The following is a 57,671-nucleotide window of genomic DNA, read 5'->3' as shown; positions in this document are numbered from 1 at the left end:
CTTAGGTGATGGCTATGTTATGATTGATACTATGAATGGCAGTGAATTAATCTTTTCGGAGCATTATTCCTGCCCTGTATGTGGCTTTACAGTACCTGAGCTGGAACCGCGCCTCTTTTCTTTCAACGCACCTTTTGGTTCCTGTCCAACTTGTGACGGTCTGGGTATCAAATTAGAGGTGGACTTAGATTTAGTCATTCCCGATGAGACCAAAACGTTGAGAGAAGGAGCGCTTGCTCCTTGGAACCCTATCTCTTCAAATTACTATCCACAAATGTTAGAACAAGCCATGGAAGCTTTTGCTGTAGATATGGATAAACCTTGGAAAAATCTGTCGAACGAGGATAAAAAGCTTGTCTTGTACGGTTCGGATGGCAAAGAATTTCATTTTCATTATGAGAATGAATTTGGCGGTGTCAGAGATATTGATATTCCTTTTGAAGGTGTTGTTAGCAACATCAGCCGGCGGTATCATGAAACCAACAGTGACTTCACCCGCAATGTGATGCGCGGTTATATGAATGAGCTGACCTGTGCTACTTGTCAGGGTTACCGCCTCAATGACCAAGCGCTCAGTGTTCGAGTTGGTGGTGAAAAAGGGATAAATATTGGTCAGGTATCTGAGCTATCTATCGCAGATCATCTGGCTTTGCTGACGCATTTGGAATTATCAGAAAATGAAAAAACTATCGCGACACCAATCGTCAAAGAAATTAAGGACCGCTTGACTTTTCTTAATAATGTTGGCCTTAATTATTTAACTTTATCACGCTCGGCAGGAACTCTATCAGGAGGGGAAAGTCAGCGCATTCGCTTAGCAACGCAGATTGGCTCCAATCTAAGCGGTGTACTTTATATTTTAGATGAACCTTCTATTGGTCTGCACCAAAGAGATAACGATCGTCTCATTTCCAGTCTTAAGAAAATGCGCGATCTGGGCAATACTTTAATTGTGGTTGAGCACGACGAGGATACTATGATGGCAGCAGACTGGCTGGTTGATGTTGGACCGGGAGCAGGTGCTTTAGGTGGTGAAATTGTTGCTTCGGGAACACCTAAGCAGGTTGCCAGAAATAAAAAATCCATTACTGGCCAATATTTATCCGGCAAGAAGAAAATTCCTCTGCCTTTGGAACGCCGTAAGGGAAAGGGCCGTTTCATTGAAATCAAGGGAGCAGCAGAAAATAACCTGCAAAATATTAATGTCAAATTCCCCCTTGGAAAATTTATCGCTGTGACAGGTGTTTCGGGTTCTGGAAAATCAACCCTTGTTAACAGTATTTTAAAGAAAGTCATTGCGCAAAAGCTTAACCGTAATTCCGAAAAACCTGGTAAATACAAGTCTATTTCTGGAATTGAACATATTGATCGTTTAATTGATATTGACCAAAGCCCCATCGGTCGTACACCGCGATCAAATCCTGCCACCTATACAGGTGTCTTTGATGATATTCGGGACCTCTTTGCTCAAACTAACGAAGCTAAAATTCGCGGTTATAAGAAGGGGCGGTTCTCTTTCAATGTTAAAGGCGGGCGCTGCGAGGCTTGCTCGGGTGATGGCATTATCAAGATTGAAATGCACTTCCTTCCGGATGTCTATGTGCCTTGTGAAGTCTGCCACGGCACCCGTTACAACAGTGAAACCTTGGAAGTTCATTACAAGGAGAAAAATATTGCAGAAATCCTTGATATGACAGTCAACGATGCGGCGGAATTTTTCGCACCTATTCCTAAGATTGCCCGTAAGATCCAAACCATCAAGGATGTTGGACTGGGCTATGTGACACTGGGACAGCCAGCAACTACTCTGTCAGGCGGGGAAGCGCAGCGGATGAAACTGGCCAGTGAACTCCATAAACGTTCGACTGGCAAGAGCTTCTATATTCTTGATGAGCCGACTACTGGGCTGCATACAGATGATATTGCCAGACTTCTTAAAGTTTTAGAGCGTTTTGTGGATGATGGCAATACGGTGCTAGTCATTGAGCATAATTTGGATGTGATTAAAACAGCAGATCACATTATTGACTTAGGTCCTGAAGGCGGAGTTGGCGGCGGTCAGGTTATTGCGACCGGAACACCAGAAGAGGTGGCTCAAGTACCGGACAGCTTTACAGGTCAGTATTTAAAAAATAAGTTAAAATAACAGCAAAGGGCAGGATCTTTATGATTATTATAATCATGAAAGTCCCACCCTGTTTCTTTTTGTTTTACTGCTATCTTATACTCTTTAAAAATCAAATTTATAGATTGTTGCCTTCACTTTGCTCTACTGAGTGAGAATCCCATTTATTGAATAAATTGACCAAAGACAGCTGAACTGTCCTGCATCATGTCTGTTGCTGTTGGGATAAATATTTTCTAACTTCTTCAGCCGTAAGTTTTCTGATTTCTGTATTAGGAAATTCTCTATAATCAGATGTTGAAAAGAGCGGTTTGCCGCTTATACAGCTCTTATCCTTGTTCTTTTTGAGATAAGCCAGCATAGTATTTTTATCTGTAAAGATTTTATAAGAAAACCTTCCGTTGCTGTTTTGAATTTCATAAATACCGCAGCACTGCTTCATGGTAAAATCTGCTGTTCTCAAATAAAGCTTAGCGATTTCTAGGGATTTAAACGGGAATTGCCATCTCTGTAACCCTTTTTCGGTCTGTTCAATACAAATACATCTCCCGCAGCTTCCACAAATGTATTGCGTGTGATTTTCTAAGCACTCTTTCGGATGAAGTAAAGGTGTTGCCCTGTTTTCCGCGACATAACATTCGTTGCAAATCATATGATTACCTCCATTGTTTCTATCAATATTATCCCACTTTTCATTTCTAAGAGCCAGTTGTTGACAGATTCTTCTCGGCCCTTTTAAATCTATTAAATTCATGATAAACTTATAAGCAAGAATACAGGAGATCTTTTCATGAAACACAGAGTTCAAAAAGTAGAAGCTGCGCTGGCTGATGCCGGCTGTGATGCAGTTCTGGTAACCAATCTTAAAAATATTTATTATCTAACAGGCTTTTGGGGAACAGCGGGAACAGTTTTTATTAGTAAAAACCGCCGTCTTTTTCTAACAGATGCCCGTTATAGTCTGCTTGCTGAGCAAGCTATTACAGGATTTGATATTATCGAAACACGTTCAGCACTGGCAGAAATTGCTAAGATTATCAAAGATGATAAACTTTCCGTGATTGGTTTTGACAGTGAAGTTTCCTATGCTTATTATCAGGAATTAACGGCAACTTTTACAGAGTACCGTTTGCTTGCTCTGACTAATTTTGTAGAAAAATTACGTATGATCAAGGATGCTGATGAAGTTGAAACCATCCGTCATGCCTGTCAGATTTCCGATCGAGCCTTCCTAGATGTACTTGATTTCATTAAACCAGGGCAAACAACTGAGTTGGATGTGGCTAATTTCTTAGATTTTCGCATGCGAAAATACGGTGCCAGTGGTGTATCCTTTGAAACAATTGTCGCATCGGGTTACCGCTCTGCTATGCCCCATGGAGTAGCGTCAGACAAGGTCATTCAAAGAGGCGAGATGCTGACCCTTGACTTTGGCTGCTATTATAATCACTATGTTTCTGACATGACGCGGACGGTCCATATTGGACAAGCGAGCGATCAGGAGCGGGAAGTCTATGAGATTGTCCTGCGGAGCAATCAGGCGTTGATTGCATCTGCTAAAGCCGGGGTGACTTATCGTGCTTATGACCAGATTGCGCGTGAGGTGATTGATGCAGCTGGTTATGGAGCGTATTTTACGCATGGCATCGGTCATGGAATTGGTCTGGACATTCATGAGGTTCCCTATTTTGGAAAATCCGATGATACTATTAAAGCAGGGATGGTTCTGACAGATGAACCGGGGATTTATTTAGAGAATAAGTATGGTGTCAGGATTGAAGATGATCTCCTTATTACTGAGGACGGCTGTGAGGTTCTGACATTAGCACCCAAAGAGTTAATTGTTTTGAATTAATCAAACTATTCCATCAATCATCGGTGCTTGCAATAAGAGAAATTTTTTTAAATATTTTGTTGATTTTACTTATGTGAAGGGGTTTATATGACGGTAACAAAAAGGCTATCCTGGCAGGATTATTTCATGGCTAATGCGGAGCTGATTTCTAAGCGTTCAACCTGCAATCGCGCTTATGTCGGTGCTGTATTGGTTAAAAATAAGCGAATCATTGCGACGGGCTACAATGGCGGTGTGTCTGATACGGATAATTGTGATGAAGCTGGTCATCAAATGGAAGACGGGCACTGTATTCGAACGGTTCATGCTGAGATGAACGCGCTCATTCAGTGTGCTAAAGAAGGTATTTCGACTAATAATACTGAAATTTACGTCACGCATTTTCCATGTATCAACTGCACTAAAGCACTCCTGCAGGCGGGGATCAGCAAGATTACCTATAAGACGGCCTACCGTCCTCATCCTTTTGCCATTGAACTGTTAGAAGCTAAAAATGTTCCTTATTTTCAGCATGATGTACCGGAAATTCATCTAGGGCAGCAAGAGCAGCCAGGCTCAGAAAACATTTGAGAATGCTGTGACATTATGGTAGAATGAGATGATAATATTTTGTAAAGAGGTATAGAAAAAATGATTGAAGCAAGTAAGCTTAAGGCTGGCATGACTTTTGAGACCAATGACGGTAAATTGATTAAGGTGCTTGAAGCCAGCCATCATAAACCAGGTAAAGGCAATACTGTTATGCGCATGAAACTGCGCGATGTCCGTACGGGTTCGACTTTTGATACAACTTACCGTCCGGAAGAAAAATTTGAACAGGCTATCATTGAAACACGTCCTGCTCAATACCTTTATCAAATGGATGATACAGCTTATTTCATGGATACAGAAAATTATGAGCAGTATGAAATTCCGGTTGCCAATGTGGCAGAAGAGTTGAAATTCATTTTGGAAAACTCAGAAGTTAAAATTCAGTTTTACGGGACAGAAGTTATCGGTGTGACCATACCAACAACTGTTGAGCTGGCCGTTACGGATACACAGCCATCCATTAAGGGGGCAACTGTAACAGGCTCAGGAAAACCTGCAACGCTTGAAACAGGTCTTGTTGTCAATGTGCCAGACTTCATTGAAGTTGGTCAGAAGCTGATTATCAATACAGCAGAAGGTACTTACGTTTCTCGTGCTTAAATAAAGCCGGATTTGTAAACTTTATTAGAAAGGATAGCATGATGGCAAATGAAATGATTGGAGAAATTGTCATTTCTCCACGTGTACTTGAAGTAATTACAGGCATCGCGACGACCAAGGTTGAAGGTGTCCATTCACTTCATAATAAAAAAGTAGCTGACAGCCTTAGCAAGGTTGCTCATGGACGAGGCGTTTATCTTCAGACAGAAGAAGACGGAACCGTTAACGCTGATATTTATGTTTATCTGCAATACGGTGTTAATGTACCGGCAGTTTCTATTGAGATTCAGCAAGCTGTTAAGGCGGCGGTTTATGATATGGCAGAAGTCAGTCTTTCAGCAGTTAATGTCCATGTTGTTGGTATCGTCCCTGAAAAAACACCAAAACCTGATATGAAAACCCTGTTTGATGAGGATTTTCTTGATGGCTAGTGTATTTATTGATTCCAGACGTGATCTTCGTGAACGTGCCTTTCAGGCACTCTTTTCTTTAGAATTTGGCGGTGACAGTTTCAAGGCCGCAGATTTTGCTTATACTTATGACAAGGCTGATGTGAAAGAAGCTGACCTGCCTTTGTTCCTTCTGGCCTTAGTTCAAGGGGTATCTGAGTATAGAGAAGACCTAGATAAAAGTATTTCCCAGCATCTTAAAGCAGGCTGGACGCTGTCTCGTCTGACACTAGTTGATAAAAATTTGCTGCGCCTGGGCTTATATGAAATTAAATATTATGAGGAGACCCCAGAACGTGTCGCTCTGAATGAGATCATTGAAATTTCAAAAAAATATGCTGACGAAAAATCCAGTAAATTTATCAATGGTGTCCTAAGTCAGTTTATTGCTGAGAAAAAATAAAGAGCCTGAGCTGACATTTTTGCTGCTAACCAAAGCGCAAAAAGCAGCCGGGCTTTTTTGCTATTACCAAATATATCAACATTTAGGTGAAAATAGTTTCTATGACAGTGGTCAGCAGCGGCCACTGTTTTTGTATGAAAAAGAATGATTGAAAAATGAAAGCGCATACGTTATAATGGAAGTATCTGTTTTTAACCAAAGGAGAAGAAAATGAAGGAATGGACGCGGGAAGAGCGTTACCGTGTGCTGCAAGGTGCAGATGATATTCTCGGACTTTACGAGAGTATCAAGGAATCTGATTACAGGCAAACTTATCATCTACAACCTATTACAGGCTTATCGAGCGATCCCAATGGTTTTGTTTATCATAAGGGTGTCTGGCACCTTTTTTACCAGTGGTGCCCGTGGGGTGCTGTGCACGGCTTAAAGTATTGGTATCATACGGCATCAAAAGATTTGGTTCATTGGAAAAACTGCGGTGTTGGTATTTATCCGGATTCTTTCTATGACAATAAAGGGGTGCATTCTGGTTCGGGCTTTTCGACAGGAGACGATCTCTACCTTTTTTATACAGGAAACCATCGTGATGAAGACTGGGTACGGACACCCTATACCTGTGTTGCCAAGTTAGAAGATTCCGGTGAGCTGATTAAAGCTCCTCAGCCTCTTTTTGGCCCTCATGAAAATTATACGGAACACCAGCGTGATCCCAAGGTTGTTTATGATGAAGAAACTCAAAAATATTACATTCTTTTGGGAGCCCAGTCTAAAGACCTTAAGGGGAAGGTTTTAATTTACAGTTCGGATTCCTTGCTGGAAGGCTGGACTTTTGTTGGTGAACTGCGGGTTCCGGGTTTTGAAGACTTAGGTGGTATGTGGGAGTGCCCATCTATCGAGCGCATTTCTGGTAAGGATGTTTTAGTTTTTTCACCCCAGTACACGACCCTGCCGAATCGCAACCAAAGTACTAACCACAATATTTATTTGCTTGGGAAAATGGATTATAAGAACTTAACGTTCACAGCAGAAGGAAATTATCGCCATCTGGATTACGGCTTTGATTTTTACGCCGCCCAGTTTGCAGCCAATAACGGAGACCCTGACAGAGCTGTTTTAACAGCTTGGATGGGACTGCCAGATAATCACTACCCAACTGAAGCAGAAGACTGGGAGGGCAGTCTGACCCTGCCGCGTGAGCTGCGCCTTGTAAACAATCGCTTGCTTCAGCGGCCCGTGCCAGGACTTGCCTCGCTTCGAGAGAAGGCTGTGGTTTTAGATGAAGAGCTGCCTAGAGTCTGTGAATTGGAGGTGTCAAACCATCAGGGACAAGACTTTGAACTGAAACTGTTCAGCAAGAAAGATGGCAGCGGCGGTTTTTGTATTTCCTATGACAGTCAAACAAAACTCTGTACAGTTGACCGCAGTCAGATGGATCAGCATTTCAATGCAGAGCTTGGGGAGTGTTTAACGGTTCCCTTGGAAGATGGACTGACCAAGCTTGCTGTCTATATTGATAAGAGCTCCGTTGAAATATTTATCAATGACGGGCAGGTAACCTTTACCTCCCATCTGTATCCTACTAAACAGGAAGCTTATTACAGTGCAAGTTCTCATCTGGACTTGCAGGCGTGGCTCTTAAAACCAGCGGTGACAGATGATTTTGTTATTTAAAAACTCACAAAGCGTTAGCTTTGTGAGTTTTTAAATGCTCCTGCCAGATAGCAGTGCTATGGGAAGTTTATGTTCTTTTTCACTTATGGTCTGTCCTGCAATTTTTTTAAGCAGCAGCTCAACGGTCAGCTGAGCAATATCGTGAATGGGCTGCTTAATGGTCGTCAGCTGAGGCAGATAATTTTCAATGAAGGCAGTTCCATCATAGCCGATTAATTTTAAGTTTTCAGGAATCTTGATATTCAGTTCATTGGCGACTTTCATCACCAGCATAGCTGTCAGGTCATCAGAAGTAAAAATACCGTCCGGCTGAAAACGATCAAGAATATTTTTGATTTCCATTTCCTTGCGAACGGGAGAATAGTCGCTGGAAACGTTAATGAAATAAGAATCGGGCAGGACAGAGCTAAAGCCTGTTCGGCGCAGGGCTGTCGGCGAGCAGCTGTCATCATTGCCGGTAATCATGACAATTCGTTTGCAGTCAGCCTGCTCTAAAGTATGGGCAGCCAGAGCTCCGCCTTGAAAATTATCGGATGAAACAACAGGGATATTGGGAGAGAGATTACGGTCAAAGGAAATAATAGGAGCAGTGACACGGTCGTAATCAGGAATTCCTAAATTATGGCTGCCAGAAATAATGCCGTCCACCTGATTGGCTTCCAGCATTTCCAAGTATTCGCGTTCCTTGTCAGAATCATGCTCACTGTTGCAGATAATGGTCTTGTAGCCTTTGTCAAACAGCTCGCGCTCCAAATGTTCAATTAATTCGGCATAAAAGATATGGCTAATGTTAGGGAAAATCAGGCCAACCAGCTTGGATGATTTTCCCTGCAGACTTCTGGCGAGATTATTGGGTTTATAGCCGAGTTCACGCATGGCCTCATTGACCTTTTGAATGGTTTTCTTTGAAAGATAGCCTTTGTTATTAATCACGCGGGAAACAGTAGTAGGACTGACACCCGCTAATGCTGCAACATCTGTTAATTTTGTAACCATAAGTTAATAGTTTAATTCAAAGTACTTACCAATTGGCTGTCCCTGCTTGATAACGATACCATTCTGGTCTGCATGTGGGAAGACACGGCCTGTAAATACTTTTTCTCCCTTATTGATGAAAATTTCAAAAATTGATTTATCGATGAAAATATTTGCAGTTGTAACTTCATTGTCAATCGCACAGGAACGAGTTGTACCGTATTCAAGAGCATACTGCTCTCCTGCCTGGGAGCGATCCAGCAGAATCTCTCCTTTTTTAGTATCGACAACTACCGATAAGCCCCTGCCATTTTGGTCAGCAAATAAAATAATTTCACTGCGGCTGTCCTTGTCAAAGGTCAGCTCCAGCTCATAAGTATTGTTGGTTGAGCTCATATTGGTAAAAGTTTTTTCTTCCTGACGCAGGCTGGTAATGGCATCAACAGGATATTGGTACAATTTTCCGTCTTTAATCGTCAGTTCTTTGACCAGGCTCATGGCTCCTTGGTAATCATATTTATCGGTTGGATATTCCACATCCGGCAGTCCGATCCAGCTGATAGACAAGGCCTGGCCGTTAGGTGCGTTGAAGGCTTGGGTTGCATAGACTTCAAAGCCATAATCTAAATTGTGAATCTCAGAAGGGTTGATGAGGGCGGCCTTTTCTGTGTCAAACGTTTGACCTATTTTATACATGTTTGGATAAATATTGTCATAGCTAATGACCTTTTTGTCCAGCCCCTGAGGACAGTAAAGAAGAACCGGCTGGTCGTCTACAAAAACTAGATTAGGACATTCAATCATGTAAGAGGTGGCATCGTTGTCAAAGTCCAGATCCCCTACAAAAGCCCATTCTTTATAACTGTTGTTCAAAGCCTTATAAAGCTTGATAAATCCTTTTTTATCAAGGCTTTGAGCACCGATAATAGCGTAGTAGTCACCCTTGTAGAAGAAAATCTGCGGGTCACGAAAATGTTCAGTCACATCATCTGGCTTAGCAATCAGCGTTTGAGGGACTTTTTCTAAATGTCCGCTGCTGTCGAGCAAACCGCCATTTTGATAGGTATGCCGCACCCAGTTTTCATCGCGGACATTGCCTGTATAAAAGATGAACAGTTTATCGCCAAACTGCATGGCAGAACCTGAGTACATTCCGTGGCTGTCCAAGGATGTATCCGGGTATAAAATTGTTCCTGTCTCTTTAAAATGGATTAAGTCGGTTGACTCTGTCTGTACCCAGGACTTGAGACCGTGAGCAGCACCAAATGGGAAATACTGGTAAAAGAGCTGCCACTTTCCTTTAAAATAGGAGAAGCCATTGGGATCATTGAGAAGACCATAGGCCGGTTCAACATGAAATACCGTATGCCAAGGGGAACTAGCAGCATTTTCTTTAATTTTCTGAACCTCTTCCTCTGTCCATTTATCATAAGGTTTGTACTTTTGTTCAGTTGTTAATGACATAGTGCCTCCATCATATAATTCTATATTATATACTAGACGTTTTCTTCTTAAAAATCAATATTTTACTGCAAAAAGTGACTTTTTTATGTAAAACGATTGACATATTATGAAAAAATGATAAAATATAAAGCGTGGAAAGTAAAAAAACGCTTTCAAAAATCAAAAAATTAAAGGAGTTTTTTGCAAATGGATTATGGCAAAGTAGCTAGCGAAGTCATCGCAGCTGTCGGTAAAGATAATCTCGTCGCTGGTGCACACTGTGCCACTCGTCTTCGTCTCGTTTTAAAAGATGATACGAAGGTTAACCAACAAGCTCTTGACAACAATTCTGATGTTAAAGGGACTTTTAAAATGGATGGTCAATACCAAGTCATCATTGGGGCTGGTGATGTTAACCATGTTTATGCTGAGTTGATCAAACAAGCGGGTCTGAAGGAAGTTTCTACTGAAGATGTGAAGAAGATTGCAGCCGAAGGTCACAAACCAAATCCAGTTATGGCTTTCATCAAGGTTTTGTCTGAAATCTTTGTACCAATCATTCCTGCCCTTGTTGCAGGTGGTCTTTTGATGGCGGTTAACAATATCTTCAAATCAGAAGGCCTGTTTGGTTCCCAATCATTGATTCAACAATTCCCACAAGTTTCTGGTATCTCTGACATGCTGACAGTCTTATCAGATGCGCCATTTATTTACATGCCAGTCTTACTTGGTATCTCAACTTCCAAACGCTTCGGTGGTAATCAATTCTTAGGGGCAGCCCTCGGACTTATGATGTGTTCGCAAGAGTTGAATGAAGTTATCGTAAAAGCAGCAGGAACAACGCTTGATTGGAACTTCTTTGGATGGCATTTGCATGCCGCTCAATACACTTCCCAAGTCATTCCAGCGATTATCGCCGTTTGGGTTATGTGTATCATTGAAAAATGGTTCCACAAACACCTGCATTCAGCAGTTGACTTTACCTTTACGCCGCTCTTCACTATGATCATCACAGGTTTCTTAACCTTTGCTCTGATTGGTCCGGTCTTCGGTCAGGTATCTGACTGGGTAGCAAACGGTCTGGTTTGGCTGTATAATACTTTAGGATTCCTTGGTATGGGTATCTTCGGTGCTTTCTATACACCAATTGTTGTTACAGGTCTTCACCAGTCCTTCCCAGCATTTGAAACAATCTTGCTTAATTCTTATAAAGCCGGACAAGGTTCAGGAGACTTCATCTTTGTTGTCGCTTCAATGGCCAATATGGCTCAAGCAGCTGCAGCCTTTGCCATTTTCTTCTTGACTAAGAATTCTAAAACAAAAGGTTTGTCAAGTTCAGCTGGTATTTCTGCTTTGCTCGGTATTACAGAACCTGCTGTCTTTGGGGTTAACCTCAAATACCGCTTCCCATTCTTCTGTGCCTTGATAGGTTCAGCTATCGCTGCAGCTATCGCAGGACTCTTTAATGTTATTGCTGTATCATTGGGTTCAGCCGGTATACTCGGTCTTATCTCTATCAATCCTAAATCAATTCCATTTTATCTGATTTGTGAAGTGATTTCATTTGCTATTGCTTTTGCTATCACGTATTACTATGGTAAAACTAAAGAAGCTCAAGTCTTCGAGGTTGAAGCAGCTGTTGCAGCTGCTGAAGCTGATGTGGAAGAACACGGTTCAGTTGCAGCTGATACCACTGATGCTGCCGCAGCTCCTGTAAAACAAGAAGCAGCAGTGGCTGACGAAATTCTGGCAGCTCCTCTTGCGGGTGAAGTCGTAGACCTTAAATCTGTAAGTGATCCCGTCTTCTCCAGCGAAGCTATGGGTAAAGGTGTTGCTGTCAAACCTAGCGGCAACACGGTCTATGCACCGGTTGACGGTACAATTCAAATCGCATTTGACACAGGTCATGCCTACGGTATTAAATCTGATAAGGGAGCAGAAATTCTGATTCATATCGGTATTGATACAGTATCTATGAATGGCGATGGCTTTGACCAGAAAGTAAAAGCTGATCAAAAGGTTAAAAAAGGCGATGTTCTGGGAACATTTGACAGTGCTAAGATTGCACAAGCCGGTCTTGACGATACAACGATGTTTATCATTACTAACACAGCAGATTATACATCAGTTTCACCTGTTTCTTCAGGGACAGTGGAAGTTGGCGACAACTTGCTGGAAGTTAAAAAATAACAGCTTTTGCTGGGGTTAGTACACATATACTAGCCTCAGCCTTTTATTTTTATTCTGCCAGATTAAAAGCAGAATTCTTTCTCAGCAGTTCCTTTAATTATGGTATAATAAAAAAAGTAGTTCCCTATAGAATGGTGCTTTTGCAGGCAGGGGCAGCTACTGGATATTGAAGCAAAAAAGATTCGAGGTTTACTATGTCTAAATTATATGGCAGCGTGGAAGCTGGAGGTACAAAATTTGTCTGTGCCGTTGGTGATGAAAATTTTGAAGTGGTGGAAAAAGTACAATTTCCTACAACAACGCCTTATGAAACGGTTGAAAAGACAGTTGCTTTCTTTAAACGTTTTGAGGACCAATTAGCAGCGGTTGCTATCGGTTCATTTGGTCCGATTGATATTGATGAAAATTCAGATACCTATGGTTACATCACCTCAACACCAAAACCAAATTGGGCTAACGTTGATCTAGTTGGTTTAATTGCCAAGGATTTCAAAATTCCTTTCTATTTTACAACGGATGTTAATAGTTCTGCTTATGGGGAAACTTTAGTGCGCAAGGGTGTGGATAGCTTGGTTTATTATACCATTGGTACAGGTATCGGTGCAGGAGCTATTCAACGTGGGGAGTTCATTGGTGGAAGTGGTCACACAGAAGCTGGTCACACCTATGTCTCACTTCATCCGCATGATGTTGCACATGAGTTTACAGGTGTTTGTCCTTTCCATAGAGGATGTTTAGAAGGTATGGCTGCCGGTCCCTCGCTTGAAGCACGTACGGGTATTCGTGGGGAGCTGATTGAGAAGAACTCTGATGTTTGGGATGTTCAGGCTTATTATATTGCACAAGCTGCAGTTCAGGCAACGCTACTTTATCGTCCACAGGTAATCGTATTTGGTGGCGGTGTTATGGCACAGCCACACATGCTTAAACGTGTTCGGGAAAAATTTGATTCTCTATTGAACGGATATCTGCCAGTGCCAGATCTTGAAGATTATATTGTAACGCCAGCTATTGCTGAAAATGGCTCAGCAACTTTTGGTAACTTTGCTTTGGCTAAGAAAATATCTGAACGTTAAGATACTAAAAAAAGCGAAGCAATTGCGCGTAAACAGCTCTTCCTACTCAGTTACTTTTTTGACACAGTGAGAACTTGGATGTTTAAAGCGAGTTTGCTCAGCGTCTTTTTCTTTTGCTAAAAAAATGTGATATAATGAGAAAAAATGACAGGAGAAAATGTAATGGCTGAACCTTTGTTTTTGCAATCACAAATGCATGAAAAAATTTGGGGCGGCAACCGTTTAAAAAAAGAATTCGGTTATGATATTCCTAGTGAAAGGACAGGAGAATACTGGGCGATTTCAGCTCACCCCAATGGTGTGTCTCTTGTTAAAAACGGCCGCTATAAGGGAATGCCGCTGGACAAACTGTATGCAGAGCACAGAGACTTATTTGCCAATAGTAAGAGTCCGGTTTTTCCGCTTTTGACTAAAATCTTAGATGCTAACGATTGGCTGAGCGTTCAGGTTCATCCTGATGATACTTATGCTTTGGCGCACGAAGGTGAATTAGGAAAAACTGAGTGTTGGTATGTCATTTCAGCTGAAGAAGGAGCCGAGATTATCTATGGACATCATGCTAAATCTAAAGAAGACTTGCGTCAGATGATTGCGTCAGGCGATTGGGACCGTCTTTTGACAAAAATTCCTGTTAAGGCAGGGGATTTCTTCTATGTCCCTAGTGGTACTATGCATGCTATCGGCAAGGGAATCATGATTTTGGAGACACAGCAATCAAGCGATACTACTTACCGCGTTTATGATTTTGATCGCAAAGATGCTCAAGGACGAAAGCGGAAACTCCATATCGAACAGTCCATTGATGTTTTGACAATTGGCAAGCCCATGAATTCAACACCAGCTTGTTTAGCGCTGCAAGATATTGAAACAACAGTCTTGGTTTCAAGTCCTTTCTTTACTGTTTATAAGTGGCAGATTAATGGTTCCGTCAGAATGGAGCAAACGGCTCCTTATCTTTTAGTCAGTGTGCTTGCTGGTCAGGGGCAGCTTAAGGTTGGTTTAGAAAGTTACGCACTAAAAAAAGGTGATCATTTTATCCTGCCGAACGATGTTAAATCTTGGCAATTTGATGGTGATTTGGAAATGATTGCCAGTCATTCAAATGAATAAAAGAGGAAAAGTTCAGTTTGTCTAAGCAGTAGGGCAAAAGCTCCTAAAATAATCAAAAGGCTTAAAATCAAGTTCTCTAAAACATTGATTTTAAGCCTTTTCTATTATGAGCAGTCATTGTCTTTTTGTTATAAAGTGAGTTTATGCCCATCCTATTTTTAGCCCTTTAAACATCAGCCTGATTCTTGAATATGGGCTGTATTTGTGATAAAATAAAACGATAATACTATCGAAAGGATATAGAATGGCAAATATTCTGCGCACTGTCATTGAAAATGATAAAGGCGAAGTAAGAAAATTAGCAAAAATAGCAAAAAAAGTTGAAAGTTATGCTGGTGAAATGGAGGCTCTTTCAGATGAAAAACTCCAAGCAAAGACTGAGGAATTTAAAGAGCGCTATCAAAATGGTGAAACTTTAGATGATTTGCTGCCTGAAGCGTTTGCTGTTGTTCGTGAAGCTTCAAAACGCGTTTTAGGACTCTATCCTTACCGTGTACAAATCATGGGCGGTGTGGTGCTTCACCACGGTGATGTTCCTGAAATGAAGACAGGGGAAGGAAAAACCCTGACAGCGACAATGCCTGTTTATCTCAATGCTCTTGCCGGCGAAGGTGTCCATGTTGTTACTGTCAATGAATACTTGGCAACGCGTGATGCTACTGAAATGGGAGAGCTCTATTCATGGTTAGGTCTGTCTGTCGGAATCAATTTGGCAGCCAAATCTTCTAGTGAAAAACGTGAAGCTTATAATTGCGATATTACCTATTCAACCAATGCTGAAATCGGTTTTGACTATCTGCGTGATAACATGGTAGTCCGCAAGGAAAATATGGTGCAGCGGCCGCTTAATTTTGCGCTGGTCGATGAGGTTGACTCGGTTCTGATTGACGAAGCGAGAACTCCGCTGATTGTTTCAGGTCCTGTCAGTACAGAAACAAATCAGCTTTATCACCGTGCAGATAGTTTTGTAAAGACATTATCAGAAGATGATTATGCTATTGATACACCGACGAAAACTATCGGCCTTAAGGATTCCGGGATCGATAAGGCAGAAGCCTACTTTCATTTAGACAATCTCTACGATATTGAAAATGTTGCCTTGACGCACTACATTGATAATGCCTTGCGTGCCAATTACATTATGCTGCTGGACATTGACTATGTGGTTAGTGAAGATCAGGAAATTCTTATCGTTGACCAATTTACCGGGCGGACAATGGAAGGACGCCGTTTTTCTGACGGACTTCATCAGGCGATCGAAGCTAAAGAAGGTGTATCGATTCAGGATGAATCAAAGACCAGTGCCTCTATCACCTACCAAAACATGTTTCGGATGTACAAGAAGCTGGCCGGTATGACCGGTACTGCTAAGACAGAAGAAGAGGAATTCCGCGAAATCTATAACATGCGTGTCATTCCGATTCCAACTAACCGTCCGGTAGCTCGTATTGATCATCAAGATTTGCTCTATCCAACGCTTGAGTCTAAGTTTAAGGCAGTTATTGCTGATGTCAAGGCCCGCCATGAGGAAGGGCAGCCAGTTTTGGTCGGTACTGTTGCGGTTGAAACTTCAGATCTCATTTCAAAAATGCTGACTCAGGCAGGTATCCCTCATGAAGTTCTTAATGCCAAAAATCACTTTAAAGAAGCTCAGATTATTATGAATGCTGGTCAGCGCGGTGCGGTTACCATTGCTACCAATATGGCTGGTCGCGGGACTGATATTAAGTTGGGTGAAGGTGTACGCGAGCTTGGAGGTCTTTGTGTTATCGGTACAGAACGCCACGAAAGCCGCCGGATTGACAATCAGCTGCGTGGGCGTTCGGGACGTCAGGGTGACCCTGGTGAGTCGCAATTTTATCTTTCATTAGAGGATGAATTGATGCGTCGCTTTGGTTCGGAACGTATCAAGGCTTTTCTTGACCGCTTTATTGAAGAAGACAGTGATGTGGTTATCAAATCGCGTATGCTGACCAATCAAGTTGAATCTGCTCAAAAGCGGGTTGAAGGTAACAATTATGACACGCGGAAACAAGTCCTCCAATACGATGATGTCATGCGTGAGCAGCGCGAGATTATCTATGCTGAGCGTTACGATGTCATCACCGCTGAGCGAGACCTGGCTCCGGAAATTAAGGCTATGATTAAGCGGACAATTGAGCGTACAGTGGAGGCTCACAGCCGCTTGGACCGCAAGGAAAGTCTCGATGCTATTCTTAATTTTGCTAAAACCAATCTGCTGCCCGAAGATTCAATCAGCTTACACGATATCGAAGATCTGAAGTATGATGATATTAAGGATCTGCTTTATGATGCAGCTCTTAAAAATTACGACCATCAAATTTCTAAGCTTCGTGATGAAGAAGCTGTTCGTGAGTTCCAAAAGGTACTTATCCTGATGGTCGTTGACAATAAATGGACTGACCATATTGATGCCTTGGATCAGCTTAGAAGTTCGGTTGGTTTGCGCGGCTATGCGCAGAACAATCCTATCGTTGAATACCAGTCAGAAGGCTTTAGAATGTTCCAGGACATGATTGGTGCTATTGAATTTGATGTGACACGTACGATGATGAAAGCACAAATTCATGAACAGGAACGTGAAAAAGAGGTTGAAAGCAGAACAACTGCCCAACAAAATATTTCAGCCCAATCTGGAACAGCGGCTCAGCAAGATCCTATTTTTAAAGGTGTCGGCCGCAATGATAAGTGTCCGTGCGGTTCGGGCAAAAAGTTTAAGAATTGTCATGGCCGCAAACGATTTTAAAAAGTGGGAGAATAACAATGTCTTTTAAAGCAACCAGTGATAAAATTAATGTTGAAGAAGTCCGCAGCCTGTCACAATTGACAGGCGACGCTTTGGACAAAAAAGAAGCTCGCGATCGTGAGCTGGAAGCAATCATTAAAGGAGAAGATGACCGCCTGCTTTTAATTATCGGTCCCTGCTCCTCAGATAATGAAGAAGCTGTTCTTGAGTATGCTAAACGCTTAGCAAAGCTGCAGGAAGAAGTCAAGGACCGTGTGTTTATGGTTATGCGCGTCTATACGGCTAAACCTAGAACCAATGGTGACGGCTATAAGGGAATGGTGCATCAGCCTAATACAGGAGAAGCACCAAGCCTGATTAATGGGATTATGGCTGTTCGCAACCTTCATTACCGTGTGATTACAGAAACAGGGATGACAACAGCAGATGAAATGCTCTATCCTGAAAATCTACCTTTGATCGAGGATTTGGTGTCTTATATAGCTGTCGGTGCCCGTTCGGTTGAGGATCAGCAGCACCGTTTTGTGGCTTCCGGAATTGACGTTCCGACAGGAATGAAAAATCCAACATCCGGTAACCTGAATATTATGTTTAACGGTATTTATGCGGCTCAAAATAAACAGTCTTTCCTCTTTAATGGAGAAGAAGTCGAAACCAGCGGCAATCCTTTGACCCATGCTATTTTGCGCGGCGGTGTTAATGAATACGGCAAAAATATTCCAAATTACTACTATGATAACGTCTTAGATACCATCGAACAATATGAAAAGATGGGCTTGGAAAATCCTTTCATCGTTATTGATACCAACCATGATAATTCAGGGAAAAACTATTTGGAACAGGTGCGAATTGTTCGCCAGACTCTTATCAACCGTGACTGGAATGACAAGATTAATAAATACGTCCGCGGTTTTATGATTGAATCTTACTTAGAAGACGGCCGCCAAAACGAACCGGAAGTTTTCGGAAAATCAATCACAGACCCGTGTCTGGGCTGGGACAACACTGAACAATTAGTTCACGAAATTTACGATACTTTGGGAAAATAAAATGGGGATTCATCAAAAAAGCACAACCATAGATATTTCTAAAATCAAAGCAGATACGCAGCTGAAAGATAAGGATTTAGCCAGAAAGCAGGCGCGTGACGCTGAGCTGGCTAAGATTATCAAGGGCGAAGATGACCGTATCCTTTTGGTCATGGGGCCTTGTTCATCGGACAATGAAGAGGCGGTGCTGGAATATGCCAACCGTTTGGCAAAACTTCAGGAAGAAGTCAAGGACCGCATCTTTATTGTCATGCGTGTCTATACAGCTAAGCCTCGGACTAACGGTGACGGCTACAAAGGGCTTATCCATCAGCCCAATAGTTCTAAGTTGCCAGATCTTATTAACGGTATTCATGCGGTCCGCAATCTTCATTACCGTGTTATTACTGAGACAGGATTGACAACGGCTGACGAGATGCTTTATCCGTCCAATCTTGTCTTAGTTGATGATTTGGTTTCTTACCATGCTGTTGGTGCCCGTTCGGTTGAAGATCAGGAGCATCGTTTTGTAGCTTCTGGGATTGATGTTTCTGTTGGTATGAAAAATCCGACTTCCGGCAATCTCAAGGTGATGCTGAATGCTATTCACGCAGCTCAGAGTTCACAAAATTTTATCTACAACAGTGCTGAGGTGGAAACAGACGGCAATCCTTTAGCTCATGTCATCTTGCGCGGCGGCAGCAACGAACATGGTGAATACGAGCCTAATTACTATTATGACATCCTCTTAAAATTGATTGACCAATATGAAGATATGGGGCTGTCATATCCTTTTATCGTTATTGATACCAACCATGATAATTCAGGGAAAAACTATTTGGAGCAGGTGCGAATTGTTCGCCACACGCTTATCAACCGTGATTGGAATGATAAGATTAATAAATATGTCCGTGGCTTTATGATTGAGTCTTATTTAGAAGACGGCCGTCAGGATGAACCGGAAGTTTTCGGAAAATCAATTACAGACCCCTGTCTGGGCTGGGACAACACCGAACAATTGGTGCATGAGATTTATGATACCTTGAAAAACAATTAAGCGAGCTATCTGATCTCAGGCAGAGTTGATGCTAAAATTTCACCGCAAAAAGAGCAGGTGCTGCCAGAATTTATCCTGTCAGATGTTAAATTTGATAACGATAAGAGATTGAGACCCTGTCTCAGTCTCTTTTAGAAAGATATTATGATAGTAGGACACGGAATTGATTTACAAGAGATAGGTGCTGTTCAGAAAGCCTATCAAAAAAACAGCCGTTTTGCTGATAAGGTGCTGACGGCTAAAGAGCTGGAAATATTTTCAAACCTTGCTGAGAAACGAAAGATTGAATATTTGGCCGGACGCTGGGCTGCTAAAGAGGCTTTTTCAAAAGCCTATGGCAGTGGTATTGGTAGCTTGCGCTTTCAGGATTTGGAAATTTTATCTAATGAAAAAGGAGCGCCAATCTTTACCAAAGCGCCTTTTTCCGGAAGTATCTTTATCAGTATCTCTCATTCAGGGAACTTCGTTGAGGCCAGTGTTATTTTGGAGGAAGAATCATGATTGCTAGCTATCATCGTCCAACAACTGCACATATTCACTTGGATCGCATCGGCTTTAATATCAAACAGGTACAAAGCCATATCACTAAAGCCATTAAAACATTTGCTGTTGTCAAGGCCAATGCTTACGGCCATGGTGCTGTGCCAGTGGCTAAAGCAATTCAAAATCAGGTAGATGGTTTTTGTGTGTCCAATTTAGATGAGGCTTTAGAGCTGCGTCGGGCTGGCTTGAAGGATTTTATTCTGATTTTAGGAGTTATTCTGCCTGATGAGGCGGCTTTAGCCAAAGAGGAAGGCATTACTCTTACGGTTGCTGATTTAGAGTGGCTGCAGGAAGCTAAGGCTAAAAAAATTGATTTAAAAGGACTGTCAGTGCATGTTAAAGTTGACTCTGGCATGGGCAGAATCGGTGTTAGAAGTCTGGCAGAGGCTAATCAGCTTATTGCCGGTTTGCAGGAAGCAGGGGCTTTTGCTGAAGGTATTTTCACTCATTTTGCAACAGCTGATGAAGCTTCCGATGTTAAATTTAAGCAGCAGCTGCAAAAATTTGAGAAAATTGTTGAGCGCTTGGACAGCAAGCCTCCAATTGTCCATGTCTCTAATTCTGCTGCCAGCATTTGGCACAGTGACACGGTTATGAATGCTGTCCGCTTAGGAATTGTGATGTATGGTTTAAATCCAAGCGGTCAGGCGCTTGAGCTGCCTTATCCGCTCAAACCAGCGCTGGACTTGACATCACTTTTGGTTCACGTTAAAGAGGCAAATGCCGGAGATACCATTGGTTATGGCGCTACTTATAGGGCTCATCAAGGTGAAATCATTGGAACAGTGCCTATTGGCTATGCTGATGGCTGGACAAGAAATTTGCAAGGATTTAAAGTGTTGGTAGACGGTCAGTACTGTGAGATTGTCGGGCGTGTATCTATGGATCAAATCACCATTCGTCTGCCTAAGCGCTATCCGTTAGGAACAAAAGTTACTCTGATCGGCCAAGATGGGAATGAGAGTATTTCGGCAACTGATATTGCTGAGAAAAAAGGAACCATTAATTATGAAGTTCTTTGCCTAATCAGCGACCGTGTTCCTAGAAAATATCAGACACAAACAGATAATGCAGATCATTAGCTTACAGAAGCTAAGACTGATAGTGTGAATAAAAAAGGCTCGGGAGGACGCAGGACTGAATGCTATGTAGTTACACGTGTGCTCCCGCTTTTTATTTTTATGCCTTATTCGAGAGTTGTTTTATGACCTGTCGAAAGTCAGCTGCTTTTGATATAATGGTAAAAAAGTTACTAGAGGGGTGCTTATGGACTTACAAGCGTCAATTGCAGTTTTAAAGGGTTTGGGTCCTAAGTCTGCAGAAAAATTTCACAAATTAGATATTTATACAATCGAAGATCTGCTGCTCTATTATCCTTTCCGCTATGAAGATTTTAAAACCAAGTCTGTTTTTGACTTGGTGGATGGTGAAAAGGCAGTTGTCACTGGAACTGTCGTAACTCCACCAAATGTTCAGTATTATGGTTTTAAACGCAACCGCTTATCCTTTAAAATTAAGCAGGGGGAAGCTGTCATTGCTGTGTCTTTTTTCAATCAGCCCTATTTGCAGGATAAGGTGGAAATTGATCAGGAAATTGCTATTTTTGGCAAATGGAATCAGGCCAAATCTTCTTTGACAGGCATTAAAATTTTAGTTCAGGCAGCTGATGACATGCAGCCCGTTTACCATGTTGCCCAAGGCATCTCGCAGGCTGCTCTGGTTAAGGCGATTAAATCGGCCTTTGACTCAGGCTATGCAGACAGCTTGCCTGAAAATCTTCCTCAGGTTTTGCTGGATAAGTATCGGTTATTGGATAGAAAGACTGCGACTAGGGCCATGCATTTTCCCAAAGATTTGGCAGAATACCGTCAGGCTCTTCGGCGCATTAAATTTGAAGAACTGTTCTATTTTCAGCTGAATCTGCAGATTTTAAAAGCAGATAATAAGACAGAGTCAAATGGTTTAGTGATAGCCTATGACAGAACAAAAATAGCAAGCAAAATTGCGGAACTGCCTTTTCCTTTGACAGGTGCACAAAAACGCAGCTTAGAAGAGATACTGGCAGATATGGCATCTGGAGCCCATATGAACCGTCTTTTACAAGGGGATGTCGGCTCCGGCAAGACTGTTGTCGCCGGTCTTGCTATGTATGCAGCCTATACAGCTGGTATGCAGTCTGCTTTGATGGTGCCAACGGAAATTTTGGCAGAACAGCACTATGACAGTCTGAATACCCTGTTTCCTGAATTGTCTATTGCCCTGCTGACCTCGGGCATGAAGGCTGCTGTCAAACGCTCAGCCCTGGCTGCTATTACCAATGGCTCTGTTGATATGATTGTGGGGACGCATGCTTTAATTCAAGAAGGAGTTGACTACCATAAACTGGGTTTGGTCATTACCGATGAACAGCACCGATTTGGAGTTAAGCAAAGGCGCCTTTTCCGGGAAAAAGGAGAGAATCCTGATGTCCTCATGATGACTGCCACTCCCATTCCCAGAACGCTGGCTATCACGGCTTTTGGAGATATGGATGTCTCTGTTATTGATGAAATGCCAAAGGGGCGCAAGCCCATTAAGACACGCTGGGTCAAGCATGAACAGCTGGATAAGGTTCTGTCTTGGGTCAAGGATCAGATTGAAAAAGGGGCGCAGATTTATGTCGTTTCTCCCCTGATTGAAGAGTCTAAAAGTCTTGATTTAAAAAACGCCCATGCCTTAGAAAAAGAATTAAAAGATTATTTTGCTGATACGGCCAACATTGCTCTCATGCACGGCCGCATGAAAAATGACGAAAAAGATGCTATCATGCAGGAATTTAAAAAAGGAACTGTGGATATTTTGGTATCAACAACAGTCATCGAAGTCGGTGTCAATGTTCCCAATGCTACCATCATGATCATTATGGATGCAGACCGCTTTGGCCTCAGTCAGCTGCATCAGCTGCGCGGGCGTGTCGGCCGCGGTGATAAGCAGTCCTATGCTATTTTAGTAGCTAATCCTAAAACAGATACTGGAAAAGATCGCATGCGGATTATGACTGAAACGACAGATGGTTTTCTTTTGGCAGAAGAAGATTTGAAAATGCGCGGTTCCGGTGAAATTTTCGGAACGCGCCAATCGGGAATTCCTGAGTTTCAGGTGGCTGACATCGTGGAGGACTACAATATTTTGGAAGAAGCCCGCCGCCTTGCAGCAGAAATTGTCTATAATAAAGACTGGCAGCAAGATAAACGCTGGGCAGTGCTCGTTCAAAACCTTAAACAAAAGGAGATTTTAGATTAAAAAGGCAGGCTGTAGTCTAATTGATAAGTGCTATCAACGAGATTACAGCCTGTCTCTTTGTTTTGAAAGACTAAGTGACCTGCCTTTTATTTTTTAAGGTATGCCTTAAGGGCAATTCCTAATAGGACTGTACCACAGATAATCAAAGTGGTATTTTGGATTTGCTTGCCGGAAAGTTCAAGCGAATAATTGAAATGCTGATCTTTTGGTTTATCAGTAGCGGTAATAGTTAATTTCATGGGAACCTCCTTTTTAGCCTTCCATATATTCTTTTAATTTTTGGTCGTGAAGCCCGGCATTAAGAGCGATCAAGAGTTTAAGCCGGGCTTTTTGACTGTTTAATTCCTTGACAAACATAACACCAGCCTCTTGCAATTTGACCCCACCGCCTTCATAGGCATAGACGGGTTCTGCAATACCGTTGAAACAGCGGGAGACTAGTGCTACAGGGATGCCTTGCTTAATCAATTTGACAATACTCTGAGCGCCTTCCGGCGGCAGATTGCCGGCTCCCAGTGCTTCAACGATTAAGCCGTCAATATTATTTGGGCTCAGGCTGTTTAAAAGCCAATCGCCCATACCGGCATAGGCTTTAACGATGGGAACGGTTCCTGAAATCTCTGTCAGATCAAAACGGACCCGTGGCTCAGCGGTTTTGAAAAAGAGAAGATCATGTTTCATAATAATTCCCAAAGGACCGTGTGTCGGTGTCTGAAAGGTAGAGACATTGGTCGTATGCGTTTTAGTAACATACTTGGCAGCATGGATTTCATCGTTCATAACCACCAAGACTCCCTTGCCCACCGCCTTATCATGACTGGCAACCCGCAGAGCAGACAGATAATTGTAGATGCCGTCGCTCCCTAACTCGTTGGAAGATCGCATGGCACCGGTCAGTACAATAGGAATAGCAGGCAGCAGCAAAGTATCAAGGAAATAAGCAGTCTCTTCTAAAGTATCAGTTCCGTGGGTAATGACAACGCCATCATAGGTTCCGGCTGTCTGGCGGATTTTTTGTGCCAATAAGAGCATATGGTCAACCTGGATATGGGGACTGGGAAGATTGAAAAAATCAACGGATTCAATCTGAATATCATCGAGAGTAAAGCCCACACTTTTCATAGGATTGTCCTGACCCGGAACAACCTTGCCTGTTTCATCAGTATGCATGGAGATCGTTCCGCCTGTATGCAAAACAAGTATTTTTTTCATCGTTTTTAAAATTCTTTCAAATTGTGTTATACTATATTTTAACATAAATTAAAGGATATAAAAGGTGATAGCGTGGCAATCAGAGCAGTTTTTTTCGATATTGACGGTACTTTGCTCAATGATCGCAAGCATGTTCAGAAATCTACCCAGCAGGCGATTAAGAATATGAAAAAACAAGGCATTCTTGTTGGTGTGGCGACCGGCAGAGGGCCTGCTTTTGTTGCACCTTTTATGGAAAATTTAGGGCTTGATTGTGCCATTACCTATAATGGTCAGTATATTTTTACGCGCGACCGCGTTTTGTACCAGAACCAGCTGCCCAAATCCACCGTTTACCGTGTCATCAAATATGCCAGTGAACAACGCCGTGACATTTCTCTGGGAACGAGCTCAGGCCTTGTCGGTTCTAATATCATCAATATGGGGACCAGCCGTTTTGGGCAATGGCTCAGCCAGATTATTCCCAAAAGATGGACGAAGATAGTTACTAGAAGTTTTAAGCACATTGTTCGTCGTGTTAAACCGCAGAGCTTAAATAGTTTGATGACACTTATGCGCCAGCCGGTTTTTCAGATTGTTTTGGTGGCAACTAAAGAGCAGAGCGATAGAATTGCTGAACAATTTCCTCACCTGACCATTACTCGCAGCAGCCCTTATTCGGCCGATTTGATTTCTAAGGGCATGTCTAAGATTAAGGGAATTGCCCGTGTCGCCAGAGAGTTCGATATCGAAATGTCTGAGGTCATGGCCTTCGGCGATTCTGACAATGATATCGAAATGCTGTCTGGTGTTGGTTTGAGCGTTGCTATGGGCAATGCTACCGAGCAGATTAAAAAAATTGCCAGCTATACAACCGCCAGTAACAATGACGACGGGATTTCCAAGGCCCTATCGCATTTTGGAATCATTCATCAAAAAACAGACAAAGTCTTTTCAAGCAGCGATGATAACTTTAACAAGGTCAAGGATTTCCATCAGCTGATGGACGGCGAAACCTGTGAGACACCGAGAGTTTATGATATTGTCGAAGGAGGGCACCGCTCCGATTTCAAAGCAGAAGAGATTGTCGAATTTCTATATGCTGCCAGCAATGGTGATCAAGAGGCCTTTGCTCAGGCTGTCCGGCGGCTCCATCAAGCTGTTGACAAGGCAGCCGATAAGGTACTAGCCAAGCCACATCCCGAAACACCTTTGGTTGGACAGGTGGATGCTTTGACTGACTTGCTCTACTTCACTTACGGCTCCTTTGTATTGATGGGAGTAGATCCAAAGCCGTTTTTTGATACAGTGCATGAGGCTAATATTGGGAAAATTTTCCCCGATGGCAAGGCTCATTTTGATCCCGAAACCCATAAGATTCTAAAGCCGGACGACTGGGAGGAGCACTTTGCTCCCGAACCGGCCATTAAAAGGGAGCTGGACCGGCAGATTCAAAAATCCCTGCACAAGTCTTAAAATCTAAGCTCACTAATGAAGGAAGAGAAAGAGAGATGAGAAGCGTCTCTGGCTCTGTACTTCTAGGAACAAGCTCTTAGGCTGCCAGTACAAGCAGTCGATGATGCCAGTAATTTATCAAAAACTGCTAAAAAGAATCTTTGCAGATAGAGAAAATGAAAAAACGAACAGCCGACCATGATTTTGCATCATATCTCAGCTTGTTCGCTTTTTATCTTTTTTTACTTATAATGTTTTTTCAGGGTCACGGACGACCAGCAAATCTACCTTAGCATGGCGAAGAATATATTCTGATGAAGAACCGATGAGCAGCCGCTCAAAAGCGTTGAGCCCAGTTGCTCCAAGCATAATAAGATCTACCTTTTCACGCTCAGGAATCTCAGTAGCTAGCAGAGGTTTAGGATTTCCAAATTCGATGATTTGTCTAACCTTTTCCAATCCTCTTTCACGGGCTTGCTTTTCATAATCATCTAAGACACTGTGAGCTTCTTGTTCCAGCTTTTCATAGATGTACGCATCAAAGGTTGCAACACTTTGGAGTGCGCGTGTGTCAACGACATGGGTCAAAAGCAGATTGGCATCATTTCTCAGAGCAACGCTGACTCCTTTTTCAAAAGCCAGTTCAGACTCGTAGGAGCCATCAATAGCAACCATGATATTTTTGTAAGTAGACATAAGCTAAACCTCCGTCTCATCTTTTACTTATATTGTAACCCTTTTCTGAAAAAAAGTAAAATATATCTAAGCGGTTTCTCAAAGGCTTTATCAGTGTTTATGCCTGAAGGAAAGATGAATTTTTAAATCGTCGATGAATGAGGGTCACAATCAATACTTTGATTGTATCGCCTGGGATAAAAGCGAGGCTGGTCATTAAAGCTTGATGAAGCGGTACATGAGATTGAATTGTCAGACCGACAGCTCCCACAACATCTATAAACAATGCACCCGCCAGCCAAATTAGTAAGAATTCTAAGAAGGCATTGGCCTTATCACATTTTTCTGTAACCAGTCCCACGAGAAAAGCAGCGAAAGGATAGGAGAACAAATAGCCTGCTGTGGGTCCCATGAAAACAGTAATGTTGCCATGTCCGCCAGAAAGGACAGGCAGACCTAAGGCAGCCATCACAAGAAAGATGGCGACGCATAAAAATCCGCGTTTGGACCCTAAGAGAGCCCCTGCCAGCATAATGCCCATATTTTGTAAGATGATAGGGACAGGAATGAAGCCCAGAGGAATACCAGGAATAAATCCAAGTACAATGATAAAGGCAATCATCATAGCCATTAAGGCAATTGTTTTTGTTTTCATAATGCTAAAAACTCCTTTTTAGTTAACCATAAATATTTTTGAGGGTAACTGTATTATGGCATATTTTTCTGACAATGGCAAGAGGGGATTCAAAAATATAGACTGACTTGTCAACAGGTGGAACAAAAAAGTCTATTGGTTTTTTGGAGCTTGATTGCGATTTTAACTAAAATGCGCTACAATAATGACACCAATGTAACAAATAAGCAGCGAGGTGAAATGATGAAAGAATTTAATAAGTCTACTAAACTTGAACATGTTGCCTATGATATTCGCGGCCCAGTTTTGGAAGAGGCCAACCGTATGATTGCTAATGGTGAAAAAATCCTTCGGCTCAATACTGGCAATCCGGCTGCTTTTGGTCTGACTGCTCCTGACGAAGTTATCCGCGATTTAATTATGAATGCGCGTGAGAGCGAAGGGTATTCGGACTCAAAGGGAATCTTTTCGGCTCGTAAAGCCATTATGCAATACTGTCAGCTTAAAAATATTCCTGATGTTGACATGGATGATATCTATATAGGAAATGGTGTATCAGAAATGATTACCATGTCTATGCAAGGGCTTTTAGATGATGGGGATGAAGTTTTAGTACCTATGCCGGATTATCCGCTTTGGACAGCTGCTGTCAGTCTTGCAGGCGGCCATGCAGTTCACTATGTCTGTGATGAAAGTTCTAATTGGTATCCGGATATTGATGATATTAAATCTAAGATTACTTCAAATACCAAGGCGATTGTAGTTATCAATCCTAATAACCCAACAGGGGCCCTTTATCCTAAGGATGTCCTAGAAGATATTGTAGAAGTCGCTCGTCAGAATGATTTGATTATCTTTGCTGATGAAATTTACGATCGTTTAGTAATGGATAGCGGACAGCATGTAGCTATTGCCAGCCTAGCACCAGATCTTTTCTGTGTTTCCATGAATGGTCTGTCAAAATCACATCGCATTGCAGGTTTCCGTGTTGGCTGGATGGTCTTGTCGGGACCTAAAAAACATGTCAAAGACTATATTGAAGGGCTCAACATGCTGTCTAATATGCGCCTTTGTTCCAATGTATTGGCTCAACAGGTTATCCAGACTTCTTTGGGAGGTGTTCAGTCTATTGATAGACTGCTCTTGCCGGGAGGCCGTATTTATGAACAGCGTAATTTTATTTACAAGGCCATGAATGATATTCCTGGAATTACAGCAGTTAAACCACAGGCCGGCCTCTATATTTTCCCTAAGATTGATCGCAATATGTACCGTATTGATGATGATGAGCAGTTTGTTCTCAATTTCCTTAAGCAAGAAAAGGTGCTTCTTGTTCATGGCCGAGGATTTCATTGGATGGAACCAGATCATTTCAGAATTGTTTATTTGCCGCGTGTTGAAGAACTTTCTGAAATTCAGGAAAAGATGACACGATTCCTACAGCAGTATCGAAAATAAAAGGGCTTTCATAAAAATTGTCAAATAGTAGGGAATTTTCTGACAATTATTTGCATTCTAAAAAAAGCTTTGATATAATAGTTGCGACTATCAAAGAAAGAGTGAATTATGGCTAATTTATTATCGAAAACGCGGCGTATTACCTCTATTTTGCAACGCTCGGTTGAAAGTCTTCAAAGTGATTTGCCCTACGATACAATTGCGGATCAGTTGGCTGAAATTATTGACTGCAATGCCTGTATTATTGATGGCAGCGGTAAAATCCTCGGTTATGCAATGAAGTATAAGACCAACACAGACCGAGTTGAAGAATTTTTCCAAGCTAAAAAGCTGCCTGATGACTATGTCAAATCAGCCAGCCGGATTTATGATACAGAGGCTAATTTGTCTGTTGAAAATGATTTAACCATCTTTCCGGTTGAATCAAAGGATATTTATCCGGACGGTTTGACAACGATTGCTCCGATTTATGGCGGCGGCATGCGGCTGGGCTCTTTGATTATCTGGCGCAATGACAAGGAGTTTAATGATGACGATTTGATTTTGATTGAAATTGCCTCTACAGTTGTAGGGATTCAGCTCTTGAATTTGCAGACAGAAAATCTGGAAGAAACCATTCGCAAGCAAACAGCAATCAATATGGCAATCAATACCTTGTCTTATTCAGAAATGAAGGCTGTTGCAGCCATTCTCAATGAACTTGACGGCAATGAAGGGCGCCTGACTGCTTCGGTCATTGCAGATCGTATCGGCATTACACGCAGCGTCATCGTCAATGCCCTTCGAAAACTCGAAAGTGCGGGGATCATTGAAAGCCGATCGCTAGGTATGAAGGGGACTTATTTAAAAGTCATCAATGAAGGTATTTTTGATAAGCTGAAGGACTATAGCTGATGGCAAAAGCACTGATTTCAATTGATTACACCTATGATTTTGTAGCCGATAACGGCAAACTGACAGCGGGAAAACCAGCTCAGGCTATTTCAGAAAGAATTGCTCAGGTGACACAGGCTGCTTACGACAAGGGCGATTATATTTTCTTTGCTATTGACGGTCATGACGAAGGAGACGTCTTTCATCCAGAGACCAAGCTCTTTCCGCCTCATAATATCAAAGGAACAAGCGGGCGTGACTTGTACGGACCTCTGGCGGATTTTTATCAAGAGCATAAAAATGATAGTCGTGTCTTTTGGCTGGATAAGCGTCACTATTCTGCCTTTTCAGGGACGGATTTGGATATTCGGCTGCGGGAGCGCCGTGTTGATACTGTGGTTTTGACGGGGGTCTTGACAGATATTTGTGTCTTGCATACTGCTGTTGATGCTTATAATCTCGGCTATCAGATTGAAGTTGTTAAATCAGCGGTTGCTTCCCTAAGCCCAGAAAATCATCAATTTGCGCTCAACCACTTGCAAAATGTGCTTGGTGCAACTATAATAGAATAATCAATAAGCAAAAAATTAAATATGAAGAGAAGCAGAGTAGGCCTTGCGACTTGTTCAGAGAGTATCCGTTGCTGAGAGTGATACCAAGTTAAAAGAATCCGAAGAACATGCTTTAATCTCCTATCTTAAAAACATAGGCGCCTTATTCACGTTACGAATCAAGAGGTTATCAATCTTATTGATGACAAACAACAGTGGCACCACGGTCTTCGTCTGTTTAGATGAAGCTGGTGCTTTTTATTTTACGAAGAAGAGGATAACATGAAAGAATTATTTATTGGGAATTACGGATTGAAACAAGTTGGGCAAAAAGTAACGGCTAAAGGCTGGGTTGCCAATATCAGAAATCATGGGAAATTAGCTTTCATTGAACTTCGAGATCGTGAAGGTTTGCTGCAGGTATTTGTAGATAGTGCTGTTACTGACTTTGACAAGCTCCATGATCTGCATAAGGAAAGTATTTTGGCAGTAACAGGTGAGATTGTGGCACGTGATGAACGTTTTGTTAATCCTCATATTAAATCTGGACAGGTTGAATTGCGGGCAGAAAAAATTGAAATCATTGCCAGCAGCAAATTCTTGCCTTTTGAATTGGACAACCATGCTCATGCTGGTGAAGAAATTCGTCAGAAATACCGTTATTTGGATTTGCGCCGTGAGAAGATGACAGCTAATTTGAAACTGCGTCATCAAGTGACACAGGCTGTTCGCGATTATCTCAATCAGGCTGATTTTATTGATGTCGAGACACCTTATTTAACCAAGTCAACGCCAGAAGGAGCGCGTGATTTCTTGGTACCATCTCGTGTCTTTAAAAATCAATTCTATGCTTTGCCGCAAAGTCCGCAGATGTTAAAACAGCTCCTGATGGGGGCTGGCCTTGAACGCTATTATCAAATTGTCCGTTGTTTCCGCGACGAAGACTTACGCGGTGATCGTCAGCCTGAATTTACTCAGGTCGATCTGGAAATGAGCTTTGTTAGTGAAGAAGATGTGCGCAATCTGGTTGAAGGCATGCTGAAGGCTGTGGTTAAGGCAAGTAAGGGAATTGAACTGACAGAAGATTTTCCAATCATCTCTTATGCGCAAGCTATGCGACGCTTTGGGTCTGACAAACCAGATACTCGCTTTGCTATGGAGCTGAAAGATTTAACAGAACTTTCACGAGGCAACTCTTCTCTCTTCCTACAAAAGGGTCTCAAGAAAGAGAATGGCGTGGTTATGGGAATCTGTGCCAAAAATGCTGCCAAAGCCTTTACCAATCGTCAAATGTCTGCGCTGAAACAATTGGTTATGGATTTTGGTGTTGCTGGTTTTGCAACGGCAACTATTGAAAACGGTCAAGTGACGGGTTCATTGAAATCAACCTTTAAAGACCATAATGCAGAGCTCTTAGAACTTTTTGAGGCAGAAGACGGTGATGTCATTTTCTTTGTAACGGGTTCTCTCAAACGTGTCCAAGAAGCCCTGAGCGGTCTTCGTGTCAGACTGGCTAAGGATTTAGAATTGATTGATGATGACAAACTGAATTTCCTTTGGGTGGTTGACTGGCCGCTTCTAGAGTGGAATGAGGATTTGAATCGTTATCAAGCCATGCACCATCCTTTCACTCAAGGTGCCTTTGAAGATGGCAGTGATTGGAAGGAAAATCCAGAGAAAATGATGAGCCGTGCCTATGATATTGTTTTAAATGGATATGAAATCGGCGGCGGCAGTCTGCGGATTCATGAGCGCAAGGTCCAAGAAGCCATGTTTGAACTGCTCGGCATGAAAAAAGAAGATTATGAGCGTGATTTTGGTTTCTTCCTAGAAGCTTTAGAATATGGCTTCCCGCCTCATGGAGGACTGGCTCTGGGACTTGATCGCCTAGTGATGATTCTGGCAGGAGAAGAAAATATCCGCGAGGTTATTGCCTTTCCTAAAAACGGACAAGGTGCCGATCCAATGCTTGAAAGTCCGAGTCTGGTCGCAGACCACCAGCTGGCAGATTTACGCCTAGCTTTGCGTGACTAAGTACTTGAATTTGTGGTAAAATAGAACAGTTAGTGAATATAAGAGTTTTTGTTTTAACAACAGCTAGCTGAAAAGACAAAATAACAGACTAGAAAATAAGGAGATAAGAATGAAAATTTCTGAAGAAGAAGTGCGCCATGTGGCTAATCTTTCCAAATTAAAATTCTCAGACGATGAAACAACAGAATTTGCAACAACCTTGACTAAAATTGTTGACATGGTGGAATTATTAAATGAAGTGGATACGCAAGGTGTTCCCTTTACATCAAATGTCGCAGACAATATTAACTATATGCGAGAAGATGTTTCTGTAGCAGGCTGGGACCGCGAACAGCTCTTTAAAAATGTTCCTGAACATGAAGATGGTTTGATTAAAGTACCAGCTATTATTGACGAAGGAGGAGATGCCTAATGACTTTTAATACGAAATCCATTGACGAATTGCACGACCTTCTTGTTAAGAAAGAAGTATCAGCGGTTGAATTGACCAAAGCTACTTTAGAAGATATCAAAGACCGTGAAGAAACCGTTGGTTCTTTTATCACTGTAACGGAAGAAGAAGCCTTGGCACAGGCTGCTGCTATTGATGAAAAGGGAATTGATACAGACAATGTTATGTCTGGTATTCCTTTGGCTGTTAAGGATAATATTTCAACTAAAGATATTTTAACTACAGCTGCTTCTAAAATGCTTTACAATTACAAGCCTATTTTTGATGCCACATCTGTTGAAAAGCTCTATGGCAAGGATATGATTATCGTTGGTAAAGCTAACATGGATGAGTTTGCCATGGGGGGTTCTACTGAAAATTCTTATTTCAAACTGACTAAAAATGCCTGGGATCAAGGAAAAGTTGCAGGTGGCTCATCAGGAGGTTCTGCAACAGCAGTCGCTTCTGGTCAAGTGCGTCTGTCACTTGGTTCTGATACTGGCGGTTCTATTCGTCAGCCAGCAGCCTTCAACGGTGTTGTTGGTATGAAGCCAACTTATGGCCGTGTGTCACGTTTTGGTTTAATTGCTTTTGGTTCCTCATTGGATCAAATCGGACCATTTTCACAAACGGTTAAAGAAAATGCCCAATTACTCAATGTCATTTCAGGAAATGATAAGAAAGATTCAACATCTTCACAAGTGGAAGTGCCTGATTTTACACAGTTTATTGGTAAAGACATCAAGGGAATGAAGATTGCCCTTCCTAAAGAATACATCGGTCAAGGTATTGATGAGAAGGTCAAAGAAACCATCCTGAAAGCTGCTAAGCATCTTGAAAGCTTAGGTGCCATCGTTGAGGAAGTCAGTCTGCCTCATAGTAAATACGGTGTTGCGGTTTACTATATTATTGCTTCATCAGAAGCGTCTTCAAACTTGCAGCGTTTTGATGGTATTCGCTATGGTTATCGTACCGAAGATTTTGAAAATCTTGAAGATGTTTATGTCAATACCCGCAGTGAAGGCTTTGGTGAAGAAGTGAAACGCCGTATTATGCTGGGAACTTTCAGCCTTTCATCAGGCTATTATGATGCTTATTTCAAAAAAGCTGGTCAAGTGCGGACACTTATCATGGAAGATTTTAAGAAAGTCTTTGCCGACTATGATTTGATTTTGGGTCCAACAGCACCAACAGTTGCTTACGACTTGGATTCTCAGCACCAAGACCCAGTCGCTATGTATCTAGCTGACCTCCTGACCATCCCTGTGAACTTAGCTGGTCTGCCAGGAATTTCCATTCCTGCTGGTTTTGTTGAGGGCTTACCTGTTGGTATGCAGCTGATTGGTAAACCGTTTGCTGAACAAACCATCTATCAAGCAGCAGCAGCTTTTGAAGCAAGTACGGATTATCATAAACAACAGCCAGTCATTTTTGGAGGTGGCAACTAATGAATTTTGAAACTATCATCGGATTAGAAGTCCACGTTGAATTAAAAACAAATTCTAAAATTTTCTCACCTGCACCAGCGCATTTTGGTGAAGATCCAAACGCCAATACTAATATCGTTGACTGGTCTTTCCCCGGCGTTCTTCCTGTCATGAATAAAGGCGTTATTGATTATGGCATCAAGGCTGCGCTTGCTCTTAACATGGACATTCATCAGCGCATGCATTTTGACCGCAAAAATTATTTCTATCCTGACAATCCAAAGGCCTATCAAATTTCACAATTTGATGAACCTATCGGCTACAATGGCTGGATTGAAATTGAATTAGAAGACGGCTCGACCAAGAAAATCCGCATCGAACGCGCTCACTTGGAAGAAGATGCTGGGAAAAATACGCACGGAGTTGATGGTTACTCTTATGTCGATCTCAACCGCCAAGGGGTACCTTTGATTGAAATTGTATCAGAAGCTGATATGCGTTCTCCAGAAGAAGCTTATGCCTATTTGACAGCCCTTAAAGAAATTATCCAATATACGGGAATCTCAGATGTCAAGATGGAAGAAGGCTCCATGCGGGTCGATGCCAATATTTCGATTCGTCCTTATGGACAGGAAGAATTTGGTGTTAAGACTGAGCTGAAAAATTTGAACTCTTTCAATTTTGTTCGCCGTGGCTTGGCTTATGAGGAGGAGCGCCAAGCAGAAGTTCTTCGTTCTGGCGGTCAAATTCAGCAAGAAACACGCCGCTATGATGAAACAACTGGCGAAACAGTACTGATGCGTGTTAAGGAAGGCTCAGCAGATTACCGTTATTTCCCAGAACCAGATCTGCCAATCTTTGAAATCGAAGATGAGTGGATTGAAAAAGTGCGTGCAGAATTGCCAGCCTTTCCACAGGAGCGCCGTGCTAAGTATGTCAATGACTTAGGTCTATCAGCTTATGATGCAGCCCAATTAACCAGCTCAAAAGCTATTTCAGATTTCTTTGAAGCTGCGGTAGCTAAAGGAGCAGATGCTAAGGCTGTTTCCAACTGGCTGCAGGGAGACATTGCTCAGTACCTCAATGCAGAAGGTCAAACGATTGATCAAATCGGCTTAACCCCTAAAAACCTAACAGAAATGCTGCAATTAGTAGCAGATGGTACCATTTCTTCTAAAATCGCCAAGAAAGTTTTCCTTCATTTAGCTAAAAACGGCGGCTCAGCAGAAGCCTATGTCAAATCAGCAGGTCTTATTCAAATCTCTGATCCGGCTCAGCTCCTGCCAATCATTCAAGAAGTTTTTGCCAACAACGAAAAAGCTCTTAATGACTATAAAGGCGGCAACAAAAATGCAGCCAAATCGCTGGTTGGTCAAATCATGAAAGCCACAAGAGGACAGGCTAACCCGCAAGTGGCTCAGAAATTGCTTAATGAAGAGTTAGCGAAACTATAATCATAACCACCCGTTTGACGGGTGGTTATGATTTTATGCATACAGTGCTTTGATTTTTAAATCACTCTGCCATTGCCCTTATCGTCAAAACTGTAAGTTACACCATTGATTGTAAGGGTCGTATTTGACACACGGGCACCCGTATGAGGATCATAGTAATGAATCTCACCATTTTCGATGATAAGTTCCCCCTTGGCTTGTTTGCCATTTTCGTGGAAGTAGACATTTACCCCATCAATGACTGCTTCACCGATAAGCGCATAGCCTTCTGCACCAAGATAGTACCAGCTGCCGTCCCATTCTACATAGCGCTTGGTTAACATGCTGCCTGTCTCCTTGTCATAGTAGTGTCCATCATCAGCAAAAGTCCCTTTGGCCTGAATGCCATTTTGGTCAAAGTAAACTTGCACGCTATCAATGGTTTGAGCTCCATAGAGTTTATTACCGTTTTGATCGACATAATACCATTTGCCGTTAACCTCGACATAGCGGTTAGTTAACATGGCTCCCGTGTCTTTGTCGTAGTAGTGACCATTATTGGCAAAAGCTCCTTTGACAAATTCTCCGTCTTGATTGAGGTAATGCCACACTCCATCCACTTCAATAGGACGGTTGACCCACATAGCGCCCGTGTCTTTGTCGTAATAGTGACCGTTGTCAGCAAAGGCACCTTTGACTTGCTTGCCGTCCTGATTGAAGTAAACTTTTACATCGTCAATGGTTTGTTCACCTTTCAAGATACTGCCATCAGTATCTATATAGTACCAATTATTGCCAACATTAATGTACTGCTTTCTATTGGTCACTTTTGTCAATTTTCCTGTTTCATCAGCACTATAGGTGACGCCTTCATAAGTGAAGATACGGTTGGTAAGGATAGCAGCACGGGTATCGCCGTATTCTCCACGGAAATCAGCGAAATATTGGTTGCCATCTACCTCAAATAAAGGTTTAGGGCCGCCCGGAACGTCATCTCTTAGAGAGCCCGATTCATCAAAGTAGTAAAGGTGTCCATCAATTGTCTTAAAACCGTGAACGACATGACCGTTTTCATCTAAATAAATCTTTGGCGTCCATAAATAACCCCGCAGGTACATATATCTAATGGAACCCCAGTCATTATAGACCTTAATGCCATCTTCATTATAGAAACTTTCAGTACCGTCAGGATTTTTAAAAATCTTCCATCTGACTTCGCTAGGGGTAAAGTAGTGCTCTTTGCCATCAAGTGTTAGAGGCCCTTCATAGATATTACCATCATTATCATAGTAGTACCAAACTTCATCGTAAGTGCCATTGACATAAGTATTTCTGTAGACCTTTCTCAGTTTGTTGTTCCACAGTTCACCGGAGTCTGGATGGAAATAATATCCCTTACCATTGATAAGGACGCGTGTGCCTTTTGTTTGGAGACCGTTAGCATCGAAATGATAGGTCTTACCATCAATGGTCTGTAGACCAGTTACCTTATTTCCGTTTTCATCAACATAGTACCAGTGATTATCACCTGTGCTGACAAAGCGACTTGTCCACATAGTACCAGTATCTGGATCGTAGTAGTGACCATCACTAGCAAAGGCGCCCTTAACTTGCACACCATTTTCATCGAAGTAAACACGGTCACCGTTGATGGTTTGAGCACCAGTTAAATTAATGCCATTTGCATCAGTATAGTACCAGTTTCCTTTGTCATCACTGTGATAGTGGCCGCCGTTTTGCTCGCTTGCTTGACTTACAGCTGCTTGGGCTGAAGTAGTGGTTGATTCACTAGTGACAGCTGACGTACTTTCAGAAGTGGAAGGTGCGGCTGTTTGACTTTCACTAGTAGTTTCGGATGTTTCTTTTTCTGTAGTTGGCATTGATTCAGAAGCGACTGTCTCTGCGGAAGCCTCCGAAGGTGCTGCCGTCGTATGATCAACATTTTCGACTGAACCCTTATCAGCTGCCGGAGAAACTTGGGCTGCTTCAGGAACTGTGAGCACCTCTTCTGAAGTTGCTGTTTCTGCAGAAGGTGACTCTGCAAAAGCTGGCTTTGCTATAAAGGTAATGGCGGTTAAAGCTGTTACACAAGATAGCGTAATAAAGTATTTTTTGGCATAGTACCAAGATGAAATTCGTCTCTTTTTCATCGTTTTCACTCCCTTCATTTTAATTATAGAACAAAATTCAAACTTTACAAGCGTTTTCACGAATTACTGCTAATATTTATCCATAAAGGTATGGTGGAATCTAAATTTTTTTAGTTTTGAAGATATTTATCCCTATCTTATAACTATTGGCTGAATCCTGTGATTGCAGGAGTAAATTTTAAAAAGGCTGCTTGTACTTGGCTGACTCAGAATATCTGATGTTATTGAACAAAATGGCAGCATTCACTATTTAGATCAGAGAATTTCAAATGCGTTAAGAAAAAGACGAAGGTGCTGATAGAACCACATTTGCTATTGAATGCTGTTGCAATGGTGGATAAACTAGCTGTTAATTATATTAAAATTGGTATTCATGATGATTTTTCTTGAGCCTAAATTTAAAAGAGAACTTATTTCAATGGTTAAAAAAGGTTCATCTCAATTGGTAAAATATGAACAACCTAAAAGTCAGGTCAACTTGAATTATGATTTGATTATGAGCTCGCTAACAAGTTTAGCTTAGTAAAAAACGCTGATGAAGCTTAAGCCAGTAATTTGCTGGTTTTTTATTGAAAAAATATGCTAGAATAAGGGGAAAACGACTATTTGGAGTAACTATGAAAAAATCATTTAGCGGGACAGTTCTCGTTGTTCTGGCAGCCATATCTTGGGGATTATCGGGAGTTTCGGGCCAGTATTTGATGAAGCAAGGGATTTCTGTTCATTTATTGACTGCCTTGCGTATGCTCTTATCAGGCACCATCTTGCTTGCCTTTGTGATTTGGAAGCAGCCTAAGCAAGTCAAAACAGTGCTTAATGATAAAAAAACGTTAATCAGAATTCTCATCTTTAGTATTTGCGGACTGCTTTTGAATCAATTTAGTTATTTGCAGGCTATTCATTATACTAATGCTGGAACGGCAACTGTTTTGCAATATTTAGCGCCGGTTTTAGTTTTGGCTGTTGTTTGTTTTAAGGATCGCAGTTTGCCGACAGTAGGCGAAGTTGCTGCGATTCTTTTAGCCACCTTGGGAACCTTTGTTATAGCAACGCACGGACAGTTGGAAAATCTGGCTCTGACTCCAGCTGGTCTTTTTTGGGGTCTCTTTTCTGCTGTGACTTATACTCTTTATATGTTTTTGCCCATCAAATTGATTCAACGATGGGGCAGTCTTTTGGTCATTGGTCTGGGTATGCTGATGGGAGGATTGGTGTTTGCGCTTGTCGATCAGACTTGGCAATACGATGCTCACTTTCAAACTGCTAACCTTGTCGCATATTTTGGTTTAATTATTGTCGGCAGTGTCTTTGCTTATACGGCTTTTTTAAAAGGAATTAGTCTCATTGGTGCAGTAAAAGGCAGTCTTTTAGCGACTATTGAGCCAATAGCCGCAGTTCTTTTTTCAGCTGTTATTATGAAAGAAGTTTTTTACCCCATGGATTTTTTAGGCATGCTGCTGATTATACTGGCTGTCCTCATCATTTCAGTAAGAGATTTATTAGCAGCCAGCAAAGGAAAAATCTGAGGATTTAGTAAAGGCTTATTATTGGATTCTTTGGTTGATTTTGGAAAACGGTTCATGTATTAAAAGCGAGATATAATTATGCTATAAAGGGTGGGTTGTGATGCTGTCTGTCTAAAACTATTAAAAAATGCATATCATTCACTGCGGGTTTTATACATTTTCTTCATGTTTACAGCCTGATACATCTTTTTTCTTCCTCGCCTTATTCTTTATTTTATGTTAAAATAAAGGGTAATATTGTATTTGGAGAAGTAAGTGAGTATTGAAAATTATCGACCCGATTTCGTGGTAGAAGCCGTTTATGATTTAACCCCTGATAGTCTGCGAAAACACGGGATTAAGGCCGTTCTTGTGGATTTGGACAATACCCTGATTGCCTGGAATCATCCTGATGGGACGCCGGAGCTGCGCGACTGGCTGGATAGCATGACTGAGGCGGATATGCCGGTAGTTGTGGTCTCCAATAACAGTCATGCACGTGTCAGACGTGCGGTGGAGAGGTTTCATGTTGACTTTGTCAGCCGAGCAATGAAGCCTTTTGCGCATGGCATTAATACAGCAATTAGCCGCTATGGCTTTTCAAAAGATGAAGTGGTCATGGTGGGGGATCAGCTGATGACGGATATTCGTGCGGCTCATCGTGCCGGTATCAAAAGTATTCTAGTGAAACCCTTGGTGGAATCAGATGCTTGGAATACTAAATTTAATCGTGCGCGTGAACGCCGTGTTTGGAAAAAAATTGAAGACAAATATGGTGCCTTTGTCTATAAAAAGGAAATCTAAGTGGAAGCATTATTTTGTATTGGCTGTGGAGCCCAAATTCAAACAGAAGAAAAAAATCGTGCCGGCTATACGCCGCAATCAGCCTTGGAAAAGGGGCTGGAAACGGGAGAAGTCTATTGTCAGCGCTGTTTTAGGCTGCGTCATTATAATGAAATCACCGATGTTCATATTTCGGATGATGAGTTTTTAAAGCTCTTGCACGAAGTGGGGGACAGCAGCGCTCTGGTTGTTAATGTCGTTGATATTTTTGATTTTAATGGATCTGTTATTCCCGGTCTGCCGCGCTTTATTTCTGGCAATGATTTGCTTTTAGTGGGGAATAAAGCGGATATTTTACCTAAATCTGTAAAGGCCAGCAAGGTGAAACAGTGGCTGACAGAACGTGCGCATGAGGAAGGTTTGCGACCGCTTGATGTTCTCTTGACCAGTGCTCAAAATCACTATGCCATTAAAGAGCTGATTGCGTCTATTGAAAAACTGCGCAAGGGCCGCGATGTTTATGTGGTCGGAGTTACCAATGTCGGCAAGTCGACACTGATTAATGCCATCATTAGGGAGATTACTGGGGACAAGGATGTGATTACTACCTCACGCTTTCCGGGAACGACGCTGGATAAGATCGAAATTCCGCTGGATGACGGCAGTTATATTTTTGATACTCCTGGCATCATTCACCGCCATCAGATGGCGCATTATTTATCAGCTAAGGCTCTCAAGTATATCAGTCCTAAAAAGGAAATCAAGCCTAAGACCTATCAGCTTAATCCTGAACAAACCCTCTTTTTAGGCGGTCTGGGACGATTTGATTTTCTTCAGGGAAATAAGCAGGGCTTTACAGCTTATTTTGACAATAATCTTAAAGTTCACCGAACAAAACTGGCTGGGGCAGATGCTTTTTATAAAAAGCATGCAGGAGAACTTCTGACGCCGCCGGACAAGGAAGAATTGGCAGATTTTCCGCAGCTGGTGAGACACGAATTTGCTGTGGATGGAAAAACGGATATTGTTTTTTCTGGCCTAGGCTGGATTCGACTGGCAGGACAGGCAAAAATTGCCGCTTGGGCACCGCAGGGAGTTGCTGTAGTGACCAGAAAGGCATTGATATAAAATGATAAAGGAAGCTTATGGCATTAACAAGTAAACAAAGAGCCTTTTTAAAGAGTCAAGCGCATTCGCTAAAACCGATCGTTCACATCGGCAAGAACGGTTTAAATGATCAAATCAAAACAAGTATCCGAAACGCTCTGGATGCGCGTGAATTGATTAAAGTAACACTTTTGCAGAATACGGATGAGAATATCCATGAGGTTGCAGAGATTTTAGAAGAGGAGATTGGACTGGAGACAGTCCTGAAAATTGGCCGTATTTTGATCCTGTACAAGGAATCAAGCCGCAAGGATAATCGGAAAATTTCAGCTAAAGTTAAAACAATCTAAAGAGTTGATTTTGATAATGGAGGCAAGATGGCTTTAGAACTGTTGACACCTTTTACCAAGGTGGAATTGGAAGAAGAAAAAAAAGATAGCAACCGAAAACAAATCGGTATTTTGGGAGGAAATTTTAATCCTGTCCATAATGCTCATTTGGTCGTTGCTGATCAGGTAAGACAGCAGCTGGGACTTGACCAGGTGCTTTTGATGCCTGAATTTATACCGCCTCATGTTGATAAGAAAGAAACGATTGATGAGCAGCACCGCCTAAAGATGCTGCAGCTAGCGATTGAAGGCATTGAAGGCCTGGATATTGAGACCATAGAGCTTGAACGAAAAGGAGTCAGCTACACCTACGATACTATGAAATTGCTGACAGAAAAAAATCCTGATGTGGATTATTATTTCATCATTGGAGCTGATATGGTGGATTATTTGCCTAAATGGCATAAGATTGATGACTTAATGCAGCTGGTGCAGTTTGTCGGTGTTCAGCGGCCTAAGTATAAGGCTGGAACATCTTATCCGGTGATTTGGGTGGATGTGCCTCTGATGGATATCTCATCCAGCATGCTCAGAGAATTTATTGGGAAGAATCGAAAACCTAATTTTCTGCTGCCTAAATCGGTTCTGGATTATATTGAGAAAGAAGGGCTCTATCAATGACCTATGAAACCTATGTTGGCATGACCCGTGAGAGCCTGCTGGAAAAACTCAAGGCTCAGGTCTCTAAAAAACGCCTGCAGCATATGCTGGGGGTGGAAAAAGCAAGTATCTATTTGGCTGAGATTAATGGCTATAATCCTGACAAAGCAGGGCTTGCAGGGCTTTTGCACGATTACGCCAAAGAGCTCTCAGATGAGGCTTTCTTAGCCTTAATTGATAAATACCAGTTGAACCCTGAACTCAAAAATTGGGGGAATGAAGTCTGGCATGGTCTTGTTGGCATTTACAAAATTCAAGAAGATTTAGGTTTAAAGGATAAAGAGATTCTGCGGGCAATTGAAATTCATACGGTTGGCAGTTCTGATATGACCATGCTGGATAAGATTGTCTATGTTGCAGACTATATTGAGTGCAATCGCGATTTCCCGGGAGTGGACAAGGCGCGTGAAATAGCGGAGCAATCGCTGGATGAGGCAGTAGCCTTTGAAACCGTTCATACGGTTGAGCATCTGGCGCATCAGGCTGTACCTATTTACCCGCAGACAATTGAGACCTATAATGCTTATGTAGGGTATTTAAGAGAGGATTAAATGAAGGAAAAAGAATTACTGGAATTAATTGTTAAAGCCGCTGATGAAAAGCGGGCTGAAGACATTGTTGTCATGGATTTGCAGGGGCTGACTACTCTGACGGATTATTTTGTTATTATGCATGCAGCCAACAGCCGTCAGCTGGAGGCTATTGCCGATAATATCCGTGAAAAAGTACTTGAAGCTGGAGGCGATGCCAGCCATATTGAAGGCGATTCTAAAGGTGGCTGGGTGCTGCTTGACCTCAATGATGTCGTTGTGCATATCTTTTCAGAAGAAGAACGTTACCATTACAATCTTGAAAAACTTTGGCATGAAGCACCGATGGTGGATGTGGCAGAGTATTTAGCATAACAGACAACCTTGCCGCTTGGCAAGGTTTTTGAAAACAAGAAGAAAGGTAAGCAAAGCGAGCCTCTAACAACAATGTTCTGCTGTATTGAAAATTTACAAGAAAGGGCAGAAAGAAGCAAAATGAGGCTCTAAAAGATACTTTTTACTGTGACGAAGAGAGAGTTGATCCTTAAGCTCAACTTTTAGTCATGAAACAGAATATTTGCAGGTATCCGCTTCACTTTAGAAAGGTATAGAAGAAAAATGTTATGAGAAACTATCAAAAATTCGCTGCCGTCTATGACAGCATCATGGACGACTCCCTCTACGATCAATGGACGGACTTTTCGCTCCGCCATTTTCCTCAAAAGAAAATTGCAAAGCTTTTAGACTTAGCTTGTGGGACAGGTATCCAGTCCATCTGTTTCAAGCAGGCTGGTTTTGATGTGACAGGTTTGGATTTGAGTGAGGATATGCTAGACTTAGCGCGCAAACGAGCTGAGGCAGCGCACTTGGCTATTCCCTTTGTTCAGGGCAATATGCTGGATTTGTCGTCGGTTGGGACCTTTGATTATGTGACCTGTTATTCGGATTCCATTTGCTATATGGAAGATGAGGCAGCTGTAGGTGATGTTTTCGAGCAGGTTTACGCTCATCTCAATGATGGTGGTACTTTTATTTTTGATGTGCACTCGACCTATCAGACAGATGAGGTCTTTCCGGGCTATTCCTACCATGAAAATGCCGAAGACTTTGCTATGGTCTGGGACACCTATGCCGACCAAGCACCGCATTCTGTTGTGCATGAACTAACCTTTTTCATCCAAGACGAAGACGGCCGCTTTACCCGCTATGACGAGGTTCACGAAGAACGAACCTACGATTTGCTGACCTACGATATTTTGCTGGAGCAGGCAGGTTTTAAGAATGTCAAAGTCTACGCGGATTTTGAGGATAAGGAACCTAGGGATACAAGCAGGAGATGGTTCTTTGTGTGTGAGAAATAATCGTAATAATGCTACTTTTGACGGATTGAAGATATTAACTTTTATGTTATAGTAGGGTTGATATGATAACAAAGTGGCTTTTGGGGTGTTGAGGTGGATATGGCAAATTTACTGATTATTGTGGGACTTGGCTTTGCCGGCATTGATCCTGTAGGTATGTTACTGTTGCTTGGTGGCTTGGCTAAAGGACTTGATAAGAAGAAAGCCCTCATTTATACGCTAGGTGTTTTTCTGGGAACCAGTCTGCTGGGAACGGTTTTATCTGCTATTTTTGGCAATAAATTGAGCTATGTCATAGAGAACCTATTATTCAGTCTCTTTAAACTGCCTGATAGTCTATGGGTTGTCATTTACATTTTTATCATCTCTTTCCTTGTCATTTTAGGGTTAAAGAGACTGCGAGCTATCGAAAAGACTGCGCCAGATAAGGCAGCAAAGGGAGGTAAAAAGGGGCTTTGGGGGATGATTGGCTTTATGATTGTGACAGCTCTCATTGACCCCACCTTCATTGCTGTTTTAGCCCTTTCAGGACAGCGGCATTTAGTATTAGCTTTTATGAGCAACCTTATCTGGGTTCTTTTAAGCCAGCTGCCCCTTTTTTTACTGACGCTTACCATTTTGACTAACAAGCATCTGGCATTTACAAAATGGTTTAATAAGCTTATAGCAAAACATAGGCAGCCTGTTAGAAATATGGTGACAGGCCTGGTTTTTCTAGCGACCTTTGTTTTATGTTCAGACTTGGTCGCTTATTTGATAACGGGGACTTGGCTCATTGACTAAAGAAACAGCATGAGTCAGTAGTGACAAAAGCTGGCTATTTGGAGATAGCTTTTTATTGTTCCGTAAATCGTAAAATATTGTTCCGTTAAAACATCTATTGTTCCGGACTATGGTATAATAAAAGTAATAGACAAGGATGGAAGCGGGGCCTGTCGAAAGGTTCCTGCTCGTATCGTGGAGCCACTAACGAGCCGGTTCAACTCTATATAATTCGCCCCTTGATGGAACAATTATTAAAAGATTATGTCATTAGTCAAGAGAATATAGTGACCAAAATGGCTCCTCTTCATATCCAATTTGAAAGTATTCATCCGTTCATTGATGGGAATGGTCGTATGGGACGACTATGGCAGAGTCTGATTCTCTATCAATGGCAGGATATCTTTGAATGGATTCCTATTGAGACGGTTATTTACAAACATCAGCAAGCCTACTACGATAGCTTATCGCTCAGCAATCATCAGAACGATGCAACAGTTTTTATCGAACTTATGCTAGACGCTATTTTAGAAACTTTGCAGGATTATTCGCTCATAGAAAAGAGCGATAAAGTAGGCGATAAAATGAACGATAAAGAATTGCTATATTTTAATTTACTAGAAAAATATTTGAAAAAGCATGGCACGATAAGTAACCGAGAGTTTCAAGGATTATCAAACCTCAGTCCTTCTGCAGCAAGGAGCTATCTAGCAAGGTTTACAGAATTGGGACTGCTTATTAAAACAGGACAAAATCGCAATAGACAGTATCAATTAAGGCAGGATTTCACATGACCATCACAGGCATCATCGCCGAATTCAATCCCTTTCATAATGGGCACAAGTATCTTTTGAATCAAGATAACGGTCTCAAAATTGTAGCTATGTCTGGCAATTTTGTGCAGCGGGGAGAGCCCGCTATCATTGATAAGTGGACGCGGGCGCAAATGGCGCTGGCAAATGGAGCCGACCTCGTGGTTGAATTGCCCTTTTTAGTGGCAGTTCAGTCGGCCGATTATTTTGCTCAGGGGGCCGTGGACATTTTGCGTAAGCTGGGCATAGATACCCTTGCTTTCGGCACGGAAGAAGTCCTTGATTACCAGCGTTTATCAGCCCTTTATGGCAAAAAAGCAGAGCAGATGACAGCTTTTCTTTCGACACTACCTGAGGAGCTCAGCTATCTCCAAAAAACACAGCTCATGTGGGAAACTTTTGCAGGTATTGACTTTACCGGTGATACGCCCAACCATATTTTAGGCTTGGCCTACGCCAAAGCTTGTGCAGGAAAAGACATCAAACTGACTCCTGTTCAGCGTCAGGGAGCAGCCTACCATTCTGAGGAAAAAGAAAGGCTTTACGCTTCCGCAACCAGCCTGCGCCATCATAGACAAGATAAAAGTTTTGTGGCTAAGGGCGTGCCTAACCCCGACCTGTTTCAAGCGAGTCCGCAAGTGACTTGGGCTGACTATTTTCAACTTCTGAAATATCAAATTGCGACCCAGCCAGACCTGACACAAGTCTTTCAGGTCAACGAAGAAGTGGCTGCCCGCATCAAAAAAGCCATCCGGCAGGTGACCGACATTGACCAGTTGGTAGAAGCTGTCGCCACCAAGCGCTATACCAAAGCGCGCGTGCGCCGCATCCTGACTTATATCCTAGTCAATGCGCGTGAAGCTGACCTGCCAAAAGGTGTCCATGTCCTTGGTTTTACGGAGAAAGGACGTCAGCATCTCTCCAGCATCAAAGACAAGACCCAGCTTATCTCCCGTATAGGCTCGCAGCCATGGGACACCTTAACCCAGCAAGCCGACCAGGTCTATCAACTCGGAAATCCAGAAATCCTTGAACAGACCTGGGGACGAGTGCCGGTGAATATCAGAAAGAAGTAGAATTCTATGATGGTAAATCAAGTACAGGCCTTTATAGCAAACTCATCATTTCCTAAAACTTTAGAGGAGCTATTGCAAATTGATGAATTGAACATTGAATTGATATTATCAGGTGAAGAATTTGAATGGACAGTGCCAAGGTGGTCAAAAGCTGGAGATATAATATTTTTTATGTATTCTAAAACATCAATTAACACTATTAGACGATTAAGGAAACAATTAAATGAAGTAAAAGATGCTGATGTATTTGGTGTAGAGGAAGTTACAAAATTATTTTTGCTACTTGATAAAGGCGAGTACTACTATAGCAAGTTTGGTGCTAGTATTTTTGCTCTCGGTCAGGTAAGAGGTAGATTATTTCGAGATGATTTTTCTTATATAAATAGTTTTCATTGGGGTTCAAATATTTATAGCGGAATTGATAATGTTAAAGTATTAAGAAATCCTATAGCAATAGATGATTTTAGAGAATTTATTCATATTTCTAGACAATCGGGTATTACTCCTGTGTTGGGTATGGAATTTTCTGAATTAAAAAATCTAATCTGTCGTAAAAATCAAGGGTTAAGCACTCTGTTATCTGTAGAGGCTAGTCCATTTCCCATGAAAAGCATCAATCAAGAGAATTGGCTAGAGATGGGAAACATGTATAGACGGCAGTTCTTTTTAGAATATCAATTTAGAGTTTTTTATGTTGACTATTTACTAAAAGAACTAAGTGACATTAAGACTATTTATAAAGAATGTGCCTGTTATAAATCTAGTGAAAATGTTAAATTTGTTGATAATGTCATTAAGATAGCGGGCTTGTACTTACCTGTTGAAGTCAAGCTGAACATTGCTTTAGAAAAAGAACTGTTAGGGTAATTAAAGTCGTATACCTTTTTAGACAAATGTATATTAGATAAAAAGAAAAATAAGATTATTGATTCAAAAGATATCTATTTGCTTAAAGTGTTACTTATTGATACTGAATCTATGTACTTATATAATAGAAATACAAATGAAATTGAAAAAATTATTGAATTGGATTGTTTAAATAATGGTTATGATATAGACGCTGCAAGAATATTGCTTGAAGAGAAGTTATTTTAATATTGATTTTTCGAATAATAAAAGTGAAGACAAAGAACTTGTACAATATCTTGACAAGTTCTTTGTTTTTGTTATACTTATGGAAAAGAGGTTAAGTGAGGTATGGTAATGGAAGCAGTACTGTATTCAACATTTCGGAATCATTTGAAGGATTATATGAAAAAGGTTAATGATGAATTTGAGCCATTAACGGTTGTCAATAAAAATCCTGATGAAGACATTGTAGTCCTGTCTAAAAGTGAATGGGACAGTATTCAAGAGACTTTGCGCATTGCACAAAATCAGGAGCTGTCGGATAAAGTTTTACGAGGCATGGCGCAGGTCAAGTCAGGTGCTGTTAAAGTTCATCAGATTGAGGAGTAAGTGATGTTATTAACCTTTACGGATGATGCTTGGAATGATTATTGTTACTGGCAGGGACAGGATCGTAAGACCTTGAAACGTATTAACAAGATTATTAAGGATATTCAGCGCAACCCTTTTACTGGAATTGGAAAACCTGAGCCATTGAAATATGACTTTCAAGGTGCCTGGTCACGGCGAATCGATGCAGAGAATCGTATTATCTATATGGTTGATAACGATAGTGTCGCCTTTTTATCTTTTAAAGATCATTATTAAGCTCCGTGTTCTACGGGGCTTTTGTGATATAATGGACTTGCGACAGTTTTGAAAGTGAAGGGAAACTATGTCTATTAAGGATTATAAATATATAGCAGAGGTGGTGGTTTTAGCTGCCTGTCTATTCTGTCAATCATCTTTATTATTCCTAAGGCTAAAAAGTAAGAGATGTAAGAAAGCGCTGGGTTATGACAATTATCCAGCGCCTTTTAGATGACGAAAAATAATCTTATGACTGATAAAATATTTACTTTCCCCCTTGACTCTAACGCAGCGTCATAGCCTATACTGTCCTTATGAGAGGAGATTTGGTCATGAAAACAGTTAAAGAGATGAGTCAGCTTTCAGGTGTTAGTGTGCGCACGCTTCATTACTATGATGAAATCAATTTGCTGACACCTAGTTTTGTTGCGGATAACGGCTATCGTTATTATGACAATGCGGCTTTTGAAAAGCTGCAGGAGATCTTGCTCTTTCGTGAATTGGAATTTCCGCTCAAAGATATTAAAAAAATTGTAGGGAATGCGGCTTACGACAGAGATGCGGCTTTAAAAGATCAGATTCAGCTTCTGGAGCTGAAAAAGCAGCACTTGGAAAAAGTCATCAAGCATGCTAAGTCCTTGCAGCAGAAAGAGGATAATTACATGGATTTTCAAGCATTTGATAAGACAGATTTGCTAGCTTTCCAGGCAGAAGCTAAAGAACGCTGGGGAAATACAGCAGCATTTCAGGAATTTGATGCGAAAACAAGCAATCAAGATTTTGCTCAGATAAGTTCAGAAATGTCTGACATTATGGCAGGATTCGGACGCTTGAAGGACTTGGAGGCTGATGAACCCAAAGTTCAGAAGCAGGTGAGAGTTCTTAAGGATTATATCAGTCAAAATTTCTATGAGTGTACAAACGAAGTTTTAGCTGGTCTGGGGCAAATGTACGCTGCGGATAACCGTTTTAGTCAGTTTATTGATCAAGTAGGCGGTCAGGGAACAGCAGTCTTTGCGGCTCAGGCGATTGCTATTTATTGCCGGTAAAAGAGCCCTATGAGGTTAAAGCATCAGCTTTAGCCTTATAGTTATGCAAATTCTAACGAATTTGATTTCTATGGTCTCTAGTCACAGTGTTTCCTTATTATAAAATCTGTTATACTAATTATAAAAAACCAAAGGACAAGTTATGATTAGACCTATCGTAAAAGATATCTTCTTCCTGCAGCAAAAGGCAGAGCCAGCTACCAGAGATGATTTCGCTGTCGGTCAGGATTTGCAGGATACCTTGGCGGCCCATCGAGATAACTGTCTTGGTATGGCAGCCAATATGATTGGTATTAACAAACGGATTATCATTGTTTCCATCGGCTTTACCGACCTTGTCATGTATAACCCTGTCATGACAGCAAAAACACAGCCTTATCAGACAGAAGAAGGCTGTCTGTCGCTTACTGGCAGCAGAACGACCAAGCGCTATCGCGAGATTACCGTCACTTTTTATAACCAAGAATGGCAGAAACAGACACTGATGTTTACTGGCCTTTCTGCCCAAATTATTCAGCATGAAATGGATCATTTGGAAGGAAGATTAATTTAAGCGAATTCTCAAATGACTTATCTTGTGCTATAATAGTTAACGATTGAAAAATACAAAGGAGAATTTTTAATGGGACGTAAATGGGCAAATATTGTTGCAAAGAAAACTGCTAAAGATGGCGCAAATTCAAAGGTGTATGCTAAGTTTGGCGTTGAGATTTATGTAGCTGCCAAGCAAGGTGAGCCGGATCCGGAGTCGAATTCAGCTTTAAAATTTGTACTTGAACGCGCTAAGCAAGCGCAGGTGCCTAAACACGTTATTGATAAAGCTATTGATAAGGCTAAGGGAAATACAGATGAAACCTTTGTTGAAGGACGTTACGAAGGATTTGGTCCAAATGGTTCAATGATTATTGTGGACACGCTGACTTCAAATGTTAACCGTACAGCCGCAAACCTTCGGGCGGCCTTCGGTAAAAACGGCGGGAATATGGGTGCCGCAGGATCGGTGTCCTACATGTTTGATAAGAAGGGTGTCATTGTTTTTGCAGGCAATGATGCAGATGCCGTCTTTGAGCAGCTTTTAGAAGCAGATGTTGATGTTGAGGATGTTGAGGCAGAAGATGGCAGTATCACTGTCTATACAGCGCCGACTGATCTGCATAAGGCGCTTGAAGCTTTGCGTGCTTCAGGGATCGCAGAATTTCAGATTACAGAACTTGAAATGATTCCGCAGACTGAGGTTGCTTTGGAAGGAGAAGACTTAGCCGTCTTTGAAAAATTGATAGATGTCCTTGAAGATGACGACGATGTCCAAAAGGTTTATCACAATGTAGACGGTTTATAAGATAAGGGTCTGGGATGGGCATATATGATTGCAGAGCAATGTGGATGTCTCTTACGCTCTTTAATTTTAACCAACTGTGCGAAGGTGAGCAGCAAAATCGCGATTGAGTCCTACTCTTTTTAAGCTCAAATGTGCATAATAAGCTGTCTCAAAAAGGCTATCATAAAAATATTAAAAAAAGTGAGGAACGATATGTTAAATTTTGCAGACGCTGTTAAGGATTTTGAGCGTGTGACAGCTCAGGAAGCACAAAAAAGAATTGATAGCGGGGAAAAAATTATTCTTTTTATTGGACGCTCCACTTGCCCGTTTTGTAGGCGTTTTGCCCCTAAGCTGAACAAGGCAGCTAAAACTGATCATCAAGCGGTCGCCTTTTTAAACAGTGAAGATCAAAATGATTTAAAGGCGATTCAGGACTTGCGCAGTTCTTATTCTGTGAATACTGTTCCGGGTCTTTTGGTCGCTCAAAATGGTCAAGTTAAGGTTGTCTGTGACTCATCGCTATCAGAAGAAGCTATCCGTGATTTTATTGCTTAACGCTTACAATCCCTGCTTTCAGGGATTTTTTGCTGACTTTCCGCTTGCTCTTGAGGCTTAATTTTGTTATAGTATTTGATGACTTTAAATAATGAGGAGAATTAACTATGCCTTATCCGACACTTATTATGTTTGCTGTTCTTATTGGAGCTATCTTTTTGATGCAGCGTTCTCAGAAGAAACAGGCTCAGGAACGTCAAAATCAGCTGAATGCTATTGCTAAAGGCGACGAAGTAGTAACCATTGGCGGTATGTATGCTGTTGTTGACGAAGTGGATAATGACAGCAAAAAAATCGTACTTGATGTTGACGGAGTATTCCTTCCTTTTGAATTAACTGCTATCAAGCGTGTTATTGCCAAGGGAGGCAGTGACTCTTCCCCGCAAGAAGAATCAGCTGAAGCTATTGAAACTGCAGGTGCAGCTGAGACTTCAGAAGCAGAAGCAGATGCCGAATCTGCTATTGAAGAATAAACTTCCCCCTCAATCATGCTGGATTGGGGGTTTTTAGGCACGACAAACGCATGAAGAAAATATCGTTTTCAGAAATTAATTTCATAAACGAGATAAAGGACTTCCGTTATAATAGTAGTGGAGGTCGTAGTTATGAATGAGATGATTCGTTTTTTGGTAGAAGTTAGAGATGTCAGGGAGCCCTGGAAAATCAAACATTTGTTATCAGACATTGTTCTCTTAATATTCTTCGCTCGTTTATCAGGCGCAGAGTACTGGGATGAGATTGAAGCCTTTGGCAATGCCTACGAAAGCTCCTTACGGACTGTTCTTAGTTTAGAAAATGGCATCCCATCACACGATACGCTTCAGCGTGTTTTCGCGACATTAGACCCACAGGTTCTTGTAGAAGTTACGCAGATGTGGGCTAACATTTTAGAGGAGGCTGATCTCTCTGCCAAGACTTTTACAACCTTTTCGAAACGGTTGGTTGCGATTGATGGCAAAACTGTCCGAGGCAACGCCAGTCAAACCCAGAAAGCCTTGCATATTGTCACAGCTTATGCGACAGACTTAGGGATAGCCTACGGTCAAGTGGCGACTGATGAGAAGAGCAACGAAATCACAGCGTTCCCCGTCTTACTAGATATGATTTCTATCAAAGGTTGCCTGATTAGTATAGATGCTATAGGAACTCAAAAGGCCATTGCGGAAAAGATTATCCAGAAAAAAGGCGACTACTGTTTGGCTGTTAAAGAGAATCAGAAGGGACTATTAGAGGATATTCGTCCCTATTTTGAGTTGGATTCTAGGCGGGATGATACTTACGAAACCGTTGAAAAAGCCCACGGTCAAATCGAGGTCAGACAGTATGATGTCCTCCACGATGTCGGTTGGCTGAGAAAAGTTCATCCGGATTGGGGACATATTCAGAGTATAGGTCGAGCTCGTATTCAGATAACAAAGAATGGACAAGAAAGCAAAGAGAGTCGCTACTTTATTCTGAGTTGCCAGGTCAGTGCTCAGGAATTGTGTGCTTATGTTAGAGGGCATTGGCAGATAGAAAGTATGCACTGGTTATTGGATGTTGTTTTTCGTGAGGATGCCAATAAGACGCTAAACAAGCACTTAGCTTTTAATTTGAATGTGATGGATAAATTTTGTTTAGCTGTATTGAAGCGACTAGATACAGGAAAGAAAATGAGTATGAGGCATAAGAAATATGTCCTTAGTTTGTCCTTTGACAAGTATCTAAGCCGCCTACTCTAAGTTAAAAAAGGGTTCTATCGTTCAGAAAATGAATTGGAGCGTCTCATGCGTTTGTCGTGGTTTTTAGGCGAAAGAACAGTCACAATTCTTAAATTATGGTAAAATAGAAATAATAGTATTTTTTAAGGAAAAATAATGTTTACATTTAAGAGAAAAAAACAAGACGTGAAACTGGCTAAAATTCCCAATCACATTGCTATTATTATGGATGGCAACGGCCGTTGGGCTAAAAAGCGGATGAAACCGCGTGTTTTTGGGCATAAGGCTGGAATGGATGCGCTGCAGGAAGTGACTATAGCTGCTTCTGATTTAGGGGTCAAGGTTTTGACAGTCTATGCCTTTTCAACAGAAAACTGGAGCCGCCCTCAAGATGAAGTCAAGTTTATCATGAATCTGCCTGTGGAATTTTTTGATAAGTATGTTCCTGAGCTGCATAAAAATAATGTTCGTATAGTGGTCATTGGGGACAAAGAAGGCCTGCCAAAGCCAACTTTAGATGCTTTGGAGCGTGCCAGAGAATTGACCAAGCATAATTCGGGATTAATTTTGAACTTTGCCCTTAATTATGGAGGCCGTGCTGAGATTACCAATGCTGTAAAATTAATTGCTCAGGATGTATTAGATGCCCGTCTGAATCCTGGAGATATCACAGAAGATCTTATCGCTGCTTACCTAATGACTGACAGCCTTCCTTATTTGTACCGGGATCCTGATTTAATCATCAGAACCAGCGGAGAAATGCGGCTCAGTAACTTTTTGCCTTGGCAGTCTGCCTACAGTGAATTTTATTTTACCGAGGTTTTATGGCCGGATTTTGACAGGGAGGCCCTGCTTTTGGCTATTGAAGAATTCAATCACCGTCACCGTCGGTTTGGCGGCGTTTAGAAGGAGTTTATCATATGCAGAAACGCGTTATTTTCGGAGGGGCGGCCTTAGCTGTTTTTCTGCCTTTCCTGTTTTTAGGAGGAATCTTTTTTCAGCTCTTTGTCGGTATTTTAGCCATGATTGGTGTATCGGAAATGTTAAAAATGAAGGGATTGGAAATCTTTTCATTTGAAGGAATTCTGGCAATGCTTGCAGCTTTTGTACTGACGGTCCCTTTAGACAGCTATTTAACTTTTTTGCCCATTGATGGCAGCTTCAGTGCTTTTAGTTTGGTTATTTTCCTTATTTTAGCGGGAACTGTCTTAAACAATGGTCACTATTCTTTTGAAGATGCAGCTTTTCCTATTGCCTGCAGTCTCTATGTAGGTGTTGGTTTTCAAAACCTTATCAATGCCCGCACTGCAGGCCTTGACAAAGTTTTTCTGGCGCTTTTTATTGTTTGGGCAACAGATATCGGTGCTTATATGATTGGGCGGCAGTTTGGGAAGCGCAAGCTCATGCCAGCTGTCTCACCCAATAAGACGGTTGAAGGAAGCTTGGGAGGTGTTTTGTCGGCGCTCGTTATCGCCTTTATTTTCATGCTTTTTGATAAGAATGTCTACGCCCCTTACAGTTTCTTTGTGATGCTCCTTCTTGTTGTGCTTTTTAGTGTTTTTGCCCAGTTCGGTGATTTAGTAGAAAGTTCTATTAAGCGTCATTTTGGTGTTAAGGATTCTGGAAAACTGATACCTGGACACGGCGGCATCTTGGATCGCTTTGACAGTATGATTTTTGTTTTCCCTATCATGCACTTCTTTGGATTATTCTAAGAGGGAGGCAATGAAACGATGTCAGGATTAATTGCATTTATCATTATTTTTGGAATTATAGTACTTGTCCATGAATTTGGGCATTTCTATTTTGCCAGAAGATCTGGAATTTTAGTCCGAGAATTTGCCATTGGTATGGGACCGAAAATTTTTGCACATCAAGGCAAGGACGGTACAGCCTATACCCTTCGCATGCTGCCCTTGGGAGGCTATGTGCGTATGGCAGGCTGGGGGGATGATACAACCGAAATTAAAACGGGAACACCTGCCGCTTTAACCCTTAACGATAAGGGGGTTGTGGTTCGTATCAATCTTTCTGACAGACAGTTAGACAAAACGGCACTGCCCATGAATGTCACCGCCTATGATTTAGAAAACAGGCTGGAAATTACCGGCCGTGTTTTGGATGAGACTAGGACGTATCCGGTTGACCATGATGCAACTATTGTCGAAGAAGACGGTACGGAAATCAGAATTGCGCCTTTGGATGTCCAATATCAAAATACCAGTATTTGGGGACGTTTGATTACTAATTTTGCGGGGCCGATGAATAATTTCATCTTAGGAGTCGTTGTGTTTATGCTTGTCATTTTCTTACAAGGCGGTGTTCCGGATTATTACAGCAATCACGTTCGTGTAGTGCCTGATGGCGCCGTTGCAAAATTGGGTGTCAAAGATAACGATCAGATTCTTCAAATCGGAAAAAGTAAAGTTGATAATTGGGAAGATCTGACCGAGGCAGTGGCTGAATCAACTACTGATTTAGGCAAGGGTGAAACGATCCCCTTTAAGGTTAAAACTAAATCAGGCATTGAAGTACTGCGAGTTCGTCCAAGAAAAGTCAACGGCAGTTACGTTATTGGTGTTATGCCAAGTTTAAAGACAGGCTTTGCTGATAAGATAGTCGGTGCTTTTAAAATATCTTGGGACAGAGCCTTTGCTATACTGAATGCCTTAAAAGGTATTGTACTTCAGCCCAGCCTTAACAAGTTGGGTGGGCCAGTAGCGATTTATCAGATGAGCAATATGGCAGCTAAAGAGGGTGCTATTCGTGTCTTAGAACTGATGGGGATGCTCTCTCTCAATTTAGGTATTTTTAATCTGATTCCTATTCCGGCCCTTGATGGCGGCAAAATTTTAATTAATTTAATCGAAGCCATCAGGAGAAAGCCTCTCAAGCAGGAAACAGAAACGTACATTACACTCGCTGGTGTTCTGGTAATGGTCGCATTGATGATTGCCGTAACGTGGAATGATATTATGCGAGCCTTTTTCTAAACTAATTTAGACGGAGAAGAATTTTTAATGAAACAAAGTAATATGTTAATCCCAACCTTGCGCGAAATGCCAAGTGATGCACAGGTTATCAGCCATGCACTTATGGTGCGTGCAGGCTATGTCCGCCAAGTATCAGCAGGGATTTATTCTTATTTGCCGCTGGCCAACCGAGTGATTGAAAAAATCAAACAAATCATGCGTGAGGAGTTTGATAAAATCGGTGCAGTTGAAATGCTGGCGCCCGCTCTTTTGACAGCTGATCTGTGGCGTGAATCGGGCCGCTATGAAACGTATGGGGAAGACCTTTATAAATTAAAAAACCGTGACCAGTCAGACTTTATTTTAGGTCCGACTCATGAGGAGACTTTTACCAGCCTGATTAGAGATTCTGTGAAATCATACAAACAGCTGCCTTTGAATCTTTATCAGATTCAGGCAAAATACCGGGACGAAAAGCGGCCCCGAAACGGTCTGCTTAGAACCCGTGAATTCATTATGAAGGATGGCTACAGTTTTCATGCGGATTATGAAAGTCTGGATGTCACCTATGAAGATTATCGCAAGGCTTATGAAGCTATCTTTACGAGAATTGGTTTAGATTTTAAAGCGATTATTGGTGATGGCGGTGCTATGGGAGGAAAGGACAGCCAAGAATTTATGGCTGTTACACCGGACCGTACAGATTTAGAGCATTGGCTGGTTCTTGATAAGTCTATTGCTTCAACAGAAGAAATTCCTGAAGAAGTTTTATCAGAGATTAAGGAAGAGCTCTCATCCTGGCTGATATCAGGTGAGGATACAATCGCTTATTCCAGTGAATCTGATTATGCTGCTAACCTTGAGATGGCCACGAGCGAATATAAGCCAAGCGGAAAGGTTGTTTCCCACGAAGAAGTCCGACGCGTTGAAACTCCAGATTGTAAGACGATTAACGAAGTAGCAGCCTTCTTAGGAATTGATGAATCACAGACCATCAAGACTCTGCTTTTCATTGCAGATGATGAACCAGTTGTTGCCTTGTTAGTAGGAAATGATCAGCTTAATGATGTGAAATTAAAAAATTATCTTGGAGCTGATTTCTTAGAAGTAGCTAATGAAGATGAAGCTAAAGATATTTTCGGTGCCTCGTTTGGCTCTTTAGGCCCTGTTAATTTGCCGGAAAATGTTACAATTATAGCGGATCTTAAAGTTCAGAATTTGGGAAATGCAGTTGTCGGTGCCAATGAAGATGGTTATCATCTGACCGGGGTCAATCCCGAACGCGACTTTAAAGCGGTCTATGCAGATATTCGTGAAGTCTGTGAAGGAGAAACGTCGCCCGATGGCAAAGGTGTTCTTAAATTTGCCCGCGGTATTGAAATTGGTCATATTTTCAAATTGGGGACACGTTATTCCGACAGCATGGGAGCCAATATTCTGGATGAAAACGGCCGTTCCATTCCTATAGTTATGGGCAGTTACGGTATCGGCGTCAGCCGCATTTTGTCAGCAGTCATTGAGCAGCACGCTCGCATTTTTGTCAACAAAACACCTAAAGGAGGCTACCGATTTGCCTGGGGCATCAATTTCCCTAAATCCTTAGCGCCATTTGATGTCCATTTGATTACGGTTAATATCAAAGATGAAGCTGCTCAACTGCTGACGCAAAAAGTGGAAGAAAGCCTGATGCAGGCTAACTATTCTGTTTTGACAGACGATCGCAATGAGCGAATTGGTTCCAAATTTTCCGACAGTGACCTTATTGGTCTGCCAATCCGTGTAACTGTTGGGAAGAAAGCCTCAGATGGGATTGTTGAAGTCAAAATCAAATCAACTGGTGATACGATTGAAGTCAATGCTGAAAATTTATTGGAAACACTGTCAATCTTAACAGATTAAGTAAACGACGAACAAA

At 41.8% G+C, this 57,671-nt stretch carries 56 protein-coding genes (1 of these 56 running past the window's edge); 48 read left to right on the top strand and 8 right to left on the bottom strand.

Translation table 11 applies throughout. The features are described 5' to 3' along the window. Nucleotides 1-2,146, top strand: the 3' portion of a protein-coding gene (gene uvrA / locus SRA_RS01020; protein WP_003086635.1) for an excinuclease ABC subunit UvrA. 680 nt of this gene lie to the left of the window's left edge; 2,146 of the gene's 2,826 nt are visible here — the last part of the coding sequence; its start codon lies off the left edge, out of view; it ends in the stop codon at nt 2,144-2,146. Nucleotides 2,147-2,330: 184 nt separating this feature from the next. Here uvrA and SRA_RS01015 read toward each other — a convergent pair whose 3' ends face one another. Further along, nucleotides 2,331-2,879, bottom strand: coding sequence for a hypothetical protein (locus SRA_RS01015; protein WP_003086634.1), 549 nt, complete (start codon nt 2,877-2,879; stop codon nt 2,331-2,333). Nucleotides 2,880-2,915: 36 nt separating this feature from the next. Here SRA_RS01015 and SRA_RS01010 point away from each other — a divergent pair, with 36 nt between their 5' ends. From SRA_RS01010 to SRA_RS00985, 6 genes are all read left to right on the top strand, one after another. Then, entirely contained in the window at nt 2,916-3,980 is a 1,065-nt protein-coding gene (locus SRA_RS01010; RefSeq protein ID WP_003086632.1) for a M24 family metallopeptidase, read from the top strand. An 87-nt stretch (nt 3,981-4,067) separates the two neighbouring features. Then, complete coding sequence (locus tag SRA_RS01005) at nt 4,068-4,550, top strand: deoxycytidylate deaminase (RefSeq protein ID WP_003086629.1); 483 nt, start codon at nt 4,068-4,070, stop codon at nt 4,548-4,550. 60 nt (nt 4,551-4,610) lie between these two features. After that, entirely contained in the window at nt 4,611-5,171 is a 561-nt protein-coding gene (gene efp, locus SRA_RS01000) for an elongation factor P (protein WP_003086628.1), read from the top strand. Between the two features lie 41 nt (nt 5,172-5,212). Continuing rightward, the gene (locus SRA_RS00995; RefSeq protein ID WP_003090909.1) at nt 5,213-5,602 is read left to right on the top strand and encodes an Asp23/Gls24 family envelope stress response protein; all 390 of its coding nucleotides are present in this window, start codon (nt 5,213-5,215) and stop codon (nt 5,600-5,602) included. After that, a complete protein-coding gene (gene nusB, locus SRA_RS00990) occupies nt 5,595-6,023 on the top strand; it encodes a transcription antitermination factor NusB (RefSeq protein ID WP_003086620.1) in 429 nt (142 codons plus the stop codon). Before SRA_RS00995 ends, nusB begins: the two co-directional genes overlap by 8 nt. A gap of 210 nt (nt 6,024-6,233) precedes the next feature. After that, nucleotides 6,234-7,694: a glycoside hydrolase family 32 protein gene (locus tag SRA_RS00985; protein ID WP_003086615.1), complete on the top strand. Its 1,461-nt coding sequence runs from the start codon at nt 6,234-6,236 to the stop codon at nt 7,692-7,694. A gap of 30 nt (nt 7,695-7,724) precedes the next feature. Here SRA_RS00985 and SRA_RS00980 read toward each other — a convergent pair whose 3' ends face one another. Further along, the gene (locus tag SRA_RS00980; protein ID WP_003086613.1) at nt 7,725-8,690 is read right to left on the bottom strand and encodes a LacI family DNA-binding transcriptional regulator; all 966 of its coding nucleotides are present in this window, start codon (nt 8,688-8,690) and stop codon (nt 7,725-7,727) included. A gap of 3 nt (nt 8,691-8,693) precedes the next feature. After that, the gene (locus tag SRA_RS00975; RefSeq protein ID WP_003086611.1) at nt 8,694-10,133 is read right to left on the bottom strand and encodes a sucrose-6-phosphate hydrolase; all 1,440 of its coding nucleotides are present in this window, start codon (nt 10,131-10,133) and stop codon (nt 8,694-8,696) included. Between the two features lie 186 nt (nt 10,134-10,319). Between SRA_RS00975 and SRA_RS00970 the strand changes: the two genes are divergently transcribed. The 9 genes from SRA_RS00970 to recG all read left to right on the top strand — a co-directional run bounded on the left by SRA_RS00970 (nt 10,320) and on the right by recG (nt 23,165). Continuing rightward, nucleotides 10,320-12,302 (top strand): sucrose-specific PTS transporter subunit IIBC, encoded by a 1,983-nt coding sequence (locus SRA_RS00970; protein WP_003086610.1) that lies wholly within the window; start codon nt 10,320-10,322, stop codon nt 12,300-12,302. A 194-nt stretch (nt 12,303-12,496) separates the two neighbouring features. After that, complete coding sequence (gene scrK / locus SRA_RS00965) at nt 12,497-13,378, top strand: fructokinase ScrK (protein ID WP_003086609.1); 882 nt, start codon at nt 12,497-12,499, stop codon at nt 13,376-13,378. Between the two features lie 162 nt (nt 13,379-13,540). Beyond that, a complete protein-coding gene (gene manA / locus SRA_RS00960) occupies nt 13,541-14,488 on the top strand; it encodes a mannose-6-phosphate isomerase, class I (protein ID WP_003086608.1) in 948 nt (315 codons plus the stop codon). Between the two features lie 244 nt (nt 14,489-14,732). Next, the gene (gene secA / locus SRA_RS00955) at nt 14,733-17,255 is read left to right on the top strand and encodes a preprotein translocase subunit SecA (RefSeq protein ID WP_003086607.1); all 2,523 of its coding nucleotides are present in this window, start codon (nt 14,733-14,735) and stop codon (nt 17,253-17,255) included. Nucleotides 17,256-17,272: 17 nt separating this feature from the next. Next, nucleotides 17,273-18,304 carry a 3-deoxy-7-phosphoheptulonate synthase gene (locus SRA_RS00950; RefSeq protein ID WP_003086606.1) on the top strand — a complete coding sequence of 344 codons (1,032 nt, stop codon included), beginning with the start codon at nt 17,273-17,275 and terminating at the stop codon, nt 18,302-18,304. A gap of 1 nt (nt 18,305) precedes the next feature. Next, nucleotides 18,306-19,340 carry a 3-deoxy-7-phosphoheptulonate synthase gene (locus tag SRA_RS00945; RefSeq protein WP_003086604.1) on the top strand — a complete coding sequence of 345 codons (1,035 nt, stop codon included), beginning with the start codon at nt 18,306-18,308 and terminating at the stop codon, nt 19,338-19,340. Nucleotides 19,341-19,484: 144 nt separating this feature from the next. Then, entirely contained in the window at nt 19,485-19,841 is a 357-nt protein-coding gene (acpS, locus tag SRA_RS00940; protein WP_003086603.1) for a holo-ACP synthase, read from the top strand. Next, a complete protein-coding gene (gene alr / locus SRA_RS00935) occupies nt 19,838-20,965 on the top strand; it encodes an alanine racemase (protein ID WP_003086601.1) in 1,128 nt (375 codons plus the stop codon). Before acpS ends, alr begins: the two co-directional genes overlap by 4 nt. Nucleotides 20,966-21,149: 184 nt before the next feature. Next, nucleotides 21,150-23,165 (top strand): ATP-dependent DNA helicase RecG, encoded by a 2,016-nt coding sequence (gene recG, locus SRA_RS00930; protein WP_003086600.1) that lies wholly within the window; start codon nt 21,150-21,152, stop codon nt 23,163-23,165. Between the two features lie 86 nt (nt 23,166-23,251). Here recG and SRA_RS10315 read toward each other — a convergent pair whose 3' ends face one another. Both SRA_RS10315 and SRA_RS00925 read right to left on the bottom strand, forming a co-directional pair. Then, nucleotides 23,252-23,404, bottom strand: coding sequence for a hypothetical protein (locus tag SRA_RS10315; protein ID WP_003086598.1), 153 nt, complete (start codon nt 23,402-23,404; stop codon nt 23,252-23,254). Nucleotides 23,405-23,417: 13 nt separating this feature from the next. Then, the gene (locus tag SRA_RS00925) at nt 23,418-24,377 is read right to left on the bottom strand and encodes an asparaginase (protein ID WP_003086594.1); all 960 of its coding nucleotides are present in this window, start codon (nt 24,375-24,377) and stop codon (nt 23,418-23,420) included. A 72-nt stretch (nt 24,378-24,449) separates the two neighbouring features. On the opposite strand from SRA_RS00925, the gene SRA_RS00920 reads away from it, so the two are divergent. Beyond that, nucleotides 24,450-25,832 carry a Cof-type HAD-IIB family hydrolase gene (locus tag SRA_RS00920; protein WP_003086590.1) on the top strand — a complete coding sequence of 461 codons (1,383 nt, stop codon included), beginning with the start codon at nt 24,450-24,452 and terminating at the stop codon, nt 25,830-25,832. Between the two features lie 225 nt (nt 25,833-26,057). On the opposite strand, the gene SRA_RS00915 is transcribed toward SRA_RS00920, so the two are convergent. After that, nucleotides 26,058-26,507: a universal stress protein gene (locus SRA_RS00915; protein ID WP_003086587.1), complete on the bottom strand. Its 450-nt coding sequence runs from the start codon at nt 26,505-26,507 to the stop codon at nt 26,058-26,060. Nucleotides 26,508-26,604: 97 nt separating this feature from the next. Further along, nucleotides 26,605-27,141 (bottom strand): biotin transporter BioY, encoded by a 537-nt coding sequence (locus SRA_RS00910; RefSeq protein ID WP_003086585.1) that lies wholly within the window; start codon nt 27,139-27,141, stop codon nt 26,605-26,607. A gap of 222 nt (nt 27,142-27,363) precedes the next feature. Here SRA_RS00910 and SRA_RS00905 point away from each other — a divergent pair, with 222 nt between their 5' ends. The 7 genes from SRA_RS00905 (at nt 27,364) to gatB (ending at nt 35,347) form a co-directional block, all read left to right on the top strand. Then, entirely contained in the window at nt 27,364-28,578 is a 1,215-nt protein-coding gene (locus SRA_RS00905; protein ID WP_003086582.1) for a pyridoxal phosphate-dependent aminotransferase, read from the top strand. Nucleotides 28,579-28,686: 108 nt separating this feature from the next. Then, nucleotides 28,687-29,472 carry a GTP-sensing pleiotropic transcriptional regulator CodY gene (gene codY, locus SRA_RS00900; protein WP_003086579.1) on the top strand — a complete coding sequence of 262 codons (786 nt, stop codon included), beginning with the start codon at nt 28,687-28,689 and terminating at the stop codon, nt 29,470-29,472. Beyond that, complete coding sequence (locus SRA_RS00895; RefSeq protein ID WP_003086575.1) at nt 29,472-30,023, top strand: cysteine hydrolase family protein; 552 nt, start codon at nt 29,472-29,474, stop codon at nt 30,021-30,023. The genes codY and SRA_RS00895 overlap by 1 nt, the downstream gene beginning before the upstream one ends. Before the next feature lie 261 nt (nt 30,024-30,284). Then, a complete protein-coding gene (gene aspS, locus SRA_RS00890; protein ID WP_003086573.1) occupies nt 30,285-32,036 on the top strand; it encodes an aspartate--tRNA ligase in 1,752 nt (583 codons plus the stop codon). A gap of 109 nt (nt 32,037-32,145) precedes the next feature. Further along, nucleotides 32,146-32,448 carry an Asp-tRNA(Asn)/Glu-tRNA(Gln) amidotransferase subunit GatC gene (gene gatC / locus SRA_RS00885; protein ID WP_002263475.1) on the top strand — a complete coding sequence of 101 codons (303 nt, stop codon included), beginning with the start codon at nt 32,146-32,148 and terminating at the stop codon, nt 32,446-32,448. Further along, nucleotides 32,448-33,914 carry an Asp-tRNA(Asn)/Glu-tRNA(Gln) amidotransferase subunit GatA gene (gene gatA, locus SRA_RS00880; RefSeq protein WP_003086535.1) on the top strand — a complete coding sequence of 489 codons (1,467 nt, stop codon included), beginning with the start codon at nt 32,448-32,450 and terminating at the stop codon, nt 33,912-33,914. The genes gatC and gatA overlap by 1 nt, the downstream gene beginning before the upstream one ends. Beyond that, a complete protein-coding gene (gatB, locus tag SRA_RS00875; RefSeq protein WP_003086533.1) occupies nt 33,914-35,347 on the top strand; it encodes an Asp-tRNA(Asn)/Glu-tRNA(Gln) amidotransferase subunit GatB in 1,434 nt (477 codons plus the stop codon). Before gatA ends, gatB begins: the two co-directional genes overlap by 1 nt. Before the next feature lie 56 nt (nt 35,348-35,403). On the opposite strand, the gene SRA_RS00870 is transcribed toward gatB, so the two are convergent. Further along, on the bottom strand, nt 35,404-37,476 hold the full coding sequence (locus SRA_RS00870) for a glycosyl hydrolase (protein WP_003086531.1): 2,073 nt from the start codon (nt 37,474-37,476) through the stop codon (nt 35,404-35,406). 617 nt (nt 37,477-38,093) lie between these two features. On the opposite strand from SRA_RS00870, the gene SRA_RS00865 reads away from it, so the two are divergent. From SRA_RS00865 to SRA_RS00750, 24 genes are all read left to right on the top strand, one after another. Further along, the gene (locus SRA_RS00865; protein WP_003086527.1) at nt 38,094-39,002 is read left to right on the top strand and encodes a DMT family transporter; all 909 of its coding nucleotides are present in this window, start codon (nt 38,094-38,096) and stop codon (nt 39,000-39,002) included. Nucleotides 39,003-39,257: 255 nt separating this feature from the next. Next, complete coding sequence (locus SRA_RS00860) at nt 39,258-39,785, top strand: YqeG family HAD IIIA-type phosphatase (protein ID WP_003086526.1); 528 nt, start codon at nt 39,258-39,260, stop codon at nt 39,783-39,785. After that, complete coding sequence (gene yqeH / locus SRA_RS00855; protein ID WP_003086524.1) at nt 39,786-40,892, top strand: ribosome biogenesis GTPase YqeH; 1,107 nt, start codon at nt 39,786-39,788, stop codon at nt 40,890-40,892. Between the two features lie 17 nt (nt 40,893-40,909). After that, complete coding sequence (yhbY, locus tag SRA_RS00850; protein WP_003086522.1) at nt 40,910-41,221, top strand: ribosome assembly RNA-binding protein YhbY; 312 nt, start codon at nt 40,910-40,912, stop codon at nt 41,219-41,221. A gap of 27 nt (nt 41,222-41,248) precedes the next feature. Further along, on the top strand, nt 41,249-41,881 hold the full coding sequence (locus SRA_RS00845; RefSeq protein WP_003086521.1) for a nicotinate-nucleotide adenylyltransferase: 633 nt from the start codon (nt 41,249-41,251) through the stop codon (nt 41,879-41,881). Next, nucleotides 41,878-42,471 carry a bis(5'-nucleosyl)-tetraphosphatase (symmetrical) YqeK gene (gene yqeK / locus SRA_RS00840; protein ID WP_003086518.1) on the top strand — a complete coding sequence of 198 codons (594 nt, stop codon included), beginning with the start codon at nt 41,878-41,880 and terminating at the stop codon, nt 42,469-42,471. The genes SRA_RS00845 and yqeK overlap by 4 nt, the downstream gene beginning before the upstream one ends. Further along, complete coding sequence (gene rsfS, locus SRA_RS00835; RefSeq protein WP_003086517.1) at nt 42,472-42,825, top strand: ribosome silencing factor; 354 nt, start codon at nt 42,472-42,474, stop codon at nt 42,823-42,825. Between the two features lie 248 nt (nt 42,826-43,073). Continuing rightward, on the top strand, nt 43,074-43,811 hold the full coding sequence (locus tag SRA_RS00830) for a class I SAM-dependent DNA methyltransferase (RefSeq protein ID WP_003086515.1): 738 nt from the start codon (nt 43,074-43,076) through the stop codon (nt 43,809-43,811). A 99-nt stretch (nt 43,812-43,910) separates the two neighbouring features. After that, complete coding sequence (locus tag SRA_RS00825) at nt 43,911-44,594, top strand: hypothetical protein (RefSeq protein WP_003086513.1); 684 nt, start codon at nt 43,911-43,913, stop codon at nt 44,592-44,594. A gap of 218 nt (nt 44,595-44,812) precedes the next feature. Next, complete coding sequence (locus SRA_RS00820) at nt 44,813-45,367, top strand: Fic family protein (protein ID WP_413787536.1); 555 nt, start codon at nt 44,813-44,815, stop codon at nt 45,365-45,367. Further along, the gene (locus tag SRA_RS00815) at nt 45,364-46,461 is read left to right on the top strand and encodes a nucleotidyltransferase (protein ID WP_003086510.1); all 1,098 of its coding nucleotides are present in this window, start codon (nt 45,364-45,366) and stop codon (nt 46,459-46,461) included. Before SRA_RS00820 ends, SRA_RS00815 begins: the two co-directional genes overlap by 4 nt. 6 nt (nt 46,462-46,467) lie before the next feature. Further along, entirely contained in the window at nt 46,468-47,328 is an 861-nt protein-coding gene (locus tag SRA_RS00810; protein ID WP_003086508.1) for a hypothetical protein, read from the top strand. 336 nt (nt 47,329-47,664) lie between these two features. Continuing rightward, nucleotides 47,665-47,919, top strand: a complete 255-nt coding sequence (locus SRA_RS00805) for a type II toxin-antitoxin system Phd/YefM family antitoxin (RefSeq protein ID WP_003090931.1) — start codon at nt 47,665-47,667, stop codon at nt 47,917-47,919. Nucleotides 47,920-47,922: 3 nt separating this feature from the next. After that, on the top strand, nt 47,923-48,177 hold the full coding sequence (locus SRA_RS00800) for a Txe/YoeB family addiction module toxin (RefSeq protein WP_003086504.1): 255 nt from the start codon (nt 47,923-47,925) through the stop codon (nt 48,175-48,177). Between the two features lie 314 nt (nt 48,178-48,491). After that, complete coding sequence (locus SRA_RS00795; RefSeq protein WP_003086502.1) at nt 48,492-49,208, top strand: MerR family transcriptional regulator; 717 nt, start codon at nt 48,492-48,494, stop codon at nt 49,206-49,208. 142 nt (nt 49,209-49,350) lie between these two features. Further along, nucleotides 49,351-49,761 carry a peptide deformylase gene (locus SRA_RS00790; RefSeq protein WP_003086500.1) on the top strand — a complete coding sequence of 137 codons (411 nt, stop codon included), beginning with the start codon at nt 49,351-49,353 and terminating at the stop codon, nt 49,759-49,761. 69 nt (nt 49,762-49,830) lie between these two features. Next, entirely contained in the window at nt 49,831-50,547 is a 717-nt protein-coding gene (locus SRA_RS00785) for a YebC/PmpR family DNA-binding transcriptional regulator (RefSeq protein ID WP_003086498.1), read from the top strand. Nucleotides 50,548-50,739: 192 nt separating this feature from the next. Next, nucleotides 50,740-51,084, top strand: a complete 345-nt coding sequence (locus SRA_RS00780) for a DUF6568 family protein (RefSeq protein WP_003086495.1) — start codon at nt 50,740-50,742, stop codon at nt 51,082-51,084. Between the two features lie 107 nt (nt 51,085-51,191). Continuing rightward, nucleotides 51,192-51,557, top strand: coding sequence for a preprotein translocase subunit YajC (gene yajC, locus SRA_RS00775; protein WP_003086494.1), 366 nt, complete (start codon nt 51,192-51,194; stop codon nt 51,555-51,557). A 132-nt stretch (nt 51,558-51,689) separates the two neighbouring features. Continuing rightward, the gene (locus SRA_RS00770; protein ID WP_003086492.1) at nt 51,690-52,805 is read left to right on the top strand and encodes an ISAs1 family transposase; all 1,116 of its coding nucleotides are present in this window, start codon (nt 51,690-51,692) and stop codon (nt 52,803-52,805) included. A gap of 135 nt (nt 52,806-52,940) precedes the next feature. After that, nucleotides 52,941-53,690 carry an undecaprenyl pyrophosphate synthase gene (uppS, locus tag SRA_RS00765; RefSeq protein ID WP_003086491.1) on the top strand — a complete coding sequence of 250 codons (750 nt, stop codon included), beginning with the start codon at nt 52,941-52,943 and terminating at the stop codon, nt 53,688-53,690. A gap of 14 nt (nt 53,691-53,704) precedes the next feature. Then, nucleotides 53,705-54,499 carry a phosphatidate cytidylyltransferase gene (locus SRA_RS00760; protein WP_003086489.1) on the top strand — a complete coding sequence of 265 codons (795 nt, stop codon included), beginning with the start codon at nt 53,705-53,707 and terminating at the stop codon, nt 54,497-54,499. Nucleotides 54,500-54,517: 18 nt separating this feature from the next. Further along, nucleotides 54,518-55,777, top strand: a complete 1,260-nt coding sequence (gene rseP, locus SRA_RS00755; RefSeq protein WP_003086487.1) for an RIP metalloprotease RseP — start codon at nt 54,518-54,520, stop codon at nt 55,775-55,777. 27 nt (nt 55,778-55,804) lie between these two features. Further along, nucleotides 55,805-57,655, top strand: coding sequence for a proline--tRNA ligase (locus tag SRA_RS00750; RefSeq protein ID WP_003086485.1), 1,851 nt, complete (start codon nt 55,805-55,807; stop codon nt 57,653-57,655). Nucleotides 57,656-57,671 lie beyond the last annotated feature (16 nt).

This window comes from Streptococcus ratti FA-1 = DSM 20564 (genome assembly GCF_000286075.1).
In the GTDB taxonomy this organism is placed as follows: domain Bacteria; phylum Bacillota; class Bacilli; order Lactobacillales; family Streptococcaceae; genus Streptococcus; species Streptococcus ratti.
This window is presented reverse-complemented; position numbering and strand designations above follow the sequence as displayed.

What these genes read in the sequence shown, in the direction of transcription:
- SRA_RS00970 (WP_003086610.1), top strand. Translation starts at nt 10,320, where the DNA reads ATGGATTATGGCAAAGTAGCTAGCGAAGTCATCGCAGCTGTCGGTAAA.
- gatC (WP_002263475.1), top strand. Translation starts at nt 32,146, where the DNA reads ATGAAAATTTCTGAAGAAGAAGTGCGCCATGTGGCTAATCTTTCCAAA.
- SRA_RS00985 (WP_003086615.1), top strand. Translation starts at nt 6,234, where the DNA reads ATGAAGGAATGGACGCGGGAAGAGCGTTACCGTGTGCTGCAAGGTGCA.
- codY (WP_003086579.1), top strand. Translation starts at nt 28,687, where the DNA reads ATGGCTAATTTATTATCGAAAACGCGGCGTATTACCTCTATTTTGCAA.
- SRA_RS00760 (WP_003086489.1), top strand. Translation starts at nt 53,705, where the DNA reads ATGCAGAAACGCGTTATTTTCGGAGGGGCGGCCTTAGCTGTTTTTCTG.
- efp (WP_003086628.1), top strand. Translation starts at nt 4,611, where the DNA reads ATGATTGAAGCAAGTAAGCTTAAGGCTGGCATGACTTTTGAGACCAAT.
- acpS (WP_003086603.1), top strand. Translation starts at nt 19,485, where the DNA reads ATGATAGTAGGACACGGAATTGATTTACAAGAGATAGGTGCTGTTCAG.
- SRA_RS00995 (WP_003090909.1), top strand. Translation starts at nt 5,213, where the DNA reads ATGGCAAATGAAATGATTGGAGAAATTGTCATTTCTCCACGTGTACTT.
- SRA_RS00910 (WP_003086585.1), bottom strand. Translation starts at nt 27,141, where the DNA reads ATGAAAACAAAAACAATTGCCTTAATGGCTATGATGATTGCCTTTATC.
- SRA_RS00905 (WP_003086582.1), top strand. Translation starts at nt 27,364, where the DNA reads ATGAAAGAATTTAATAAGTCTACTAAACTTGAACATGTTGCCTATGAT.
- SRA_RS10315 (WP_003086598.1), bottom strand. Translation starts at nt 23,404, where the DNA reads ATGAAATTAACTATTACCGCTACTGATAAACCAAAAGATCAGCATTTC.
- SRA_RS01005 (WP_003086629.1), top strand. Translation starts at nt 4,068, where the DNA reads ATGACGGTAACAAAAAGGCTATCCTGGCAGGATTATTTCATGGCTAAT.
- SRA_RS00795 (WP_003086502.1), top strand. Translation starts at nt 48,492, where the DNA reads ATGAAAACAGTTAAAGAGATGAGTCAGCTTTCAGGTGTTAGTGTGCGC.
- SRA_RS00980 (WP_003086613.1), bottom strand. Translation starts at nt 8,690, where the DNA reads ATGGTTACAAAATTAACAGATGTTGCAGCATTAGCGGGTGTCAGTCCT.
- SRA_RS01015 (WP_003086634.1), bottom strand. Translation starts at nt 2,879, where the DNA reads ATGAATTTAATAGATTTAAAAGGGCCGAGAAGAATCTGTCAACAACTG.
- SRA_RS00750 (WP_003086485.1), top strand. Translation starts at nt 55,805, where the DNA reads ATGAAACAAAGTAATATGTTAATCCCAACCTTGCGCGAAATGCCAAGT.
- uppS (WP_003086491.1), top strand. Translation starts at nt 52,941, where the DNA reads ATGTTTACATTTAAGAGAAAAAAACAAGACGTGAAACTGGCTAAAATT.
- SRA_RS00830 (WP_003086515.1), top strand. Translation starts at nt 43,074, where the DNA reads ATGAGAAACTATCAAAAATTCGCTGCCGTCTATGACAGCATCATGGAC.
- SRA_RS00785 (WP_003086498.1), top strand. Translation starts at nt 49,831, where the DNA reads ATGGGACGTAAATGGGCAAATATTGTTGCAAAGAAAACTGCTAAAGAT.
- SRA_RS01010 (WP_003086632.1), top strand. Translation starts at nt 2,916, where the DNA reads ATGAAACACAGAGTTCAAAAAGTAGAAGCTGCGCTGGCTGATGCCGGC.
- gatA (WP_003086535.1), top strand. Translation starts at nt 32,448, where the DNA reads ATGACTTTTAATACGAAATCCATTGACGAATTGCACGACCTTCTTGTT.
- SRA_RS00780 (WP_003086495.1), top strand. Translation starts at nt 50,740, where the DNA reads ATGTTAAATTTTGCAGACGCTGTTAAGGATTTTGAGCGTGTGACAGCT.
- SRA_RS00805 (WP_003090931.1), top strand. Translation starts at nt 47,665, where the DNA reads ATGGAAGCAGTACTGTATTCAACATTTCGGAATCATTTGAAGGATTAT.
- yajC (WP_003086494.1), top strand. Translation starts at nt 51,192, where the DNA reads ATGCCTTATCCGACACTTATTATGTTTGCTGTTCTTATTGGAGCTATC.
- SRA_RS00895 (WP_003086575.1), top strand. Translation starts at nt 29,472, where the DNA reads ATGGCAAAAGCACTGATTTCAATTGATTACACCTATGATTTTGTAGCC.
- SRA_RS00865 (WP_003086527.1), top strand. Translation starts at nt 38,094, where the DNA reads ATGAAAAAATCATTTAGCGGGACAGTTCTCGTTGTTCTGGCAGCCATA.
- SRA_RS00975 (WP_003086611.1), bottom strand. Translation starts at nt 10,133, where the DNA reads ATGTCATTAACAACTGAACAAAAGTACAAACCTTATGATAAATGGACA.
- scrK (WP_003086609.1), top strand. Translation starts at nt 12,497, where the DNA reads ATGTCTAAATTATATGGCAGCGTGGAAGCTGGAGGTACAAAATTTGTC.
- yhbY (WP_003086522.1), top strand. Translation starts at nt 40,910, where the DNA reads ATGGCATTAACAAGTAAACAAAGAGCCTTTTTAAAGAGTCAAGCGCAT.
- SRA_RS00770 (WP_003086492.1), top strand. Translation starts at nt 51,690, where the DNA reads ATGAATGAGATGATTCGTTTTTTGGTAGAAGTTAGAGATGTCAGGGAG.
- aspS (WP_003086573.1), top strand. Translation starts at nt 30,285, where the DNA reads ATGAAAGAATTATTTATTGGGAATTACGGATTGAAACAAGTTGGGCAA.
- alr (WP_003086601.1), top strand. Translation starts at nt 19,838, where the DNA reads ATGATTGCTAGCTATCATCGTCCAACAACTGCACATATTCACTTGGAT.
- SRA_RS00870 (WP_003086531.1), bottom strand. Translation starts at nt 37,476, where the DNA reads ATGAAAAAGAGACGAATTTCATCTTGGTACTATGCCAAAAAATACTTT.
- yqeK (WP_003086518.1), top strand. Translation starts at nt 41,878, where the DNA reads ATGACCTATGAAACCTATGTTGGCATGACCCGTGAGAGCCTGCTGGAA.
- SRA_RS00825 (WP_003086513.1), top strand. Translation starts at nt 43,911, where the DNA reads ATGGCAAATTTACTGATTATTGTGGGACTTGGCTTTGCCGGCATTGAT.
- rsfS (WP_003086517.1), top strand. Translation starts at nt 42,472, where the DNA reads ATGAAGGAAAAAGAATTACTGGAATTAATTGTTAAAGCCGCTGATGAA.
- rseP (WP_003086487.1), top strand. Translation starts at nt 54,518, where the DNA reads ATGTCAGGATTAATTGCATTTATCATTATTTTTGGAATTATAGTACTT.
- SRA_RS00915 (WP_003086587.1), bottom strand. Translation starts at nt 26,507, where the DNA reads ATGTCTACTTACAAAAATATCATGGTTGCTATTGATGGCTCCTACGAG.
- SRA_RS00815 (WP_003086510.1), top strand. Translation starts at nt 45,364, where the DNA reads ATGACCATCACAGGCATCATCGCCGAATTCAATCCCTTTCATAATGGG.
- secA (WP_003086607.1), top strand. Translation starts at nt 14,733, where the DNA reads ATGGCAAATATTCTGCGCACTGTCATTGAAAATGATAAAGGCGAAGTA.
- gatB (WP_003086533.1), top strand. Translation starts at nt 33,914, where the DNA reads ATGAATTTTGAAACTATCATCGGATTAGAAGTCCACGTTGAATTAAAA.
- recG (WP_003086600.1), top strand. Translation starts at nt 21,150, where the DNA reads ATGGACTTACAAGCGTCAATTGCAGTTTTAAAGGGTTTGGGTCCTAAG.
- SRA_RS00790 (WP_003086500.1), top strand. Translation starts at nt 49,351, where the DNA reads ATGATTAGACCTATCGTAAAAGATATCTTCTTCCTGCAGCAAAAGGCA.
- SRA_RS00945 (WP_003086604.1), top strand. Translation starts at nt 18,306, where the DNA reads ATGGGGATTCATCAAAAAAGCACAACCATAGATATTTCTAAAATCAAA.
- SRA_RS00800 (WP_003086504.1), top strand. Translation starts at nt 47,923, where the DNA reads ATGTTATTAACCTTTACGGATGATGCTTGGAATGATTATTGTTACTGG.
- nusB (WP_003086620.1), top strand. Translation starts at nt 5,595, where the DNA reads ATGGCTAGTGTATTTATTGATTCCAGACGTGATCTTCGTGAACGTGCC.
- SRA_RS00925 (WP_003086594.1), bottom strand. Translation starts at nt 24,377, where the DNA reads ATGAAAAAAATACTTGTTTTGCATACAGGCGGAACGATCTCCATGCAT.
- manA (WP_003086608.1), top strand. Translation starts at nt 13,541, where the DNA reads ATGGCTGAACCTTTGTTTTTGCAATCACAAATGCATGAAAAAATTTGG.
- SRA_RS00950 (WP_003086606.1), top strand. Translation starts at nt 17,273, where the DNA reads ATGTCTTTTAAAGCAACCAGTGATAAAATTAATGTTGAAGAAGTCCGC.
- SRA_RS00810 (WP_003086508.1), top strand. Translation starts at nt 46,468, where the DNA reads ATGATGGTAAATCAAGTACAGGCCTTTATAGCAAACTCATCATTTCCT.
- SRA_RS00845 (WP_003086521.1), top strand. Translation starts at nt 41,249, where the DNA reads ATGGCTTTAGAACTGTTGACACCTTTTACCAAGGTGGAATTGGAAGAA.